We start from the raw sequence: 46,964 nt of genomic DNA on the forward strand, positions 1-46,964 counted from the left end.
CATGCGGCCAAGCTGGTGCACACCATGTCCGAGCACTGGCTGAAGCAGAGCAAGGTCGAGGCCGGCACGACTCTGACCCTCGCCCTCGGGCCGTACGAGATCGGACGACAGGGCGCGGGCCCCCACGCCTCGGCCCCACCGCCGTCCGCCACGTCGTCGCAGCCGGCGCCCGGCAACCCCGCGCCCGCGACCGTGGGCCCGTCCTCCGCGCCGCCTTCCTCCGCGTCGGGCGCGCCCTCGGCTCAGCCGCCAGGACCTACCACGGGCGGTGGCGGTGCGGCGGCGGGCGGTGGTGCGGCCGTGGGCGGGACCGGTTCCCTGCCGGGCAGTGGTGGAGGTGCCGGCACCGCCGGCGGCTCCAGCACCTCGGGGAGTTCCGGCGGCTCCGTCCCCTCCACCCCGAAGACCACCAGGCCCGCGCCCCCGCCCTCCACCGGCGGCGGCTCCGCGCCCTCGGGGACGTACTCCCTGGAGAACGCCTCCAACGGCCAGTGCCTGGGCGAGTACAACCCGGGTTACGGCATCTTCGTCAACACCTACGAGTGCGGTTCCGTGCCCAACAACAGCGGCAGCATCTCGTACGTCTGGACCTACTCGGCAGGCGCGAACGGCACCTTCCGGCTGGTCAACAAGAAGACCGGCCACTGCCTCCAGCCGAACGGGAACCCCGGCGCCACCGCCACCGCCTGCAACGGCTCCAGCCTCCAGTCGTGGAAGATCGGCGCCACCACGTCCTCGGGGCGGACCTTCGTGAACATGAACAGCGGCCAGTGCCTGACGGTCGGCCCCCCGTTCGTGATGACGACCACCTGCGACTCGGGAAGCCGCAGTCAGCTCTGGCGGAACATCTCACCCGTGTGACCGGGCCGACCGAACACCGGGACCGTCACGTCCCCCTCCGGCCGGAAGGCGACCTCCAGATCCATCCCGATCCGGAGGTCGCCCTCCGCCACCCCCACCACCTCGGTCATCAGCCGCGGGCCCTCCGCCAGGTCGACCACCGCCGCCACGTACGGCACCCGGTCGCCGAAGGGCGGCAGGTCGTTGCGGTGGACGACGGACCAGGTGTAGAGCGTGGCCCGGCCGCTCGCGCGCTCCCACCGGACGTCCTCGCTCCAGCAGTACGGGCAGAACTCGCGCGGGTAGTGGTGGGCCTTCCCGCATCCGTCGCACCGCCTCAGGAGCAGTCGGCCCTCCCCCGCCGCGTCCCAGTACGGGCGGGTGAAGGCGTCGATGTCGGGGTCGGCGGCCGTCATCGGAAGAGTCCGATCGCGTGGTCGAGGGACCAGGTCTGCCAGGACATCGCGAAGAGCGCGACCAGGGAGATCAGCGCCATCATCGCGTTCTGCCCCTGCTCGGCCCAGTCGTGGATCATCAGGACGAGGTACAGGAGGTTGAGGAGGAGTCCGCCGACCAGCGCCACGGGCGTCAGGAAGCCGAGGATCAGGCCGAGACCCAGCGCGAGCTCGGCGTAGACGACGAGGTACGCCATCGTCTTCGGGCGCGGGGCGACGACCGAGTCGAAGCCCTTCCGCACGAACGGCCACCGGTGCTTGCCGGCGACGTCCGCCGCCCACGCGATGCCCGTGCCGCGCTCGAACCAGCCCTTCTTGTCCTTGTGGCGCCAGCTCTCCAGCCACCACAGGCCGAGGCCGATGCGGAGGACGGCGAGCCATTCGGCGCCGGTGAGCCAGATGGTCTGCATCGGTCGATACCTGCCCCTCCCCGATCCTGATCTGACGGTACGTCAGTTCAGCCGATCCGGCCCCGTCTGCGCAAGACCCCCGCACACCTCCGCACACCCCCCGCGCATCCCGCCCACACGTGACCGTTTCGCAACCGATTCCCCTCTTGACCGAGACCCAACAAGTGAGCATCTCGTTACGCTGAGCATTCGTGACCAACACCCCCCATTCCAGAACCGATCACCCCGTCTACGTCATCGGGGGCGGACCCGGCGGACTCGCCGTCGCCGCCTCGTTGCGCGAGCAGGGCGTACGGGCCGTCGTCCTGGAGAAGTCCGACGCCGTCGGCGCCTCGTGGCGGGCGCACTACGACCGTCTGCGGCTGCACACCACCCGCCGCCTCTCCGCGCTGCCCGGGCTGCCGATCCCGCGCTCCTTCGGGCGCTGGGTCGCCCGCGCGGACGTGGTGCGGTACCTCGAGAAGTACGCCGACGTGCACGAGCTGGAGATCGTGACCGGCGTCGAGGTCTCCCGCGTCGAGCGCGCGGGCGACGACTGGCTGCTGCACGCGACCGGCGGGCGGCGGCTGACCGGGCGGGCGGTCGTCGTCGCCACGGGGTACAACCACACCCCGCGCCTGCCCGAGTGGCCGGGCCTTGACGCGTACGGCGGCGAGCTGATCCACGCGAGCGCCTACCGGAATCCGGCGCCGTACGAGGGGAAGGACGTCCTCGTGGTCGGCGCCGGGAACACGGGCGCCGAGATCGCGGCCGACCTCGCCGAGGGCGGGGCCGCGCGGGTGCGGCTCGCGGTGCGCACCGTTCCGCACATCGTGCGGCGCTCCACGGCCGGGTGGCCGGCGCAGCGCACCGGCATCCTGGTGCGGCGGCTGCCGGTACGCCTGGTGGACAAGGTGGGCGACCTGATGTGCCGCATCTCCGTGCCGGACCTGTCGGAGCAAGGGCTGCCCCGGCCGGACACGGGGCTGTACTCGCGGGTGCTCGAGGGGGCCGTCCCGGTGCAGGACGTGGGCCTGATCGACGCCGTGCGGAAGGGGAAGGTGGAGATCGTCGGCGCGGTCGAGTCCTTCGACGGCGACAAGGTCCTCCTGGCGGACGGCTCCGCGCTCACTCCGGACGCCGTGATCGCGGCGACCGGTTACCGGCGGGGTCTTGAGCCGCTCGTGGGGCACCTCGGCGTCCTCGACGAGCGGGGGAGGCCGGCGGTGCGGGGCGCGCGGACGGCGCGCAAGGCGGCGGGGCTGTACTTCACGGGGTTCACGAACCCGATCAGCGGGATGTTCCGTGAGATGGCCATCGACGCGGAGAAGATCGCCCGCGCGATCCGGAAGGCGACCCGAGAGACCACCGGCTGAGAGACCGCCGCCTGAGAGACGACCGCCTGCAAGAGGACCGCCCGAAAGGCGTCCGCCCGGAAGACTTCCCGCCCCAGGACGGCCGCGGGGGAGGCGGCCGCGCCAGGGCCGTCCGCTCATTGGCTCGGTCACGGTCATTCCTGACTGGGCGTCAGTTCTGTAATCTGACTATGCGTCAGTTCAGATGGGCTGTCCGGACAGGGCTGTTCGGCGACGAGCGGGAGAGCGGGCGGAACGATGCTTGGATCGACTCACGGCACCTTCACCACCGATCTCCGCGCCCGCGTGGTCGCCTGCGGAGAGCATTCCGGGACTCCCGGCATCGCTGTGCACGGCGTCACGGCCGTGGACGGCGACCAGGACGTCAGCGGACGGCCGTTGCACGCCGCGGTGCCCGACCTCGACCGGTTCTTCCGGCCCGGGTCCGTCGCCGTCGTCGGAGCCTCCGACGCCGAGGGGCGGCCCAACACCGGCATCACCCGGCAGCTCATCGCCTGGGCAGAACGGGTCGGCGCCCGCCTCGTGCCCGTGCACCCCACCCGTACGAGCGTCTTCGGGATCGACTGCGTGCCCTCGGTCGGCGCGCTCGGTGAGCCCGTCGACCTCGCCGTCCTGCTCGTCGCCGACCCGCTGCCGGTCATCGAGGAACTGGCCGAGGCCAAGGTGAAGTTCGCCGTCGCCTTCGCCTCCGGGTTCGCCGAGACCGGCGACGAGGGCGCCGCCGCGCAGGAACGCCTCACCGACGCCGTCCGCCGGTCCGGGATCCGGCTGCTCGGCCCGAACACCAACCTCAACGCCTTCGAGCGCTTCCGCGACGACCTGGACGGCCCGGCGATCGCGCTCATCACCCAGTCCGGGCACCAGGGGCGGCCCGTGCACACCCTCCAGGAGTTGGGGGTACGGCTCTCCCACTGGGCGCCCACCGGCAACGAGGCGGATCTGGAGACGGCCGACTTCATCTCGTACTTCGCCACCCGGCCCGAGGTCGGGGCCATCGCCTGTTACGTCGAGGGGCTCAAGGACGGGCGTTCCTTCCTCCTCGCGGCCGACCGCGCCGCCCGGCAGGGCGTGCCCGTCGTCGCGGTGAAGGTCGGGCGCACCGAGACCGGTGCGCGGATGGCCGCCTCGCACACCGGCAAGCTCACCGGCGCGGACCAGGTCGTCGACGCGGCGATGCGCCAGTTCGGGGTCATCCGGGTCGACGGTCTCGACGAACTCCAGGACACCGCCGCTCTTCTCGCCCGAGCCCGCAAGCCGGTCGCCGACGGGGTCGTTGTCTACTCGATCTCCGGCGGCACCGGCGCCCACTTCTCCGACCTCGCGACGGCTGCCGGGCTGCGTCTTCCGACGCTGCCGCAGACCAAGCAGGACGAGCTGCACCAGTGGATACCGCCGTATCTGAACGTGGCCAACCCGGTCGACAACGGCGGGCATCCGGTGGGCGACTGGCGCGGGCGGAAGATCATCGACGCGCTCCTCGCCGACCCGTCCGTCGGGGTGCTGATATGCCCCATCACAGGGCCGTTCCCGCCGATGAGCGACAAGCTCGCGCAGGACCTGGTCGACGCGGCCGAGGCCACCGACAAGCTGGTGTGCGTGGTGTGGGGCTCCCCGGTCGGGACGGAGGCCGCCTACCGCGAGACCCTGCTCGGATCGTCGCGCGTCGCCACCTTCCGTACGTTCTCCAACTGCATCGGGGCCGTGAAGGCCTACCTCGACCACCACCGCTTCACCGCCGCCTACCGCTCCCCCTTCGACGAGGCCCCGCGCACGCCCTCCCCGTCCTTCCGCAAGGCGCAGGCCCTGATGCGGCCCGGCCGGCAGCTCAGCGAGCACGCGGCGAAGCAGCTCCTGCGGGCGTACGGGATCCGGGTGCCGCGCGAGCAGCTGGTGACGAGCGCCGCGGCGGCCGTCCGGGCGGCCGGTCTGGTGGGCTATCCGGTGGTGATGAAGGCGTCCGGCGCGCAGCTGGCGCACAAGACCGAACTGGGCCTGGTGAAGGTCGGGTTGACGTCGGCGAGCCAGGTGCGGGACGCGTACCGCGAGCTCACCGACATCGCGCGCTACGAGGGCATCGACCTCGACGGGATCCTCGTCTGCCAGATGGTGGGGCGGGGCGTCGAGATGGTGGTGGGCGTGACGCGCGACCCGCTCTTCGGGCCGACGGTCACGGTGGGCCTGGGGGGTGTCCTGGTCGAGGTCCTGAACGACGCGTCCGTGCGCGTGCCGCCGTTCGGCGAGGAGCAGGCCAGGGACATGCTCGGCGAGCTGCGCGGGCAGGCCCTCCTGAAGGGCGTACGGGGGGCTCCGCCGGCGGACGTGGACGCGCTGGTGGAGGTCGTGCTGCGGGTGCAGCGGATGGCCCTGGAGCTGGACGGCGACCTCGCCGAACTGGACATCAACCCGCTGATGGTGCTGCCGCGCGGGCAGGGCGCGGTGGCGCTCGACGCGCTCGCGGTCTGCCGATAGGAGCTTTGGTGGAAGACCTGCTGCACACGATCGAGAACGGCGTCTCGTGGATCACGCTCAACCGGCCCGAGGCGATGAACGCCGTCACCTGGGACCAGCGTGAGCGGATCATCGCGCTGCTCGGGGAGGCGTCCGCCGACCCGGACGTACGTGCCGTGGTCCTCACCGCCACCGGGCGGGGCTTCTGCGCGGGCGCGGACCTACGGGGCGGCTCGACGTCGGCGGGGCCCGGCGGGACGGGGGTCCCCCCGGCCGGAGGCCGGACGAGCGTCCCCGGGGATGTGGCGCGGACCATCCGGCTCGGGGCGCAGCGCCTGATCGCGGCCGTACTGGACTGCGAGAAGCCGGTGATCGCGGCGGTGAACGGGACGGCGGCCGGGATCGGGGCGCATCTGGCGTTCGCCTGCGATCTCGTGCTCGCGGCGGAACCGGCGAAGTTCATCGAGGTGTTCGTACGGCGCGGCCTGGTGCCGGACGGGGGCGGGGCGTATCTGCTGCCCCGGCTGATCGGTCCGCAGCGAGCGAAGGAGCTGATGTTCTTCGGGGACGCGGTGACGGCGCACGACGCCCGGGAGCTGGGTCTGGTGAACCGGGTGGTCCCGGCGGAGGAGTTGGAGAAGACCGCGCGGGAGTGGGCCGAGCGGCTGGCCCAGGGGCCGACCCGGGCGCTGGCGCTGACGAAGCAGCTGGTGAACGCCTCCCTCGACAGCGACCGTTCCGCGGCGTTCGCGGCGGAGGCGGCGGCGCAGGAGATCAACATGACGACGCGGGACGCGAACGAGGGGGTGGCGAGCTTCGTCGAGCGACGGACGCCGCGGTACGAGGGGCGTTAGCGCGCCTCCCCTTCCCCCCGGAGATATCTCGGTCGGCGCGGCCCGCCGCGGACCGTATCGTGTGACGCGCATATGCCAAAACCGCTCCGGGGGGAACGGAATGCTCAACTTCGCGCGCACGCGTGAGAGATCCACGGTGCCGTCGGCACCGATCCTGCTCGTCCTCGTCCTGCTGACCGCCCTGCTCGGGCCGCTACTGCCCACCGGGCTCGGGGGATTCGGTGGGGTCGCGGTCGCCGCGACGGCGGAGCCCGTCGAGGAACCCACCGCAGAACCGACCGCGGACCCGACCGCCGAACCGACCGCCGAACCGTCGGCCGAACCGTCGGCCGAACCGACCGCAGAGCCGACCACCGAGCCGACTGCGGACCCGACTGCGGAACCGACCGCAGAGCCGACGACGGAACCGACCACGGACCCGACGACGGAGCCGTGCGCAGCGCTCGCGCTCGCGCCGCTGGGGGACCCGGGCGACGCCGTCGCCCGCGCCACGCTCGCCGGCGACCAGTCGGCCTGCTTCACCTTCACCGTCGAGAAGCCGGGCACGCACCGCGTGCTCCTGGCCGGCATCCAGCAGTCGTACGCCCAGGTGTTCAGCGGCGAGACGCAGATCGACTGCTACGACACCGACTACGGAGCGGGCTGGTGCGAGCTCACGGCGGGCACCTACACCCTGAAGGTCGTCAACAGCGGCTGGGAGACCGGGGAGGCCCAGGCCGCCGTCGTCCCGCTGCTGCCGTCCACGCGCTGCGAGGACACGAGCGGCACCGGTTACGACGCCGCGCCGGCCACCGGACAGGCGGTCAGCCCGCTCGGCATCGTCTGCCGGAACTTCACCGCCGCCGCTGGTGACCGGATCACCACCGACTTCCGGCTGGACAAGTACGGCGAGGCCGTCCACTGGATCACGGACGACAGCGGCAGGCGCATCTGCCCCCGCTGGAACGAGGACCGCAGCGAAGGCTGCGTCCTGCCGTCCGCCGCCGGTGGCTACCGCGTGCTCGCCGAGGTCAGGAGTGCCGGAGAGGGCTTCCCCGCCTCGTACAGCCTGAAGGTCCGGCGTCTGTCCAGCCCGGCCGGCTGCGCCGCCGTGACCGTGAACCCGTACGGCTCCGCTCCCACCCAGGTCTCCCCGCAGACCGAGTGCAAGACGTTCACGCCGACCGCGACCGGCCGGTACGACGTCTACGGCGTCTCGGAGTCCGGTACGCGCACCCCGCTCACGGTGTACGCGGCCGACGGCACGACGGTCTGCGCGGCCTGGAGCCCCTGCACGCTGACCGAGGGCGCCGGCTACACCCTGATCACGGCCGAGTCCGTCCTGGTCCTGAACCGCGCCTCCGCGGCCGGCTGCACGACGGGCGTCCCGCTCGCGCAGGTCTTCACGGGCACGTTCGGCACCGCCGGGGAGGTCGACTGCCTGGAGCTGCCGGTTCCGCAGGGCGGCCAGATCGCTGTACTGACCTCGTACAAGTCCGGCGCGCCGGATCCGGAGGTCACGATCGTCGATGCCACCGGCGCCTCCTTCTGCGACGACATCAGCCTCTTCGAAGGCACCTGCGCACCGGCCGGCACCGCTCCGTACCGCGCCCTCGTCTCCAACGAGGAGACGACCCCGGCGACCGGCGACTACCACCTCGTCGTCCACCGCACCGACGTGGCGAGCAGCTGCCAGACCTTCCTGGCCGGCGACTTCACCGCCGCCCCCACCCGGATGAGCATGAAGACGGGCGACGGGGTCTTCGCCCACTGCCTCACCATCCCGGCGGACGAGCACTCCGCGAGCGAGAACCTCCAGATCCAGAAGGTCTCCGGCAACGCGAGCGCCGAGGTCAGCGTCCTCGACGCGACCGGCAAGCGCGTCTGCACCGTCCGGTCCTACTACGGCACGTGGACGACCTGCGCGCTCACGCCCGGGGTCGCGCACACGGTGCTCTTCCAGGGCCGGGACGCGCCCGCCGAGTTCGCCCTGACCCGCCGGGACGTCATGTCCACCGCGCGCGGCTGCGTGGCGACGGCGGCCCAGCCGGTCGGCGGCCCGTCGACCGGGGGCACTCCCTTCGCCCCGGGCACCTTCCTGTGCCACCGGGTGACCACGACCGATGCCCAGGACACCCTGCACCTGAACGTCCGGGACCCCCTGGGCACGGCGCGAGCCGTCGTGTACGGCGCGAACGGCGATGCCGTCTGCGACTTCTTCGCGGCCGGCTGCGCCATCACCGGTTCCACCCACTACCAGGCCCTCGTGATGGTCCCGGAGGGCAAGACCGCCGCAGCCTCGTACCGCCTGGACGCCCTGCGCATCGGCACGGCGGCCGGGCCCGCTCCCGAGTGCGTCAAGGTCCCGAACGTCAGCTACGGGTTCGGGCCGCTGACGGGCACCCTGACCGAGCAGAAGACGGCGGTGTGCGCCGTCGTTCCGGCCGCCTCGGGCGACCGGTTCGACGTGAAGTTCACGCCGGCGGGGACCTTCGACACCACACCCACCCCGTGGCTGTACGACCAGGCGGACCGCAACAACGGCTGCTTCGGGTCCATCTCCAGCGAGGGCCACACCTGGCAGTGCTCCGCGGCGAATGCCTATCCCAAGGTTTCCCGTCCCGCCACGCTCGTCATCGGGCTGCCCGAAAAGGTCTCCCAGGCGGCCCTTCAGGCGGACGTCGCCTGCCGCGCGAACCTCTGCGGCCCGGAGGAGAGGAGCGTCGGTACGGTGAGCCCGGCGGCGGGCGTCGCCGGCGGCAAGGCGACCGTCACCCTGACGGGCACCGCACTGCACGAGAAGGACCAGATCGCGCTCTCCGGCTCCAACGGCGGCTTCTCGGTGCGGTCGACGACCGTGTCCGTGGCGCCCGACCGGAGGAGCCTGACGGCCACCCTGGATCTGACGGGCGCACCGGTCGGCACCCTGAACATGAGCGTGTACACGCACTACGGCTACCAGTACAGCAAGGGTTCGTTCACCGTCGACGCCCCGATCCGGTCCACCGCCGCACCGGCCCTCACCGGCACGGTGGCGGTCGGCGCCCAGGTGACGGCCGGCAACGGCTCCTGGTCCGTGACGCCGGACTCGTACACCTACCAGTGGAAGGCGGACGGCGTCGCCATCGCGGGCGCCACGGCGGCCACGTACACCGCGCCGGCCTCGCTGCTCGGCAAGAAGCTGTCCGTCGCGGTGACCGCCCACAAGGCCGGGCACCCGGCCGTGACGGCGTCGAGCGCCGCCGTCGCCCTCGCCAAGGGCGTCGCGCCGAAGGCGACGAAGGTGCCGTCCATGTCCGGCGCCATACGTGTCGGCACCAAGGTCACGGCCGTGGTGGGCACCTGGTCGCCCGCGCCGACCTCGTACACGTACCAGTGGAAGGCGAACGGCGTCGCGATCGCCGGTGCGACCGGGGCGAGCTACACCCTCCCCTCCTCCGTCCTGGGGAAGAAGCTCTCGGTGACCGTCACGGCGCACCGCACCGGTCACCTGAGCGGCTCGGCCACGACGGCGGCCTACACCATCACGTACGGGTACGCCCCGACCGCGACGCGCACGCCGTACGTCACCGGCACGGTCAAGGTCGGCCGCACGCTGACGGTGAACCTGGGGTCGTGGACGCAGGCGCCGACGTCGTACGGGTACCAGTGGTACGCCAACGGGCGGGCGATCAGCGGGGCGACGCGCGCCACGCTGACGCTGACCAAGGCCCAGCGCGGCATGAAGATCACCGTCCGCGTGAACGCGTACCGGCCGGGTCACTACGCGGGTGTCGCGTGGACCCGGTCGACGGGGGCCGTCGCGGCCTAGCCGAACGGTGAACCCGGGACCCCGGGACGGGCTGTGTCGTGAGGCGCTGCCTGTCCCGGGGTCTTTTCGTGGGCGGGGCCGGAGGGTTCCTATCTGACGGATCGTCAGCTTCAATGGACGGTGTGATGGGACACGCAGGGATGGCGGCCACCGCCGTCCGATACCTCAGGTCGGCCGGATCGCCCACGGCCGTCGAACCACACCCCAGGCCACGGCTCCGGGCAGTACGGGAGGACGAACGGCTGCCCCTCGACCCGGCCGAGTTCCGGCGCGTGCTCGGGCACTTCGCGAGCGGCGTCACCGTGGTGACGGCCCCCGGCCCGGACGGCCCGGCCGGTTTCGCCTGCCAGTCCTTCGCCTCGCTGTCCCTGGACCCGCCGCTGGTGGCCTTCATGGTCGCCCGCACGTCGACCACCTGGCCCCGCATCGCCCACGCCGGCGTCTTCTGCGTCAACATCCTGGGCGCGGACCAAGGGGAGTTGTGCCGGGGCTTCGCGAAGAGCGGGGCCGACAAGTTCGCGGGCGTCGCCTACGACGACGCCCCGGCGACGGCCTCACCCCGCCTCGCCGGGGCCCCGGCCTGGATCGACTGCACGATCTCCACGGTCCACACGGGCGGTGACCACCTGATCGTGGTGGGCCGGGTGGAGGCGCTGGGCACGCGGGACGAGACCGGGGACGGCGAGCCACTGCTCTTCCACCGGGGGCGGTTCGGTCGCTTCAGCGGCTAGGTACGGGCGGGCCGACCCGCTCCGAGACGACCCGCGGCCACCATCAGGCCGTCGCGGGGACCGCGGGCGTCTGCCTGCGGCGGATCACCAGGGCCATCAGGGCCGCCGCCGCGCACAGCGCGCCCGAGGCGTACCAGACCACGTCGTACGAGCCGAAGACGTCCCGCGCCACGCCGCCCGCGAAGGCGACCACCGCCGCGCCCACCTGGTGGGAGGCGAGGACCCAGCCGAAGACGATCGCGCTGTCCTCGCCGTAGTGCTCGCGGCACAGGGCGATCGTCGGCGGGACCGTGGCCACCCAGTCCAGGCCGTAGAAGACGATGAAGAAGACCATCGGCGGGTGGACCGAAGGCGCCAGGAGCATCGGCAGGAAGAGCAGCGAGATCCCCCGCAGCGCGTAGTACACGGCGAGCAGGCGCCGCGCCTCGAAGCGGTCCGTGAACCAGCCGGACGCGATCGTGCCGACGACGTCGAAGACCCCGATGACGGCGAGCAGCGAGGCCGCCGCGGTGATCGGCATGCCGTGGTCGTGGGCGGCGGGCACGAAGTGGGTCCTGACCAGTCCGTTCGTCGAGGCGCCGCAGATGGCGAAGGTGCCGGCCAGGAGCCAGAACGGGCCGGTGCGGGCCGCCTTGAACAGGACGGTCACGGCGCGTCGGGCCGCCCCCGCGACCGGGGCGGGCTTCGGCGCGAACGTGCCGCCGTACGGCGCGAGACCCACGTCCGCCGGGTGGTCGCGCAGCAGCAGCCAGACGAAGGGGACGATCACGAGCGCGGAGAGGGCGACGGTCACCGAACCCGGGCGCCAGCCGTGGTTCTCGACCAGCCAGGACAGCAGGGGCAGGAAGACCAGCTGGCCCGACGCGCCGGCCGCCGTGAGGATGCCGGTGACCAGACCGCGACGGGCGACGAACCACCGGTTCGTCACCGTCGCCGCGAACGCCAGCGCCATCGAGCCGCTGCCGAGGCCGACGAGGATGCCCCAGAACAGGACGAGCTGCCAGGCCGCCGTCATCCACACGGTCAGCAGCGAGCCGAGCGCGATGACGCTCAGCGCGACCGCGACGACCCGGCGGATGCCGAAGCGGTCCATCAGGGCCGCGGCGAACGGCGCCGTGAGTCCGTACAGCGCGAGGTTCACCGAGACCGCGAAGCCGACCGTGCCGCGCGACCAGTCGAACTCGCTGTGCAGCGGCTCGATGAGCAGCCCCGGCAGCGAGGCGAAGGCCGCGGCGCCGATGATCGTGACGAAGGTGACCGCCGCGACGAACCAGGCGCGATGGACACGGGGCGTACGGGAGGAGACGGGCGCGGGGGTCTCGGTTGTCTGGGTCACGTCACACAGCATCGTGATCTCGGGGCACGCGGACCATTGGCTCGGATGCCAGCTTTGACAAGGATCGGGCCATGGATCCGGCCAAGGATCGGGCCGTCGGAATGACGCCCGGGGGCCGGTCGTGGCGTGCCCCGCACGCCTCCGGCTCCTCGGCGGGAATCGGCCTTACCGTGCAAGCAACCCGTCCGGATACCGGACGACGTCCCGCCACTCCGCCATTCCCTGGAGGTCATGATGCCCAGTCCGGCCCAGCCGTTCGGCACCGTCGTCAGCAACATCGGCGTCAATCTGCGGAAGTACCCGAGCACCGACTCCTCCGTCATCGGCAATCTGAGCCATGGCGCCGAGGTCGGGCTGCGCAGCAAGGTGCACGCCCAGCTCATCGACGGCAACAGCATCTGGTACCTGCTGCGCGACCAGGCCGCGTGGGTCGCCGCCCGGCACGTCGACAACACCGGACAGGTGCCGCTGTCCAAGGACGCCGAACCGCACGGCTGACCACGGACCGGCCCCTTCAGGGCCGCCCGAAGCCGTCCCGGGGGCACCCCCGTGGCTGTCCCCGGGACCGCCACCATCCACCTCGCAGGGCGTCCGCGCGTTCCTGCGGAAACGCCCTAGACGCGTGGCAGCGTCCTGATCGGCCGCACGACGAGCAGCGCCACGACCACCAGCACCGCGATGCCCGCTCCCGCGAGCAGCACCTCCTCCGTGCCGACCGCCTCCGCCACCGGCCCGGCCAGCGCCCGGCCCGCCGCCATCATCAGCAGCGATCCGGCCACGTCGTACGCGTGCATGCGGTTCAGCGCGTCCTGCGGCACATGCGTCTGCACCGACGTCGACCACATCACCAGCCAGAACGCGAAGGCCGCCCCGCCCAGGAACTGCCCCACGCCCAGCAGCGCCACCGACACCCCCGAGCCGAGCAGGACCAGGTTCACCGGCAGACCGAGCAGCGCCACCGCGCCCGCCGCCAGCGGGCGGCGCGGGCGCAGCCGCAGGGCGAGCAGGCCGCCGACCGCGCTGCCGGCGCCGTTGACCGCCATCAGCGTCCCGTACGCGGCCGAGCCGTGGTCGCCGGTCACCAGGGTCGCGGTCAGCGGCACCAACGGGCCGGCGACCGTCAGGCCGTACACCGTCCAGATCGCGATGACCCCCCACAGCCAGCTGCGGGCCCGGAACTCCCGCCAGCCGACGACCATCTCGGCGCGCAGCGAGCCCCGGGCCGCCGTGTCGCCCGGGGCGGCGGGTATCCGCATCAGGGCGAGGCAGAGGGCGCTGACGGCGAAGGTCGCGCCGTTGACGCCGAAGGCGGCCCCCGCCCCGGAGAGCGCGACGAGCAGGCCGGCCACGGCGGGGCCCGCCATGGTCATCAGGGACTCGACGACGCGCAGGACCGCGTTGGCGCGCTGCACGTCGGGGGCGATGCGCGGGATCGTGGAGGCGACCCCCGGCTGGAAGAGGGCGGCGCAGACACCGCTGACGGCACTGAGCGCGTACACGGCCCACAGCGGCGGACTGCCCACCGCGAAGGAGACGGCGAGGACGGCCGCTCCGGGGAGCCGCAGCACATCCGCGATGATCATCATCCGGCGGGCGGTGAAGCGGTCCGCGAGGACGCCGCCGAAGACGACGAACAGGGCGAAGGGGCCGATCCAGGAGCCCAGCGCGTACCCGACGGAGGAGTCGGGATGTCCGGCGCCGAGCAGGCCGGCGGCGAGGGCGACGGGGACCATGCCCTCGCCGAAGACGGCGGCGGCCCGGGCCACGAAGAAGAGCCGGAAGTTACGGTTCCAGAGGGTGGGGTCCGCCTCCGCGGCCCCGACCGGTGCGGGAATGCGCTCCCGGACCTCAGACTTGTACGAGTAGTGCTCCGCTTGCTCGGCCGCTTGCCGGTCCGTCCGATTGTCCGTCACGGACCCGACTTGTAGCAGGCAAGTGGTCTGGACCACAAAGGATTAACTCGTGCCGCACCGTATCGCCGTCCTCGCCCTGCCCGGCCTCCTCCCCTTCGAACTGGGCATTCCCCACCGGATCTTCGGCCGCGCCAAGGACGCCGAGAGCCGTCCGCTGTACGAGATCGTGACCTGCGCGCCGGTCGCCGGGCCGGTCCAGACGGACGCGGACTTCGCCGTTCACGTCGAGCACGGCCCGGAGGCGCTCGCGACGGCGGACACGGTCGTCGTCCCCGCCTCGTACGAACTCGGTCCCGTCTACGACGAGGGCAGGCTGACCGACGAGCTGGCGGCCGCCCTCGCGCACATCCGGCCCGGCACCCGACTCGTGTCCATCTGCACCGGCGGGTACGTGCTCGCCGCGGCCGGTTACCTCGACGGGCGGCCGGCCACCACGCACTGGGCCTCGGCCGAGCACTTCCAGCGGCTGTTCCCGAAGGTGCGGGTCGACGCGGACGTCCTGTTCGTCGACGACGGGGACGTGCTGACCTCGGCGGGCGTCGCCGCCGGGCTCGACCTGTGCCTGCACATCGTGCGCCGCGACCACGGCAGCGCCGTCGCCAACGACGTGGCCCGCAGGACCGTCGTACCGCCGCACCGGGACGGCGGACAGGCCCAGTACATCGAGCGCCCGCTCCCGGCGCCGGGGACGGCGACCACGACATCGGCCCGCGCCTGGGCGCTGGCCCATCTGCACGAGCCGATCCAGCTGCGGGACCTGGCGGTACGGGAGTCGATGAGCGTACGGACGTTCACCCGCCGCTTCCGGGAGGAGGTCGGCGTCAGCCCGGGCCAGTGGCTCACCCAGCAGCGGGTCGAGCGGGCCCGCCACCTCCTGGAGTCCACGGACCTGCCGGTCGACCAGGTGGCGAGGGACGCCGGATTCGGCACGCCCCAGTCGCTGCGGTCCCACCTCCAGTCCGCGATCGGTGTGACCCCGACGACCTACCGGCGCACCTTCCGGGCGGGCGCGGTGGGCTGAGCCTTCGGGGTCGCCCGGGTCAGAAGGTCAGCACTCCCCGCGCGACCCTCCCCTGTTCGGCGTCCTCGGTGGCCTTCGCGAAGTCCTCCACCGGGTAGGTGGCGGTGACGAGTTCGTCGAGGAGGAGGCGGCCCTCGCGGTACAGCTCGGCGTAGAGGGCGATGTCCTTCTGCGGGCGTGAGGAGCCGTAGCGGCAGCCGAGGACGGACTTGTCGAGGAACATCGCGGCGGGCGGGAAGCTGGCCTCGGCGGTGGGTGCGGTCATGCCGAGGAGGATCGCCTGGCCGTGCCGGTCGAGGAGGTCGATCGCCTGCCGGACCAGACCCACGTGGCCGACGCACTCGAAGACATGGTCGGCGCCGGTGGGAAGGATGTCCCGTACGCCGTCGGCCGAGGTCAGGAAGTGCGTGGCTCCGAACCGGCGGGCGACCTCCTCCTTGGCGGGGTTGGTGTCGACGGCGACGATCGTGAGCGCGCCGGCGATCCGGGCGCCCTGAAGGACGTTGAGGCCGATGCCGCCGGTGCCGATGACGACGACGGTCTCGCCGCGGTCGACCTTGGCGCGGTTGAGGACGGCGCCGACGCCGGTGAGGACGCCGCAGCCCATGAGGGCGGCGGAGGTGAGGGGGATGTCCTGCGGGATCTTCACGGCCTGGACGGCCTTGACGACGGTCCGCTCGGCGAAGGAGGAGTTGGAGGCGAACTGGAACAGCGGTGTGCCGCCCCGGGAGAACGGCTGCTTGGGCATCCCGATGGCCTTGCGGCACATCGTGGGCCGTCCGCGGTCGCAGTCGGCGCAGGCGCCGCAGTTGGCGAGCGTGGACAGCGCGACGTGGTCGCCGGGCGCGACGTGGGTGACCCCGGGGCCGATCGCCTCGACGACGCCGGCGCCTTCGTGGCCGAGGACGACGGGGGCGGGGAAGGGGATCGTCCCGTCGATGACGGACAGATCGCTGTGGCACAGCCCGGCGGCCCGGATCCCGACCAGCACCTCACCGGGCCCCGGGTCGCGAACCTCCAGATCGTCCACGACCTGGACGGCCTTGCCGTCGAATACGACGCCCCTCATCGTTCCTCCCCCTTGGGTGAGTTGGCGACGTTGGGACGCGAGCCCTCCGCCGCCGCCTTCGCCATCTCCTCCAGGCGGGCCAGCATCGGCATCGGATCCGTTCCCACGGTCCCCGGCAGGAAGTCGGCGATCCGTTCCGGGGTCCAGGCGCCCCCCTCCGCGTACCCCGCCCGCAGCTCCCTCGGCTGCGCCCACACCGCGATCTTGGGGCCCGCGATCGTGTACACCTGGCCGGTGATCTTCTCCGCCCTGGCCCGCTCCGACAGCAGGTAGACGACCAGCGCCGCCACGTCCTCCGGCTCGCCGATCTCCTTGAGCTCCATGGGCACGTTGGCCGACATCCGGGTGCGGGCGACCGGGGCGACGGCGTTCGCCGTGACCCCGTACTTGTGCAGCCCGAGCGCGGCGCTCCGTACCAGCGAGATGATCCCGCCCTTGGCCGCCGAGTAGTTCGCCTGCGCCACGGACCCCTGGTGGTTGCCGCTCGTGAAGCCGATCAGCGTCCCGGTGCCCTGCTTCCGCATCACCGCCGACGCCGCCCGGAAGACGGTGAACGTGCCCTTCAGATGCGTCGCGACGACCGGGTCCCACTCCTCCTCGGACATGTTGAAGAGCATCCGCTCGCGCAGGATCCCCGCCACGCACACGACCCCGTCGATCCGCCCGTACTCCGCAAGCGCCACGTCCACGATCCGCTGACCGCCCGCCATCGTGGAGATGTCGTCGACGACGGCGACCGCCGAACCCCCCGCCGCCTCGATCTCCTTCACCACCGACAGCGCGACCTCCGACGTCGGCTCCCCGCCCTCGATGGAGACCCCGTAGTCGTTGACGACGACCTTCGCCCCCTCCGCCGCGCACGCGAGGGCGACCGCGCGACCGATCCCCCGCCCCGCGCCCGTCACGGCGACGACCTTGCCTGCCAAGAAGTTCCCCACGCCCGGCCCCTTCCCGCACTTTCTGACGGTCCGTTAGATTCGTTCGTCGACAGGATTCTACGGTCCGTCAGATACCGGAAAACAAGACCCCGGAGGCCCCGATGTCAGATCCCGCGCAGCTCCCTGTCGAGTTCCACGACATCGCCAAGCGCGTGAACAACTGGGGACGTTGGGGCCAGGACGACGAGATCGGCACCCTCAACCTGATCACCGACGACGTCGTACGGGAGGCCGTCGCGACCGTGCGCTCCGGCCACCGCGTCCCCCTCGCCCTCGACCTCAAGCAGGACGGCGTACAGACCGGCATGATCCCGGGCCGGGTCAACCCGCTCCACGTCATGGTCCAGGTCAACCAGGAACTCTTCGGCCCCGGCACGGTCGCCACCAGCGACGACGCCGTGACCTTCGGCCTCCAGGCCGCCACCCACTGGGACGCGCTCACCCACGTCTCGCACTCCGGCAAGATCTACAACGGCCGGCCCGCCGCCACGATCACCCCGCACGGCCGCTCCGAGTACAGCGGCATCCACACCGCCCGGCACATCGTCAGCCGCGGCGTCCTGCTCGACGTGGCCGCCGCCAAGGGACTGGATCAGCTGCCGGGCGACCACGCCGTGACCCCCGAAGACCTCGACGAAGCCGCGGAATTCGGCCGCGTCGCCGTCCGAGCCGGCGACATCGTTCTCGTACGGACCGGGCAGATGCGGCAGTACCTGGCCGGGGACAGGCACGGGTACGCGTTCCCCTCCCCCGGGCTCTCGATCCGTACGCCCGAGTGGTTCCACGCCCGCGACGTCGCCGCCGTCGCCAACGACACGCTCACCTTCGAGATCTTCCCGCCCGAGATCGAAAACCTCTGGCTGCCCGTGCACGCGCTCGACCTCGTCGAGATGGGGATGCTCCAGGGGCAGAACTGGAATCTGGAAAGTCTGTCCACAGCCTGTGCACAGCGCGAGCAGTACGCGTTCCTGCTGTCCGCGATGCCCGAGCCCTTCGTGGGCGGTACGGGCACACCGGTGGCACCGGTGGCGATCCTCTGATCTCAGGGGGCGGCGGCCTCAGGGTGGCGGCGCACTCGCGCGCGCCCCGAGCACGGCACGAGAGCCGCCACCCCGCACACGACCCGCACTCGTCGAGGGCCGACGCCCTCGTCGTCCCCTCACGACGAATCGCTCACACCAGGGTGAACAAAACGCCACGAACCGTCAACAGTGCACCGAAGCCGCAGGGGTGGACGCGGGTACCGAAGGTGCCGTCGGCACCCCCCGATCCACCTCGCACCAGATGCTCTTGCCAGCGCCCTCACGCTGCCAGCCCCACCGGTCGGCCAGGCCGTCCACCAGCTCCAGGCCGCGCCCGTTGGTGTCCTCGCCCTTCGCGTGGCGCTGCAGCGGCGGCCGGTCGCTGGTGTCGGCGACCTCCACCCGTACCGTCCCGGCCGCCGGACCGTCCGCGCCGAACAGCATCCGCAGGACGGCCGGACAGCCCGTGTGCACCACGGCGTTGGTCACGAGTTCCGAGATGAGCAGCACCAGCGTCTCGGCCAGCGGCTCGTCATCCCCTATGCCCGATCCGGCGAGCCTCGAGCGCGCCCATCGCCTGGCGCGCCCCACCTCCGCCGGGTCCGGCCCGACCTCCAACTGAACCTGAAGCACCTGCACCGCTCACACCATCCGAACCGGCGGACACATCGCCTCGCGCCTCACAGCCATCGACGCCCTTACGGAACGTGATTCCCTTGTGAGACAGCATGGTTGACGTACAGTCACCGCAACAAGCGCTTCGGGCATATTCCAGCGCGAAGGAGTACGCATGGTCCATACTGTGCGACGCACGCTGCGGGGAGTCGAACAGGAGGGCGCCCAGCGCCTCCACGGGGTGCGAGCGGCGGGCATCGCCGGATCCGGAGCCGCCGTATCGACGACACCGGGACGATCCGGGCCCACAAGCACTCGCATCCCACGGAGCGTACCGGAGCGGAACCCCGACTCCGGGCCGTGACGGACCGGCCGAAGGACACAACCCGATATCGACGCTCCGTGAGCGCACGGGCACCCGGCGCCTACAGGGCGGCCGCCTCGACCTCCGCCGCCTGCGCCTTCGAAAGACCGCGCTCGGCCCGTACCCAGGCCCGCTTCAGGTGCAGATGGACATCGGCCTCCCAGGTGAAGCCCATGCCGCCGTGCACCTGGAGACAGTCCCGCGCACAGTCGACCGCCGCCTCGTCGGCGAGCAGCTTCGCCCCGGCGATCTCGACCGGGTCACCGGTGACGGCGGCCGCGTAGACGGCCGCGCGGGCGACCTCCGTTCGCACGAGCATCTGCGCACACAGATGCTTGACCGCCTGGAACGCCCCGATCGGCTGCCCGAACTGCTGCCGGGTACGGGCGTACGAAACGGCCGTCTCGGTGGTACGTGCGGCACTCCCGACCTGCTCGGCGGCGGTGAGGAGGGTGGCCTCCGGCCAGGACGAAGTCCTGGGGGGAGGGTAAGGGTGGGCACCCACCGGCAACCGATGCAAGGGCGTGAGCGGATCGACCGACCGCACCGGTACGGCTCCCTCGACGTCCCCCAGGACCACGTCCGCCGCCTCGAGCCACTCCACGAACGCCCCGTCGGCCGCGGTGACCACGGCCTCCCCTTCCGCGGCGCCGTCGACCGTCCCCGCCGCCAGGTGCGTGGCCACCAACGGTCCCGGCAACAACACCCTCCCCGCCTCCTCGAAGACGAGCACCGCCTCCGGCAGCCCGAGCCCCACGCCCCCCGCCTCCTCCGGCAGCCGCAGCGCGAAGAACCCGGCAGCCCCCAGCTCCCGCCACAACGCGCGGTCGAGACCCGGGGAGTCCACCGCGGCCCGTAGCGCGTCCCGGTCGAAGCGGCCCGTGAGCAGCTCCCGTACACCCGCCTTCAGCGCCTTCTGGTCGTCCGTCAGCCGGAAGTCCACGACCGGTCTCACCGCCCCTTCGGCAGGCCGAGGATCCGCTCGGCGACGATGTTCTGCTGGATCTGACTCGTACCGGCGGCGATCGTGTACGAGAGCGAGGACAGCCGGTCCAGGTTCCACTCCCGCCCGAGGTCCAGCGCGTCCGGCCCGAGGACGGCGGCGGCCGTGTCGTACAGCTCCTGCCGCGCGTGCGAGTACCGCAGCTTGAAGACGGAGCCGCCGATCCCCGGCACCCCGCCCGTCACCCCCGAGCCCGCCTCCGCCTCACTGACGTTCCACTGGGTGAGGCGCCACAGCGCCCGGAACTCGGCGCTCAGCCGGCCGAGGCGTCGCCGCACCTCCGGGTCGTCCCAGGTGCCGTTCTTCCGCGCGGTACCGGCGAGTTCGCCGAGGACGCGGCGGCAGGCGACGACCTCGCCGACGAAGGCCGTACCGCGCTCGAAGGAGAGCGTCACCATCGTGACGCGCCAGCCGTCGTTCTCCTCGCCGACCCGGTTGGCGACCGGCACCCGGACCTCGTCGAGGAACATCTCGGCGAACTCCGTCGACCCGGCGAGGGTCCGCAGCGGCCGGACCGTGATGCCGGGGGCGTCCATGGGCATCGCGAGCCAGGTGATCCCCCGGTGCTTCGACGTGGCCTCCGGGTCCGTCCGTACGAGCAGTTCGCACCAGTCGGCGACCTCGGCGTGCGAGGTCCAGATCTTGGAGCCGGTGACGACGTACGCGTCCCCGTCCAGTACGGCCCTCGTCCGCAACGACGCCAGGTCCGAGCCCGCGTCCGGCTCGCTGAAGCCCTGGCACCACACCTCGTCGCCGCGCAGCACCGGCGGCAGCCACCGCTCCCGCTGTTCGGGCGTGCCCTCGGCGGCGATCGTCGGCCCGGCGTGCAGCAGTCCGACGAAGTTCGCGCCGACGTACGGGGCCCCGGCGCGTTCGGTCTCCTCCAGGAAGATCAGCCGCTGGGTCGGGGAGGCGTCCCAGTGCACATCGGCGTACCCCGCGTCGTACAGCGCTCGCTGCCAGCCGCAGTCGTAGGCGCGCCGCCCCGGCCAGTCCAGGGGGTCGGGCTTCGGCGGCAGCGCGGGCAGCGCCGTCGCGAGGAAGTCCCGCAGCCGGGCCCGGAACTCCTCCTCCTCTTCGTCGTACGCGAGGTCCATCAGACGATGCCCAGGTCCAGCATGCGGATGGCGTTGCCGCGCATGAGCTTGTAGACGGTCTCGTCGTCGAGTCCCTTGACGTGGTCGAGGGCGACTTCCTTGGTGTGCGGGAACGTCGAGTCGACGTGCGGGTAGTCGGTCTCGAAGGTGGCGTTGTCGCGGCCCACGACGTCGAGCGAGGCGATGCCGTGCTTGTCGCGGAAGAAGCAGCAGAAGATCTGCCGGTAGTAGTACGTGGACGGCGGCTCGGGGATCAGGTCGCGGACGCCGCCCCAGGCGCGGTGCTCCTCCCACACGTCGTCGGCGCGTTCGAGGGCGTACGGAATCCAGCCCATCTGGCCCTCGCTGTACGCGAGCTTCAGCCTGGGGAACTTCACCAGGACGCCGCTGAAGAGGAAGTCCATCATCGAGGCCATGGCGTTGTTGAAGCTCAGGCTGGCCTGGACGGCGGGCGGGGCGTCGGGCGAGGCGGCAGGCATCTGGCTGCTGGAGCCGATGTGCATGTTGACCACCGTCCCCGTCTCCTGGCAGACGGCGAAGAACGGGTCCCAGTAGCCGGAGTGGATGGACGGCAGTCCCAGATAGGTGGGGATCTCGGAGAAGGTCACGGCCTTCACGCCCCGGGCCGCGTTCCGGCGGATCTCCGCGACCGCCAGGTCGATGTCCCAGAGCGGGATGATGCAGAGCGGGATGAGCCGGCCGCCGCTGTCGCCGCACCACTCCTCGACCATCCAGTCGTTGTAGGCGCGGACGCAGGCGAGGGCGACCTCCTTGTCCTTGGCCTCGGCGAAGGTCTGGCCGCAGAAGCGGGGGAAGGTGGGGAAGCAGAGGGAGGCCTCGACGTGGTTGAGGTCCATGTCGGCGAGGCGCGCCTTCGGGTCCCAGCAGCCGCGCCGCATCTCCTCCCTGGTGATCCCCTCCAGGGTCATCTCGTCGCGGTCGAAGCCGACGGCGGCGATGTTGCGCTTGTAAGGGAACTTGAGGTCCTCGTAGATCCACCAGTCCGTCGGCGGGCCGTCCGGGTCCATCGTGATCTGGTACTTCCCGCCGACGTAGGCGAGCTCCCCGATGCCGGCGGTCAGGGGCTGGGGCCCGCGGTCGCGGTACTTGGCCGGGAGCCAGGTCTCGAAGAGGTGGGCCGGTTCGATCACATGGTCGTCGACGCTGATGATCCGCGGAAGTTCCGTCATGAGACCCTCTCCCATTTCTGATGACCCGTCAGATGTTGACGGATCTCAGGCTAGCCCCGCACCCCTGGACCGACAAGCAGCGGGCCTCTACGCTCTCCAGGCAATCCGACTGCCCGTCAGTTAAGGACGGAGAGGGGATCGTCGTGACCGACACCGCACACACCCTGGGCGCCTCCCGCACCCTCTGGGAGCTCGTCGAGCGCCGCGCCGCCCTCACCCCCGACCGGCCCGTCCTCCTCCAGGGGGACAGGACCCTGACCTTCGGCGAGCTGCGCGAGCGCGCCGAGCGGTGCGCCGCCGGTCTGTACGGGATGGGGGTGCGGCCCGGCACCGTCGTGGCCTGGCAGCTGCCCACCCGGATCGAGACCGCCGTCCTCTCCTTCGCGCTCGCCCGTATCGGCGCCGTGCAGTCCCCGGTCATCCCCTTCTACCGGGACCGCGAGGTCGGCTTCGCGCTGCGCGAGTCCAAGGCCGACTTCTTCGCCGTGCCCGGCGTGTGGCGCGGTTTCGACCACACGGAGATGGTGCGGCGGCTCGGGGCGCGCGGGATCTTCGAGGCGTACGACGCGCTGCCCGACGGCGATCCCGCCGTCCTGCCGCCGCCGCCCGCCTCCGGTACGGACGTGCGCTGGATCTACTGGACCTCGGGGACGACCTCCGACCCCAAGGGCGTCCTGCACACCGACCGCTCCCTCATCGCGGGCGGCTCCTGCCTCGCCCACGCGCTGCACCTGACCGAGGACGACATCGGCTCGATGGCGTTCCCGTACGCGCACATCGCCGGGCCCGACTACACGGTGATGCTGCTGCTGTACGGATTCCCCGCGGTGATGTTCGAACAGTTCGCGCTGCCCGACGCGGTGGCGGAGTACCGGCGGCACGGCGTGACCGTGGCGGGCGGGTCGACCGCCTTCTACTCGATGTTCCTCGCCGAGCAGCGCAAGCTGCCGCCCGGCGAGAAGCTGATCCCGAGCCTGCGGCTGCTCGCCGGCGGCGGGGCCCCGAAACCGCCGGAGATCTACCACGCGGTGGTACGGGAGCTGGGCTGTCAGCTCACGCACGGGTACGGGATGACCGAGGTCCCCATGATCACGATGGGTTCGCCGGACGACTCGGCGGAGAACCTGGCGACGACGGAGGGCCGGCCGCCCGAGGGCATGGAGATACGGATCGCCGACGGCGGTGAGGTCCGGCTGCGGGGCGAGGCGGTGTGCCAGGGGTATCTGGACCCCGCGCAGTCGGCGGCCGCGTTCGACGCGGACGGCTTCCTGATCACCGGTGACGTGGGGCATGTGACCGCGAGCGGGCACCTCGTCCTCACCGGCCGGATCAAGGACATCATCATCCGCAAGGGCGAGAACATCTCGGCCAAGGAGATCGAGGACCTCCTGCACCGGCACCCGGCGGTCGGCGACGCCGCGGTCATCGGCCTCCCGGACCCCGAACGCGGCGAACGGGTCTGCGCGGTGATCGAGCAGCCGCCGGACGCCGGCCCGCTGACGCTGCGGGCCGTCACGGACTTCCTGCGCGCCGAGGGCCTCTCCGTCCACAAACTGCCGGAGCAGCTGGAGGTGGTGGAGGCCCTGCCGCGCAACGAGACCCTGCGGAAGGTCCTGAAGTACAAGCTGCGCGAGCGGTACTCCCAGCCGGACACGCCGCCCGCCTCCGCGGCTACTCCGTCATGAAGTAGCGGGCGAAGGCGGTCACCGCCGCGGCCTCGTCGACCTGGCCCGAGGTGACGGTCGGCAGCGTCCGGGCGCTGAGCGCGGCCGCCACGGGGGCGATACCGAGCGTGACCAGCGCGCGCTCCACGTCGGCGGGGGTCGCGGCGATGGCGAGGACGGCGTGCAGGAAGGGCCGGGCGATCTCGGCGAAGCGCTCGGGGTGGTCGTGCAGCCGCTTCACCGCGCCGCCGACGAACTCGGCACGGCTCACCCGCTGGTCGCCGTCGACGTCCGCGATCCCGGCCATGCCCTGCCAGAAGGCCTCGGCGCCGTCGCACAGCGCCTGCCCCCGGTCGGAGCGGAACGAGACCTCGAACTCCGTCAGGAGCCGTTTCGCCGCCGTGCTGAAGTCCTCGCGCGAGATGGTCCCGTCGCCGTCCTGGTCGAACGCGGCGAAACGGGAGGCGATCCGGCGCTCGTAGAGCTGTCCGGGGTCCTGATCCTGCTCGGGTTCCATGGGCTCCATGCGGGGAGGGTACGACGCGGAGGGCCGCTATGCCGAGAGGGGCCGCGGTGTCTCCCTGCGCGAACGGAAGGGCTGGGCGGGCACGGACGCCGTCTGGCCGACGAGGGAGTCCACGGGAAGGGGCCGCGCCCGCTCGTCGACCGCGTCGGCGGCGTCCGCGTACACCTCGAAGAGCCGGCGGACGCCGAGCGCGGCCAGGACGCGGTTGACGTGCGAGCCTTCCAGCGCGCCGCGCGCGGGCAGCACGATCCGCAGCCGCCCGCCGCAGGAACGCATCAGACGGCGCGCGGCGATCAGCACACCCACCCCGCTGGAGTCGCAGAACAGCACGCCCGACAGGTCGAGGACCACATCGTGACGGCCGCCCGCGACGGCGTCGTGGACGCGTCTGCGGACCAGGGGCGAGGTCACCAGATCCAGTTCGCCCTGGATGCGCAGCACGGTCCAGGGATCCCGCTCGTCTTCCTCGACATGGAGCGTCACGGCTAGCGCCCTTCAAAACGGAGGCAGTGCTTCCTGTCCCCTCCCGCTGCCCCGCCACGGGGGAACGAAACACTCCGGATGGAAGGTGACGCTTTCTCTACCATCCCCACCCTCTCTGCGGGGGTACTTGCCACAAAGGGGAGTGCGCCGTCGGTGCGGCGCATTACCTTGGAGTACGAACTCGGTTGGGAGGGCTTCGTATGGCGAAGGACACACCACCGCGCTGGGACCGCAGAATGCAGCAGCGGCTGGCGCGCGGTGAGGCGGCCGCGCTGGGCGAGCTCTACGACCGGTTCGCATCCCTCGTGCACAGCCTCGCCCACCGGGTGCTCGACGACGACAGCGCCGCCGACCAGGTCACCCGTGAGGTCTTCGGCTACATCTGGGAGAACCCCGACGCCTACGACCCGAAGCAGGGCAACATGCGCGCGTGGGTCGCCGGACTGACACAGCGGCAGGCCGTGCTGCGCCTGCGGCAGTCGGAGGCCGTGGCGTACGCGGAGACGGGCGAGGGTTCGGCGGAGGAGCTGGAGCAGAAGGTGCGCCGGGCCCAGGTCGCGGCCCGCGCGGACTACATCGTGACGGCGATGCCGACGCCACTGCGCGCCGCACTGGAGCTGGCGTACTTCCAGCGGCGCGACTACCGCCAGACCGCCGCCGACCTCGGAGTGACGGAGGACGAGGCGCGCCGCCGGCTGCGGCTCGGGCTGCAGCTGCTCTCGACGGCGAACACGCGTCCGCCGGACGGGCCCGCCCGGTGAACGAGGCGAACGGCGACCCGGACGAGGTCGCGCGCGCTCCGCGGATACCGGGACCGCGGTCGGCAGCGGACGACCACGCGGACCTCACGGCCCCGCCGGCCCATACGGAATCCCCGCCGCCACCTCCCCCGCCGCCTCCGCCTCCCCCGCCGCCGACACACGCCGTGCTCAAGTCCCTCCTCGGGGCATGGGCACTGTCCGCGTGCTCGGCCGAAGAGACCCAGGCCGTCGAGGACCACCTCACCGTGTGCGCGCCGTGCGCGGACGAGGCACTGCGGCTGCGGGACGCGGTCGCGCTGCTGCACGCGGAGCGGGACCTGGACCTCGATCCGCTGCTGCGCTCCCGGGTCCTGGAGAACTGCCTGGGCCGGCGCCCCGCGCGTATCCCGGTGCCCACCTGGGCGACTCCGTACGACGCGGAGACGGCCCGGCTCGACGCGCTGCTGCGGGACATCGGCGAGTCGGAGTGGCACGCGCCGGTGCGGCTGAAGTGGTTCGAGGACGAGCGGCCGGCGAGCCGCAAGACGACCGTGGCCGGGGTGATCGGGCATCTGCTGACGGTGGACGGCCTGGTGTCGACGGCGCTCGGCCTGGACGATCCGCTGGGGCCGGCGGCCACGGAGGGGTCGCCGGCGGAGCGTACGGAGGCGTACTGGCAGGGCTCGTACCACCCGCCGACCCGCGGGGTGCGCGAGCCGTGGCGCGAGCAGAGCCACACGCTGATCCGCACCGTGTCGTTCGCGGGGCGGGGAGTCGCGGACCTGACGGTGACGTACGGCGACTTCGCACTGCCGATGCGGGACTCGCTGCTGGAGCGGGCCTTCGAGTGCTGGGTGCACGCGGACGACATCGCGAACGCGGTGGCGTACCCGTACGAGCCGCCGAGCGGGGCGCATCTGCACGGCATGATCGACCTGGCGGCCCGGCTGCTGCCGGCGGCGCTGGCCGGCCGCCGTCGCGCGGGCCTGGCGGCCCCGCCGCGACAACTGGTCACGGCGGGCGCTCCCGGCCGCTCGCTCCACCTGGAGGTCGAGGGCTCGGGCGGCGGCCACTGGTACATCGCCCTGGACTCCCCGGCGGCCATAGGCTCGCCGGACCACGCGGTGGCCCAGGTGGCGATGGACGGCGTCGAGTTCTGCCAGCTCGTGGCGGGTCACGTCCCGCCCGAGGAGGCCGCGGCGGGCCAGGACGGCGACCGCGAGGCGATCAGGGACGTCCTGTTCGCTGCGGCGTCCCTGAGCCGGCTGTAGCCGACCCGGCTGGAGGGAGCCAGGCTGCGGCAGCCTCCGGATACCGTTACGCGAAGACCACCGTGCGGCGGCCGTTGAGCAGGATCCTCCGCTCGGCATGCCACTTCACCGCGCGGGCCAGAGCCTGGCACTCCACGTCGCGGCCGACTGCCACGAGCTGGTCGGGGGTGACCTCGTGACCCACCCGCTCGACCTCCTGCTCGATGATCGGGCCCTCGTCGAGGTCCGCCGTCACGTAGTGGGCCGTCGCGCCGATCAGCTTCACACCGCGCGCGTGCGCCTGGTGGTAGGGCTTGGCGCCCTTGAAGCTCGGCAGGAAGGAGTGGTGGATGTTGATGATCCGGCCCGACAGCTGCTTGCACAGATCGTCGGAGAGCACCTGCATGTAGCGGGCGAGCACGACCAGCTCGACGTTCTCCGTGCGGACAAGCTCCAGAAGCTCGGCCTCCGCCTCCGGCTTGTTGTCCTTCGTGACCGGAATGTGCCGGAACGGGATGTCGTAGGAGCCCACCAGCTCCGCGAAGTCCGTGTGGTTGGAGACGACCGCGACGATCTCGACCGGCAGCGCCCCGATCCGCGAGCGGAACAGCAGATCGTTCAGGCAGTGCCCGAACTTCGACACCATCAGCACGACCCGCATGCGCTCGTCGGCCCGGTTGATGTGCCAGTCCATCTCGAACGAGTCGCCCACCGCCGCGAAGCTCGCGCGGAGCTTCTCCACGGTCACCGGGGCCTCCGCCGAGAAGTGGACCCGCATGAAGAACAGGCCGGTGTCCCGGTCCTTGAACTGCTGACTGTCCTCGATGTTGCATCCCGTGATGAAGAGATAGCTCGACACGGCGTGCACAATGCCCTGCTTGTCCGGGCAGGAGAGCGTGAGGACGTACTGGTCAGTCATGCCCGTAGGGTGCCACACCCCGCAGGAAGAGCAGGGCCGCCGTCCGTCAGGCGGACCGCGTCATGATACGGAGCACGTCCAGGGAGCGCGGGGGCGTGTCAGGGTCCTCGCCGTCGGCCGACGCCATCCGCACGTGTGCCTCACGGGCGGCCCGCACGGCCTCCGGCCACCCGTGGTGCTCCATGTACGCGGAGAACGGCGCGTCGGGCCCCACCTGGTGCATGATCCGCAGCACCCGCAGCACGGCCACGTCCACCAGTGCGGCCTCGCCGGAGTCGCGGAAGATCGTTCCGACGTACTTCTCGGCGGACCAGTTGTCCAGCCAGGTGTCCTCGACCAGGCGGTAGACGGCGTCGGTGACGTCGCCGTACCCGTCGTGGCCGGCCAGCCAGGTCGTTTCGTGGAACCCTGGGTCGGAAAGCATGTGCAGCGCCGAGCGCACGTTGCTGCGCCAGCGCCACCACGGCATGTCATTGAGCGGCATGCCGCCCATGGTGGGGGAGCGACGGCCGCGACGGGAAGAGTTCACCGAACTGGAGAGTGGACTGGACACCGTTCGATCGTACGTTCCCCCTCAAGATCGGCCGACCAGCCCCCTCGCCCGCGCCCGCCGGCCCCGGTAATTCACCTTCACGTCACCCAGCGTTGAACCATGCACACTCCCGCGTTACCCGTGAGGCGGAAGTGTGCGTGTCCATGACCGGTAGGCGACTGACCTCACTCCTCGCGTATGTCACGACGGCGGCGGCCGGGGCGTCGCTGCTCACCGGATGTGGCGTGCTCCCTGGAACCACGGGGGGATCCAGGGAGCCCGTCACAGTGATGACCTGGGCTCCGGACGGCACCCGCGCCACCAACCAGCCCGGCATGCCCGCCATGGCCCAGGCGTACGCCCGCTGGGCCAACGCCAACGGCGGCATCGACGGCCACGAGCTGCGCATCCTCACCTGCAACGAACAGAACACCTCCGCGGGCGCGGCGGCCTGCGCCCGCCGCGCCGTCCGCGAGAAGGTCGTGGCCGTCGTCGGCTCCTACAGCCAGAACGGGCGGGCCTTCATGGCCCCGCTGGAGGCCGCGGGCATCCCGTACATCGGCGGCTACGGCATCTCCGAGGACGAGTTCACCAGCCCGCTCTCCTACCCCGTGAACGGCGGCCAGGCCTCCCTCATGGCCGGCCACGGCATGCAGCTGGCCGAGTCCTGCCGCAAGGTCTCCCTCGTCCGGCCCGACACCCTCGCCGGCGACAAGCTGCCCGATCTCCTCAACTCCGGACTGCGCAAGAGCAGCCACGGCGGGGCCAGCGACATCCCGGCCCTCGAGGACGCCGCCGAGTACACCCAGCAGGCCGACCGGGCCCGCACCAAGGCCGACGGCGAGGACGGCTGTGTCGCCGCCGTCCTCGGCGAGCGCACCCAGACGTTCTTCGACTCCTTCCGGCGTCTGCCCGGGAACGAGGACGCCGGCAGGGACTCCGGCTCGGACTCCGGCTCGGACGAGGACGGGAAGAACGACGAGGCCGTGCGGATCTCGTCGGTGCTCGGCAGTGTCAGCCAGCCCGTCATCGACCGCACGGGCGGCGCGCACAGCCCCTTCGAGGGCGCGTACGTCACCGGCTGGTACCCGGAGGCCAACGACGCGCGCTGGGCGCCGATGCGCAAGGTGATCCAGGAACACGCGTTCGCGGACAACCGCGTCGACCCGGCCGACGCGGGCGTGCAGACGACCTGGATCGCGTACACCGTCCTGAGGAAGGTGGTCGAGTCGCTCGACCGCGACACGATCACGGCGGGGGCCGTCTCGCACGCCCTCGACCGCGGGGTCCGGATCGACACCGGCGGCCTCACCCCCCAACTGCGCTGGCGCTACGAGGACATGCTCGGCGCCCCCCGCTTCCCCCGGATCGTCAACCACGAGGTGACGTTCCAAGTGGTCCGCAAGGGGCGGCTCGTGGCGCAGAAGCCCGGCTTCGTCGACGTCGGCGAAACCGTGCTCAGCGCCCCGTAGCCCGCAGGGGCCGCCGCCTCACAGCTGCGTGGCGGCCCGCTTCGGCAGTCCGTACTTCTCGGCGGTCGGGTTCCACAACCCGGCCGCCTCGCGCTTGGCGATCGTGGCCTCGCTGCTCTTCTTGCTCGCCTCGACCGTCTGGTTGGTGCTGCGGGCCTTGCCGCCCTTGCACGCCTTCTTGGCCTTCATCTGGTCGGCCCAGGCGGCGTAGTGGTCGTCGGCGGAGGCCGAGGCCTGCCACGCCTTGGTGAGGGCGGCGGTCAGGGCGGCGTTGCTCGGCACCTTGTCGACCGTCAGCGACTGCAGCCGGGTCACCAGATCCCGGCGCTGCTGGGCGGCCCCACGCAGATCGGTGGCGGCCTGGTCGAGGTTCTTGCACTGCTTGATCGCCTCGACCGAACGGATCACCGCGTCACGGCTGTTGTTGCTGTCCGCGAGCAGCTTGTCGAGCTCCTTCGCCTGCGGCTCGGCGGGGTCGGCGGCCTTCTCCGTCACCTCCGTGGACGGGGCTCCGGACGTGGCGGCCACGTTCTGCTCGGACTTCTTGTCCTTGTCGTCGTCTCCGCCGCTGAGCAGCGAGCCCGCACCGAGGCCGACGACCGCGCAGCCGATGACCACGGCGGCGATGAGGGCCACGGGCGACTTTCGGCGCGGCTCGGGCTCGTCGTCGTAGTCGTCCTGATACCCGTCGTGCCCGTAGGCGCCCTGGAAGGGGGAGTGCTGCGAGGGCTGGTGGAACTGCTGCTGCGGGGGCGGCTGCGGGCTGTACTGCTGCTGACCCCGGGGCGGCTGCGGCTGCTGCGGCAGGTGCTGCGTCGCGTCGCTGCGGAAGAGGTTGTCGAACTCGGCGGGCGGCTGCCGCTCGCCGGGCATCTGCGACGGTACGGGAGCGATGTACTGGGTCGCGTCGGAGGCGCCGGCCGGCTGACCGGGCCCGCCCGGCTGCTGGTGCAGCGGCCCGGTGCCGAGGAACTGCGTGTCCTGACCGCCCGGGACCGGACCGCCCTGGCCCGGCGCTCCCTGGGCTCCGGTGACCGGCGGGATGTGCTGGGTGGCCTGCATGTCGGCGGCGCCCTGGGCGGGCGCCTGCGGGTATCCGTAGCCGCTCTGCGCGGGAGCGGGCGGCGGGAAGCCGTAGCCACCCTGGGCGGGAGCCGCGGGCGGCGGGAAGCCGTAGCCGCCCTGCGCGCCCGATATGTCCCCCGACGCGGGCATGGCGCCCGGCATGGGACCGGGCAGCGGCCCCGGCCCCGCGGCCGACGGGGCGCCCTGCGGTGCGACCGGCGCGATGTACTGCGTCGCCTGCATGTCCGCGGCCCCGCCCGGCACGGCCTCCGGCGGCAGCGGCTGGGCGGGCGGCAGGGGCTGCCCCTGCGGTGCCCCACCAGGGCCCCAGGCGCCGCCCCACGGCTGACCGCCGGCCGGGCCTGCGGCCGGGCCTGCGGCCGGGCCGGTCTGCTCGCCGCCCTCGGCGGGCAGCACGACACCTTCGTGCGTGGGCCGTACCGCCGGATACTGCGGCTCCGGACCCTGTCCGCTTTGCGTCACCGGGACTCCTACTGATGGACCTACGGAATCGTCGGTTCACGCTACCGGGTGCGTCCAGGGCCGTGCACACACGTGTGAGACCGGTAACAGACCCACAACAACCCCACACACAACTGCCGTACCACTGGGGCCGATCGGGCCCACCCGGTGACCCCGGTCACACGGTGTCAGGCGGCGAGCAGCTCCACCCTCGCACCGAACTCCCGCACCGCCGGCTCCCCCGCGTAAGGCTCCAGTCGCTCCTTGAGATCGTCCAGATACTCCGCCCCGCGTGAGGACCGCAGCGTGGCCAGCAGCTCCAGCGCCTGCGTGCCCGTGTGGCAGGCCTGCTCCACCTCACGCCGCTGCACCTGTGCCGACGCCAGCAGCACCAGACCGATCGCCCGGCGCCGGGCCCGCGTCCGCGGATGCCCGCTCAGCGACTCCTCCGCCGCCCTGGCCGCCGCCTCCGGCCGGCCCAGGTCCCGGTGGCAGTGGGCCAGTTCGTCCGCGAGATACGCGTGGTCGAAGTGCGCGATCCAGTCCGGGTCGTCCCCCGACTCCGGATCGGCCTGCTCAAGAGCGCGTACGGCCCGTCCCGCGACCGCCTCGAAGGAGTGGGCGTCCCCGAGCAGCGCGTGCCCCCGGGCCTCCGCCGCGTAGAACATCGCCTCCGCCCTGGGCGTCACGCGCCCCCGCGCGCCCTCCTGCGCCGCCCGCGCCAGCTGGGCGATCTCCCTCGGGTTCCCGAGCTGCGCGGCCAGATGACTCATCGACGCCGCCAGCACATAGCCGCCGTAGCCCCGGTCCCCCGCCGCCTGCGCGAGCCGCAGCGCCTGGATGTAGTACCGCTGGGCGAGCCCCGGCTGCCCGGTGTCCACCGCCATGTACCCGGCCAGCTCCGTGAGCCGCGCGACGGCCGCGAACAGCTCCCGCCCCACCGCGTCCCGGTACGAGCCCGACAGCATCCCCGCCACCACACTGTTCAGGTAGTGCACCACCACCGGCCGGACGTGCCCGCTGCCGAACCGCCGGTCGAGCTCGACCAGCGCACTCGTCATCGCCCGGACCGCCTCCACGTCCGAGACCCCGACCCGCGCGCCTGCCGACCGGGCCACCTGCGCGTCCGCTCCCGTGATCAGCCAGTCCCGGCTCGGCTCCACCAGCGCGGAGGCCGCCACCGTCGAACCGGACAGGAAGTCCCGGCGTCCCACGTCGCTGCGCCACAGCTCGCAGACCTGCTCGATCGCGCCGAGCACCGTGGGCGCGAACTGCAGCCCGACGCCGGAGGCCAGGTTCTTGCCGTTCGCCATGCCGATCTCGTCGATCGTGACCGTGCGGCCCAGTTTGCGGCCCAGCGCCTCGGCGATGATCCCCGGCGCCCGGCCGCGCGGCTGCTGCCCGCGCAGCCAGCGCGCCACCGACGTCTTGTCGTAGCGCAGATCGAGACCGCGCTCGGCCCCGACCATGTTCACCCTGCGGGCGAGACCGGCGTTGGAACACCCGGCCTCCTGAATCAGCGCCTGCAGCCGTTCGTTCGGCTGACGTGCGACGAGTGGCCTGGCTGCCATCACTACAACTACCCCCTGAGGCCGGTGTGCGTTCGATGGAGAACTGATCACTGCCCGGCGAATATCCGGTCAATGCCGATGTGAACACGCGAAACCGGACGCATCACCCAGTCGTGCAGAACCCCGGGCGACACCCCCCGACTGTGGCTACCCACCCACCGCTTCCCGGCCCCACGCGCGCCCCCACCCGTGCACCCATGCGCCCCGCATGCAGGATCGATGCTCCACACCGCTCTTCGCCGCGCCCGTAACCCCAGGTGACGGCGGGAGTTGTGCTCACCGTGGAAGAGACCATCGGAGTCACGGAAGCCGCACACATCCCCAAGCAGCGAGGCGAGCAGCTGCTGGACTGCGCCGTGCGGTATGCGGAAGAGCGGCACTGGGACGTGTTCCCCGGGACCTGGCTGGAAGCCGTGGAGGGCAGGGAGCGCTGCTCCTGCGGCGTCGACAGCTGCGCCACCCCCGGCGCCCACCCGGCCAGGCCCGACTGGTCGACCCAGGCGACCGGCAGCGCCGTCGGGGCGCGCCGGATGTGGTCGAAGCAGCCCAAGGCGTCGATCCTGCTCCCGACCGGCCGTACCTTCGACGCGATCGAGGTGCCGGAGTCGGCCGGCTTCCTGGCGCTGGCCCGGATGGAGCGCATGGAGCTCACGCTCGGCCCTGTGACCTGCACCCCCGACCGCCGGATGTTCTTCTTCGTCCTGCCGGGCGCCGCCACCAAGGTCCCGGACCTGGTCCGCAAGCTGGGCTGGGCCCCCACCTCGATCGACCTGGTCACCCGGGGCGAGGGTCACTTCGTCGCGGCGCCGCCCACCCGGGTCGGCGGGTCCGGGGCCGTGCAGTGGGCCCGGCGGCCCACCGCGGCGAACCGCTGGCTGCCGGACGCCGAGGAGTTGATCAGCCCGCTGGCGTACGCGTCCGGGCGCGAGGCCGCGGCGGCCAGGGCCCGTCGGCCCTGAGAGGCGGCCTTCGGCGCCCTTAGGGTGTGCTCGTACGAGTTACGGGGACAACCGAAGGATTGACGGACCATGCCTGACCAGGCATTTGACGGAGTGTTCGAACAGGCGGGCAGCGCACCGGGATCGGGTGCGGTGCCCGCCGTTCGTGTCGAGGGGCTGTGGAAGCGCTTCGGCCAGCAGATCGCGGTGAACGGGATCGATCTCGTGCTGCCCGCAGGCAAGTTCATCGGTCTCGTCGGGCCCAACGGCGCCGGCAAGACCACCTCGCTCTCGATGATCACCGGCCTGCTGCGGCCCGACCACGGGCGCATCCTGGTGGCCGGCCACGACGTCTGGCGCGACCCGGAGTCGGTGGCCGAGGTCAAGGCCCGGATCGGCATCCTGCCCGAGGGGCTGCGTCTCTTCGAGCGGCTCTCGGGCCGCGAACTCCTCGCGTACAGCGGGCGGCTGCGGGGGCTGCCCGGTGCCGAGGTCGACAAGCGGGCCACCCAGCTGCTCGATGTCCTGGACCTCGCGGGCGCGCAGAACAAGCTGGTCGTGGACTACTCGACCGGTATGCGCAAGAAGATCGGGCTCGCCGCGGCGCTGCTGCACAACCCCGAGGTGCTGTTCCTCGACGAGCCGTTCGAGGGCGTCGACCCGGTGTCCGCGCAGACCATCCGGGGGGTCCTGGAGCGGTACACCGGCTCCGGCGCGACCGTCGTCTTCTCCAGCCATGTGATGGAGCTCGTGGAGTCGCTGTGCGACTGGGTCGCGGTCATGGCCGCCGGCCAGATCCGGGCCCAGGGACCGCTGGCGGACGTACGCGGCGAGGCCCCCTCGCTGCAGGCCGCGTTCCTGGAGCTGGTGGGCGCGAACGGGCGCGACGCGGCCGGCGACTCCCTGGACTGGCTCGGAGGTGCGGCCCGATGACCACGGCCGCCGCCCCTTCTCCTTCCCTCACCTCGGTCTTCGTACGGCTCAAGCTGTCGCTGCTGCGCAACGGGCTGCGGCAGTCCGCGGGCCGGACCGCCGTGTACATCACCTCGCTCGTGGTCACGGCCGTGTTCGCGGCGGCGATGGTGCTCGCCTTCCTGCTGATGCGGGGCAACGCGGACGCGGACTCGATCGTGGTGCTGCTGACCGCGCTGCTCGCGCTGGCGTGGACCGTCATGCCGCTGTTCGTACCGAGCGGGGACGAGACGCTCGACCCGTCCCGGCTGGTGATGCTGCCGCTGCGGCCCCGGCCGCTGGTGCGCGCGCTGCTCGTGGCCTCTCTGGTGGGCGTCGGGCCCCTGTTCACGCTGTGCATAGCGCTGGGCGCCTCGCTCGCCCTGGCGCGCGGCGCGGCGGGTGTGGTGGCCGCGGTGGTCGCCGTACCGCTGGTGGTCGTGGTGTGCGTGGCGCTGTCGCGGGCGGTCGCCGCCGCCAACGTACGGCTGCTCACCTCGCGCAAGGGCCGTGACCTGGCGGTCCTGAGCGGTCTGGTGATCGCGGTCGGCATGCAGCTGGTCAACTTCGGTGCGCAGCGGCTCAGTCGGGCCGGGGGGCTCTCGTCCCTCGAACCGGCTGCCGCCGTCGTGAGCTGGCTGCCGCCCGCCTCGGCGATCGCGGCGATGGACTCGGCGAGCAAGGGCGACCACGCCGTGGCCGCGGCGCAACTGCTGCTGACCGTGGCGGTCCTGGGGGCGCTGCTGTACTGGTGGCAGCGGAGCCTGGTGAAGCTGATGACGACGCCCGACGGCTCGACGATCGGCGCCGCGTCCGCATCGGGCCGGGACCGGGCCGGTACGGGACTCCTGGGACGGCTGCTGCCGGGCGGGCGTACGGGCACGGTGATGGAGCGCAGCCTGCGGTACATCTGGCGCGATCCGAAGACGAAGGCGGCATGGATCACCTCGCTCGCGATCGGCGCGATCGTGCCGCTGTTCAACGCCTTCCAGGGCACGGGCTCGATCTACTTCGCGTGCTTCGCCTCGGGCATGCTCGGCATGCTGATGTACAACCAGTTCGGTCAGGACACCTCGGCGTTCTGGATGGTCGCGCAGACGATCTCCACGCCGGCGGACGCCTACGCCGAACTGCGGGCGCGGGCACTGGCGCTGCTGCTGATCACCGTGCCGTTCACGGTTCTGGTGACGGCGGGAACGGCGGCGGTCCTCGGCGACTGGTCGTCCCTGCCGGAGGCGCTGGGCGTGGCCTTCGCGCTGCTCGGCGCGATGACGGCGGTCGGCGCGGTGGCCTCGGCCACCTTCCCGTACTCGATCCCGCAGGACAGCGCGTACAAGAACGTCGCTCCGGGGCAGGGTGGTCTCGCCTGGATCTCGATCTTCGGCGGCATGGTCGCGGCGGCGCTGCTGTGCGCGCCGGTGATCGCGGCGACGATCTATCTCCACCTCGCCGACGAGGAGTCCCTGCTCTGGCTCCTGCTCCCGGGCGGCACGCTGTACGGCGCGCTGATCACCTGGGGCGGCCTCAAGCTGGCGGCGCCCAGGACGTCGGGGCGGCTGCCGGAGATCCTGGCGGCGGTGAGCAAGGGATGACGTCCCGCCGAGGAGCGCCCCGAACTGGCCTGCGCGCCGGACGAGTACGACCAGCTCCGAGGTCGTCGGAACGGACCGACGCGCCGGACCGCCGGAACGGGGCGGACGAGCGGGCCGGGCGGCCGGTCGCCCGCCCGACGCCTTCCGGTCGAACAGGGTCGGCCGCGACTGCTTCGACGTAGAACCAATTCCAGATTCTTGCAGGTCAGGGGCTCGTTCGAGCTTGTACCACTGCCGCGCTCCGGCGGGGCGGACGGCGCTCGACGGCGGGTGCGCGCCCCCTCCCAGCTGCCCGAACGAGTGGTCGGTCGGGGCCGGGCGGGGGCGTGCGGCCGGAAACCGGCGGGCGATGTGCGATCACCCTCCGCATCGACAAGACTCCGGCGCGCAGTCAGGTAGCACCCGTCTCGAAAGGACACCCCCGTGCGCTACGTCCTCCGCAACACCGCCTTCACCACCGCTCTCGCCACCGGCCTCGCCCTCGTCGGCGTCGCGGCGAACCCCGACCTCGCCCAGGCCGAGCCCGCAGGCCTCTACCCGCCGTCGGCACTCGTGCTCGCGATCGGCAGGGGCGAGTCCGCGGCGACGGCAACGGTCGACAGGGCGGTGACGCTGAGCTGCGCCCCGACGGCGAGCGGCACCCACCCCTCGCCCGCGTCGGCCTGCGCGGAACTGAGCGCGGTCGAAGGAGACTTCGCCCAACTGACCATGATGGGCAACAGCAGCCCCTGTACCCACGTCTGGGACCCGGTCACGGTCACCGGCGACGGCATCTGGGAGGGCAAGCGGGTCAGCTGGTCCGCCACGTACGGCAACGCGTGCGAGATGAACGTCGGCATGGCCAGGAACTCGGTCTTCACCTTCTGAGCCGGCCGCCCTGTGCCCTCCCCGCCGCCCCTCGAGGCCCGTGTCACGACCGGGCCGGAAGCCGGGGGCTGCGGGACCATGGGCCCATGGCGTTGTTCGGGCGTGAGGTCGCGATCATCGAGGCGCCGTCCGTGCTCGGGCTGCGGCCGTCCGGGGTGCAGGATCTGCCGGCGGCGCTGTTCCACGGTGCGGCGCGGGCGGGGCGGGTCGAAGCCCCGGCGTACGACCCGAGGCGGGACGCCGAGACCGGTGTCCTCAACCCGGTCGGCATCGCGCGGTACTCCGTGCGACTGGCCGACGCGGTCGGCAGCGCTCTCGACGCCGGGCGCTTCCCCCTCGTCCTCGGCGGCGACTGCAGCATCCTGCTCGGCAATCTCCTCGCCCTGCGCCGCCGCGGGCGCCACGGCCTGCTGTTCCTCGACGGCCACACCGACTTCTACCAGCCGGCGGCGGAACCGACCGGGGAGGTGGCGTCGATGGAACTCGCCCTCGCCACCGGCCGTGGCCCGCGGCTGCTCACCGACCTCGAAGGCCGTGGGCCGCTGCTCCGGGACGAGGACGTCGTCGTTTTCGGCTTCCGCGACGCCGCCGAGTCCTCCGCGGCCGGGATGCAGCCGCTCCCGCCCCAGCTGCACGCCGTCGACCTCGACGGCGTGCGCGCGGTCGGCGCCGCCGAGGCCGCACGCCGGGCGGTCGACAGGCTCACGGACGGCGAACGCGCGGGGTACTGGGTCCACCTCGACGTCGACGTCCTGGACGACGCGATCATGCCCGCCGTCGACTACCGCATCCCCGGCGGTCTCAGCTGGTCGGAGCTGGAGGACGTCCTGACGACCGCCCTGGACCACGAGCGCGCCGTCGGACTCGACGTCACGATCTTCAACCCCCGTCTCGACCCCGACGGAACGATCGCGGCGCGCCTGACCGAGTGCCTGCGCCGTGGGCTCACCCAGGGGAAACGATCCGGTGGCCCCCCTGGCGCCCGTGGCTCCGAATGAGTGGACTCGTCGGAACGCGTACCGGACCGGGGCCTCCGTCCAGGGGGCGGATGGTGACGTTGCCCTCTCAGCCCCGATCCGGAAGAGGCGCCCCGAGATGCGACGTAACCCCGCCCGACGTCTGTTCGCCGCAGCGCTGCTCGTGGCGTCCGTGCTGGCGCCGACGGTGGCGACCCCCGCCACCGCCGACCACGCTCCCGCCTCCGGCCGGTACGACAAGGACGAGTGTCCGCCCGACGGATTCGGGCCCGAGCTGACCGCTCGGCTGGACAAGGCCATCGAGGACGCCCGCGTGCAGGCCGGTATCCCCGGACTCGTCGTCGGCCTGTGGATGCCGGGCAAGGGGAGCTACGTCCGCGCGACCGGTGTCGCCGACAAGGTCACCGGCAAGCCGATGACCAAGGACGTCTTCGTGCGGATCGGCAGCGAGACCAAGACCTTCACGGTCACCGCGCTCCTGAAGCTCGTCGACGACGGCAAGGTCCGGCTGGACGACCCGATCTCCGACTACGTCGACGGCGTGCCGAACGGCTCCGCCATCACGCTCCGGCATCTCGCCGAGATGCGCAGCGGCCTCTTCCCGTACACCGACGACGCGGACTTCCAGCACGACCTGCTGAGCGACCCGAGCCGCACGTTCACCCCGCAGGAGGTGCTCGCGTACGGCTACAAGCACGACAACACCTTCGATCCGGGGCAGCAGTTCCAGTACTCCAACACCAACTTCATCCTGCTCGGCCTCGTGGTCGAGAAGGTCAGCGGCCGGCGCTTCGTCGACTTCCTCGACAAGCGGGTGCTCCGGCCGGCCCATCTGCGTCACACGCTGCTCCCGGAGGGCACGGAGTTCCCCGAGCCGCACCCGCGCGGGTACACGAACCAGACGCTGAGCGGCGAGGTCGCCGACTCCACCGACTGGAACCCCAGTTGGGGCTGGTCGGCCGGGGCGATGATCTCGAACCTGGACGACCTGCGCCGCTGGGCGAAGATCGTCGCCACCGGCACGCTGCTCAGCCCCGAGACCCAGGCCGAGCGCCTCACGATGCTGCCGACCGGCTTCCCCGGCACGAGCTACGGCCTCGGCATCTTCGACAGCGGCGGCTGGATCGGGCACAACGGCTCCATCCCCGGGTACGAGACGGTGACCGTCTACCTGCCCTCGCAGAAGGCGACCTTGGTGCTCATGCTCAACACGGACATCACGTCCCAGGGCCAGGAGCCGAGCACCCCGGTCGCCCGGGCGATCACCCAGATCGTGACGCCGAACAACGTGTACGACCGACCGATCCCGCCGCGCTAGCGGGCCCTGATCGACGCGTCGGCCTCGGCCGCTGCTACGAGGTCAGGACGCCGTTCAGGAAGGGCTCGATCGCCGTGCGCCAGGCTTCCGGCTGGTCGTAGTGGAGGAGGTGGCCGGCGTCGGGGATCTCGGCGTACGCACCGCGGGGCAGGACGCGGACCATCTCCTGGGCCTCGGCGCGGCCCAGCTCGCCGTCCAGGCCGCGGACGACCAGGGTCGGGCAGCGGACCTGGGCGAGCGAGTCCCAATGGGCGTCATGGACCCAGGTCTCGCGGGAGATCAGCATCTGGGCGGGGTCGAAGACCGGGTACCAGCCGTCTGGGCGCGGGGCCATCACCTCCGCGAAGAAGTCGCCTCGCGTGGGCTGGGGCCGCTCGACCCAGGGGTCCTCCTCGCCGAACCACTTCCGTACGTCGTCGAGCGAGGCGAAGGGGACGGGCCAGCGGCGGAACCAGTCCTGCCACTCCCGCTGCGAGGCCGCCCCGAGGGCCGAGGCCCGCATGTCGCAGATGACCAGGGCGCGGACGAGGTCGGGGCGCTCGGCGGCGAGCTGCCAGGCGGTGAGGGCGCCCATCGAGTGGCCGATGAGGGTGACCGGCCCGAGCCCGAGCTGCTCGACGGCGGCGGCCGCGTCGGCGACGTACGCCTCACGCGTGAAGGGGCCCGCGGCGGGCTTGTCGCTGAGGCCGTGACCACGCTGGTCGAGTGCGACGGCCCGGTGGCGGCCGGAGAGCCAGCGGGCGGTGGGCGCCCAGTGGGAGGCACGCCCCATGAGACCGTGCAGGAGTAAGACGCCGGACCCGGCCGTCTCCGCCCGCTCTTCCGTGAACTCCCAGGCAGCCAGGCGTACGCCGCCGGCCCCGGTGACGTCGAGACGTCGCACCATGTTCCCTGGCACCCCCTCTTTCCCATCGAGCGTGTCGAGCACCGCCAGACTATCGAACCCATATTCGAAAATGCGGTTCTGCCACGTAACACCCCTCGTTCGAGTGACGGCGCTCAAGGATTGACGCGCGTCGCCGAGGGGAGATCTTCAGCGGGAGGCGGACCGCTCGGGGAAAACGGTCCGAGGGGAATGACCCTGGGAGCTCGGGGCTCCGGGTCAGCACAGGGGAGGACAGGCCCCGGCGCCCATGGGCGCCGGGGCCCTCTGCCTCTTCACACACCGCCCCGGACGCCTTCGTCATCGCACATCCCTCCCCGGCCGTACGGCTTCCCCCAGCGTGGCACGCCGAGGGTGCGGGCGTGGTGATTCCGCCGTAAAACGGGCCCGGAGGAGACCGCCGGGGGTCCAGGGGGGCTCGGAGACTCCGGGGGACCCGGGGTTCTACCTCAGCGCTTCGCCACGAAGACGTGCGCGGCCACATCGGCCTCCAGCTCGGCCGCCTCGCCGCTGCTGCCGACCAGGACACCGCCCGCCGACTCCGTCACGCTCACCACGGAGCCGGGCTGCACGCCCGCCCGCCGCAGCGTGTACATCAGCTGGGCGTCCGTCTGGATCGGCTCGCCGATCCGGCGGACGATCACCGTCTTGCCGTCGGGGCCCGCGTCCAGATCGGCCAGCGACACCATGGAGTCGTCCAGGAAGGACTCCGCCTCGGCCTTCTCGCCCAGCTCCTCCAGACCCGGGATCGGGTTGCCGTAGGGCGACTCCGTCGGGTGCCGCAGCAGCTCCAGAACGCGCCGCTCCACGGCCTCGCTCATCACGTGCTCCCAGCGGCAGGCCTCGGCGTGCACCTGCTCCCACTCCAGGCCGATCACGTCGACGAGGAGACACTCGGCCAGCCGGTGCTTGCGCATCACGCGCGTCGCGAGCCGCCGGCCCTCGTCCGTCAGCTCCAGATGCCTGTCGCCGGCGACGGTCACCAGACCGTCGCGCTCCATACGGGCCACCGTCTGGCTCACCGTGGGGCCGCTCTGGTCGAGCCGCTCCGCGATCCGGGCGCGCATAGGGACCACACCTTCCTCCTCCAGCTCGAGGATGGTGCGGAGATACATCTCCGTTGTGTCGATCAGTCCGGACATACGTGCCCCTCGATGAGTCGTGCGCTGGCCCTGCACCAATTCTGACGCATCCCACCGACAACCGTGCCGTGCCGGGGAAAGGCGGTATTGACAGAGCAATGGTCCAGACCGCACGGTGATCCGCGACACGACGACAAGGAGCTTCGGGAATGGGCGACAGCGCGCGCGAGTCCAAGCTGGCCGGACAGTTCTTCGACGCCGCGATCGGCCTGCTGCAGCAGGTCCGCGACGAGGACGCCGAGGAGATCGCCGCGGCCGGAACCGCGATCGCCGAGGCCGTCGCCGCCGGCGGCCGCCTCTTCGCCTTCGGCGCCGGGCACTCCTCCCTCGCCGCCCAGGACGTGGTCTACCGGGCGGGCGGCCTCGCCCTGATGAACCTGCTCGCCGTCCCCGGCGTCGTCGGCGTCGACGTCATGCCGGCCACGCTCGGCTCGGCCCTGGAGCGCGTGGACGGCCTCGCCGGTGCGGTGCTCGACTCCTCGCCCGCCAAGGCCGGCGACGTACTGATCATCATCTCGCTCTCCGGCCGCAACGCCCTCCCCGTCGAGATGGCGATGAACGCCCGCGCCCTGGGCCTGACGGTGATCGGCGTCACGTCGGTGGCGTACGCGACGGAGACGAAGTCCCGGCACGTCTCGGGGACGTACCTGAAGGACCACTGCGACATCGTCCTCGACTCCCGCATCGCCGTCGGCGACGCCGAACTCACCCACGAGGGCATCGAGGCCCCCTTCGCCCCCGCCTCGACGGTCGTCACGAGCGCCCTGATGCAGGCCACGATGGCCGCGGCGGCCGAGGAGATGGTCCGCCTGGGCATCGAGCCGCCGCTGCTGCGCTCGGGGAACGTCGACGGCGGGCACGAGTGGAACGGCCGCGTGATGGAGGAGTACAAGGACCGGATCTTCTTCCGGCACTGAGCCGAGCCGTCCCTCTCGACATGTAGGTCCGGCCCTCGACGGGGCCGCCCCCACCACGGCACCAGCATGCCGAAGGCAGGGAGGGGTTCGTCGACCAGGCCAGGCTGAGCGCGCTGGAGGATGACATCGAGATCGGGCGCCGGCTCCGCGGCGACGGCTGACCGGCCTTGTCGGGGGGCGTTCGCTACGGCGTGGGTGGCGCGTCCGCCGGATCCGCCAGGTGCGCCACCCCCGCCAGATCCAGCGACGCCGCCACCCGTACCGCCACCGCCTCCGCGTACACCGCGTCCGGGCGCTCGAAGGCCGTACGGGAGGCTGCGCGCAGGAAGGTCACGGCGCCCACTGTCCGGCCGCGGCTGCGCAGCGGGAGGCAGAGCGCGTGGACGGCGTCGCGCGGCCAGTGGCGTTCCGTCGCCCAGTCCTCGGCGGCCTGCGGGCCCGCCGCGGCGGCGGACGCGCGCACCGGACCCGTACGGGAGACCGCCTGGAGGACCGGGTGGCCGGAGGAGTAGCGCAGCGGGATGCCGCCGCCCGCGACCGGGACGACCGGGCCTGGCTCGCCCCCCGGCGTGGCCGCCACCCGGACCAGCCGCTGCTCCCCCGCCGCCACGTCGACGAGCGCGTGATCGGCGAACCCGGCCAGCGCGAAGTCCAGCATGACCGTCGCCGCCTCCCGCGGGTCCTCGCACTCGGCCGCCGCCGCGCCCGCCCGGTGCAACTGGCTGTACCGGAACCGCAGTCGGTCCGCCTCCTGCTCCGCGAGCCGCTCCTCGGTGACGTCCTGGAACAGCCACCCCACGCCCAGCGGCACGGGCTCCTCCGCGAGCGGTGACGACAGCCGTACGAACCCGCTGCGCCAGCACCGCCGCCGCTCGCCCTCCGCGGTCCGCAGCGTCACCCACACCTCGGCCAGCGCCCGTGGCGCGCCCTCCGCCAGCACATGCTGGAGCGCGCCCTCCAGCTCCTCGACCCCCTGCACGACCAGCTCGCCGAGCGGCCGGCCGAGCAAGGTGGTGCGGCCGGCTCCCATCGCCCTGGCGGCGTGCCCGTTGACGACGGCCGGCCGCAGGTCGACGTCGACGAGGACGACACCCCAGGAGGCGTCCTCGAAGAGGGCTTCACTGAGCGCGATCGAACGCTCCAGATCGATCTGCGCGTGCACCTCGCTGAACGCGCAGTACACCCCGGCCGGCTTCCCGTCCGCGCCCCGTACCCCGGCCGACTGTGTCCGTACGAGGACCCGCCCGCCGTCCTTCCGTACCAACGCGAACTCGTGCACCAGCCGCCCGGGTGCCTCCATCGCCCCCATCAGCCGCGCCAGCGCCTCGCCCGCGTCGGCCCGCCGCGCGGCCCACCCGTCGAACCCCCGCCGCCCGACGGCCTCCCCGGCGGACCACCCGAGAATCCGCTCGGCCTCCTTGTTCCAATGCGTGACGGTCCCGTCGGCATCGAATGCACAGAGCGCCGCGTCCATCCCGTCGAGCAGCGCGGCAAGCAGATCGGCCCCCGGCACCGACGCCGTTCCACTCCTGGCAGCACTCATCCCGGAACCCCCTGCAGGACGGTGTACGCGCGTGCATCCGCACGCCCCCGATCATTCAACTGGAACGTGATGCAGGACACACCCGGTTCAGTGAAATCGTTGCGTCCCGGAAACGAACACGAGGCGCACGGGGAGCGTAGGGGGCACACATGGCGATCGACTGGGCGGCGGAGTACCACCGCATCACGCGGGGGAAGCGTTTCGGCGAGCCCCATCTTCAACGATCGAAGGACGATGTCGCCCACCCGCCGCTGTCCGCCGCGGAGGTCCACGAGGCGGAGGAACAGCTGGGGATCACCTTCCCCGCGGAGTACCGCGACCATCTGATCCGGGTCAGCGCCGGCGGCAGGAGGATCCGGCGGCTGTACCGCGGGAGGACGGGCTGGGGCTGGGAGGGAGATCACGACACCAACTACGGGCTGCTCACCACGCCCTTCCCCGACCCCGACTCCTACCGCCGCTACGTGGACGAGCTGGACGACCGTGAGCCGCAGGAGTCCGATTACCCGGACGACGGCGCCTACCGGACGGCCTGGGCGAGCTGGGACGACGAGTACGGGGTGCTGCAGGAGCGGAAGACGGCCGGTGCCGTATACATCCAGGAGGGGGGCTGCGGCTTCAACACGCTGCTCGTCGTCACCGGCCCGCACCGGGGGACCATGTGGTACGACGAGCGGGCCACCTCGGACCTGATTCGGCCGCTGCGGCTGGCCGGGCAGCCCATGTCGTTCGCGGACTGGCTCCCCCGGCAATAAAACGCTTGAGCATGCACGGAAGGGCTCCTAAGGTGTGGAGCACACGCTGAAAGGAGGTGATCCGAAAAAATGGTTTCTTTTCGGACTCGTGAGGTGACTGCGGGCTAACGGCCTGCCGTCGCACTCTGTGCACCTCGGCAGGCCACCTGCCGAAACCCAAGCAGTCACCCGACCCGTGGGCCGCCGGTATGTCCGGCCGGCTCTCGTCCGAACTCGAGCGGACGGGACCAAGGCCCACGGGTCGTCTGCGTTTTCGGTGTGACGCGGGACACAGGGAACGTCCGCCCTCCCCGGCCCCTCCTCTGGGTGTCGGATGTCGTGACGGAGGGGGACAGTCATGGGTGTCGGTGCCGCCCGCGTGGGTGCCGTGCTGCTCGCCGTGCTCGCGTTGGCGCATGTGTACTGGGCCGCCGGGGCGACCTGGCCCGCCGGGGACGAGCGGGGGCTTTCACTGGCCGTGCTCGGGAGTGTCGTGCCCTTCGGGCCGGCCGTCACGCTGCCGCTCGCCGTGCTCGAGGGAGGCACGAGCCTCGGGGTGTACGCGTATGTGCGCGACCCCCGGAGGCGAATCGCGCGCCTGGTCACGGTCGCCTTCACCGCCGGGCTCCTGGTGCGCGGGGTCGTCGGGGTCGTGTGGGCGGTCTTCGGCAAGGACGGGTCCGGGGCGGTGTTCCCCTGGCTGAACGCGCTGGTCTACACGCCCCTGTGCCTGGGGCTCGGTCGGGCGGTGCTCCGTGATCTCCGGCGCTGAGCGGGAGCGGGAGCGCGTGGTGGCGCTCGTGCGTGCCGCCCGGCGCGGGGACACGCTCGCGCTGCACGACCTCCTCGAGCACCTCACCCCGTACATCGCCCGCATCTGCCGGCCGATCGCGCTCGACGACGGGCCGGACGCCACGCAGGAGGCGCTCCTCGTCGTCTTCCGCTCGCTGCGAAGCCTCCGTGAGCCGGAGGCGCTGTACGGATGGGTGCGGACGATCGCGGTGCGTGAGGCGGTACGGGTGGCCGGGCGGGCGGCCCGGGACCGGCCGGCCGAGCTGGCCGACGTACCCGAGCGAGGGGATCCGCAACTGGCCGCCGATGTCGGCGACGTGCTCTCCCGGCTGTCCCCGCAGCACCGCGCCGTCCTCGTGCTGCGCGATGTCGAAGGGCTCGACGAGGAGTCCACGGCGGCCGTTCTCGGCGTTCCGGCCGGCACCGCGAAGTCCCGGCTGCACCGGGCACGGCAGAGTTTCCGAAGGGCGTGGAACGGATGACACAGACCACCGTGGGACGGCTGCGCGTCATGGGCGCCGGGGTCCGGGGGGCGCACGTCGTCGAGCGGGTGCTGCCCGCGGCGTTCGGCGAGGTGTGGGGCGTGATGGGGGATCTCGAAGGGGGCTTCGGGGACTTCCAGCCCGACATGCGGTCCGTGCGCGTCCTCCGTGTCGACGGCGACCGCGTCGAGGCCCTGGCACGCAGCCGGTACGGTCTGCGCGCCCATTTCCACGGGGTGCTGCGGCCCGGGTGGTGCTGGCTGCAGAGCCGGTTCCTGATCGTCGGGATGGCGGCCGTGACGGAAGGCGAAGGAACCAGGGTCGCGCTCACCGGGGGCGTACGCGTGCCCGGGCACCTCGCCCTCGTGCCGTTCGGGACGCGCCGGGAGCTGGAGAAGGCCCTGACGCGCCTCGGCGAGCTCGTGGCCTAGGGCGTCCTGCGGATCACGCGCTCGCGTCGGCGGTGCGTTCACCCTCAGTTCATTGCAACGAGCAGACTGCTGACGTTGCATTGATTCCCAGAGTGGTTGCAACGATTTCTCGCTGCTCACCTGCATAGATGTCGATTCCGCGCAATGAGCGCGTTGCGAGACTCCTAAATGCAACGTAGCTTTTCCTTCATCGGAAACAGCGAGTCAACAGGAGCACATCATGCAGAAGTTCGACACCCCCGCCCCGGTCTCCGCCGTCCTG

The 46,964-nt window shown here is 72.0% G+C and carries 42 protein-coding genes and 1 pseudogene; 24 read left to right on the plus strand and 19 right to left on the minus strand.

The window, feature by feature from the left end:
- A partial coding sequence (locus tag ABZ939_RS35515; RefSeq protein WP_361864499.1) for an RICIN domain-containing protein occupies positions 1–861 on the plus strand: 861 nt, incomplete at its 5' end.
- Here ABZ939_RS35515 and ABZ939_RS35520 read toward each other — a convergent pair.
- Both ABZ939_RS35520 and ABZ939_RS35525 read right to left on the minus strand, forming a co-directional pair.
- Positions 831–1,256 carry a Zn-ribbon domain-containing OB-fold protein gene (locus tag ABZ939_RS35520; protein ID WP_361864501.1) on the minus strand — a complete coding sequence of 142 codons (426 nt, stop codon included), beginning with the start codon at positions 1,254–1,256 and terminating at the stop codon, positions 831–833. The two genes, ABZ939_RS35515 and ABZ939_RS35520, sit on opposite strands and share 31 nt — an antisense overlap.
- The gene (locus ABZ939_RS35525; RefSeq protein ID WP_361864503.1) at positions 1,253–1,705 is read right to left on the minus strand and encodes a DoxX family membrane protein; all 453 of its coding nucleotides are present in this window, start codon (positions 1,703–1,705) and stop codon (positions 1,253–1,255) included. Before ABZ939_RS35525 ends, ABZ939_RS35520 begins: the two co-directional genes overlap by 4 nt.
- 191 nt (positions 1,706–1,896) lie before the next feature.
- On the opposite strand from ABZ939_RS35525, the gene ABZ939_RS35530 reads away from it, so the two are divergent.
- The 5 genes from ABZ939_RS35530 (at position 1,897) to ABZ939_RS35550 (ending at position 10,883) form a co-directional block, all read left to right on the plus strand.
- A complete protein-coding gene (locus tag ABZ939_RS35530) occupies positions 1,897–3,060 on the plus strand; it encodes an NAD(P)/FAD-dependent oxidoreductase (protein ID WP_361864505.1) in 1,164 nt (387 codons plus the stop codon).
- Positions 3,061–3,297: 237 nt separating this feature from the next.
- Positions 3,298–5,529 carry an acetate--CoA ligase family protein gene (locus ABZ939_RS35535; protein WP_361864506.1) on the plus strand — a complete coding sequence of 744 codons (2,232 nt, stop codon included), beginning with the start codon at positions 3,298–3,300 and terminating at the stop codon, positions 5,527–5,529.
- Between the two features lie 5 nt (positions 5,530–5,534).
- Positions 5,535–6,362, plus strand: a complete 828-nt coding sequence (locus tag ABZ939_RS35540; RefSeq protein WP_361864508.1) for an enoyl-CoA hydratase-related protein — start codon at positions 5,535–5,537, stop codon at positions 6,360–6,362.
- A gap of 136 nt (positions 6,363–6,498) precedes the next feature.
- On the plus strand, positions 6,499–10,152 hold the full coding sequence (locus ABZ939_RS35545) for a PT domain-containing protein (RefSeq protein WP_361864510.1): 3,654 nt from the start codon (positions 6,499–6,501) through the stop codon (positions 10,150–10,152).
- A 140-nt stretch (positions 10,153–10,292) separates the two neighbouring features.
- Entirely contained in the window at positions 10,293–10,883 is a 591-nt protein-coding gene (locus tag ABZ939_RS35550; RefSeq protein WP_361864570.1) for a flavin reductase family protein, read from the plus strand.
- Positions 10,884–10,926: 43 nt separating this feature from the next.
- On the opposite strand, the gene ABZ939_RS35555 is transcribed toward ABZ939_RS35550, so the two are convergent.
- On the minus strand, positions 10,927–12,231 hold the full coding sequence (locus ABZ939_RS35555; RefSeq protein ID WP_361864512.1) for an MFS transporter: 1,305 nt from the start codon (positions 12,229–12,231) through the stop codon (positions 10,927–10,929).
- 219 nt (positions 12,232–12,450) lie between these two features.
- Between ABZ939_RS35555 and ABZ939_RS35560 the strand changes: the two genes are divergently transcribed.
- Positions 12,451–12,717: an SH3 domain-containing protein gene (locus ABZ939_RS35560; protein ID WP_361864513.1), complete on the plus strand. Its 267-nt coding sequence runs from the start codon at positions 12,451–12,453 to the stop codon at positions 12,715–12,717.
- Between the two features lie 116 nt (positions 12,718–12,833).
- Here ABZ939_RS35560 and ABZ939_RS35565 read toward each other — a convergent pair whose 3' ends face one another.
- On the minus strand, positions 12,834–14,054 hold the full coding sequence (locus tag ABZ939_RS35565) for an MFS transporter (RefSeq protein ID WP_361864572.1): 1,221 nt from the start codon (positions 14,052–14,054) through the stop codon (positions 12,834–12,836).
- A gap of 127 nt (positions 14,055–14,181) precedes the next feature.
- Between ABZ939_RS35565 and ABZ939_RS35570 the strand changes: the two genes are divergently transcribed.
- Positions 14,182–15,153 carry a helix-turn-helix domain-containing protein gene (locus tag ABZ939_RS35570; RefSeq protein ID WP_361864515.1) on the plus strand — a complete coding sequence of 324 codons (972 nt, stop codon included), beginning with the start codon at positions 14,182–14,184 and terminating at the stop codon, positions 15,151–15,153.
- Between the two features lie 19 nt (positions 15,154–15,172).
- Here the strand turns inward: ABZ939_RS35570 and ABZ939_RS35575 are convergent, their stop codons facing one another.
- Positions 15,173–16,222 carry a Zn-dependent alcohol dehydrogenase gene (locus ABZ939_RS35575; protein WP_361864517.1) on the minus strand — a complete coding sequence of 350 codons (1,050 nt, stop codon included), beginning with the start codon at positions 16,220–16,222 and terminating at the stop codon, positions 15,173–15,175.
- Complete coding sequence (locus ABZ939_RS35580) at positions 16,219–17,160, minus strand: SDR family oxidoreductase (RefSeq protein WP_361864519.1); 942 nt, start codon at positions 17,158–17,160, stop codon at positions 16,219–16,221. Before ABZ939_RS35580 ends, ABZ939_RS35575 begins: the two co-directional genes overlap by 4 nt.
- A 101-nt stretch (positions 17,161–17,261) precedes the next feature.
- Between ABZ939_RS35580 and ABZ939_RS35585 the strand changes: the two genes are divergently transcribed.
- The gene (locus ABZ939_RS35585) at positions 17,262–18,200 is read left to right on the plus strand and encodes a cyclase family protein (protein ID WP_361864521.1); all 939 of its coding nucleotides are present in this window, start codon (positions 17,262–17,264) and stop codon (positions 18,198–18,200) included.
- 165 nt (positions 18,201–18,365) lie between these two features.
- Here the strand turns inward: ABZ939_RS35585 and ABZ939_RS35590 are convergent, their stop codons facing one another.
- The 4 genes from ABZ939_RS35590 to ABZ939_RS35605 all read right to left on the minus strand — a co-directional run bounded on the left by ABZ939_RS35590 (position 18,366) and on the right by ABZ939_RS35605 (position 22,451).
- Complete coding sequence (locus ABZ939_RS35590; protein WP_361864523.1) at positions 18,366–18,821, minus strand: ATP-binding protein; 456 nt, start codon at positions 18,819–18,821, stop codon at positions 18,366–18,368.
- A gap of 401 nt (positions 18,822–19,222) precedes the next feature.
- On the minus strand, positions 19,223–20,104 hold the full coding sequence (locus ABZ939_RS35595; RefSeq protein WP_361864574.1) for an acyl-CoA dehydrogenase family protein: 882 nt from the start codon (positions 20,102–20,104) through the stop codon (positions 19,223–19,225).
- Between the two features lie 8 nt (positions 20,105–20,112).
- Entirely contained in the window at positions 20,113–21,261 is a 1,149-nt protein-coding gene (locus tag ABZ939_RS35600; RefSeq protein ID WP_361864525.1) for an acyl-CoA dehydrogenase family protein, read from the minus strand.
- Positions 21,261–22,451, minus strand: coding sequence for an amidohydrolase family protein (locus ABZ939_RS35605; RefSeq protein WP_361864527.1), 1,191 nt, complete (start codon positions 22,449–22,451; stop codon positions 21,261–21,263). The genes ABZ939_RS35600 and ABZ939_RS35605 overlap by 1 nt, the downstream gene beginning before the upstream one ends.
- A gap of 143 nt (positions 22,452–22,594) precedes the next feature.
- Between ABZ939_RS35605 and ABZ939_RS35610 the strand changes: the two genes are divergently transcribed.
- Positions 22,595–24,136, plus strand: a complete 1,542-nt coding sequence (locus ABZ939_RS35610) for an AMP-binding protein (protein WP_361864529.1) — start codon at positions 22,595–22,597, stop codon at positions 24,134–24,136.
- On the opposite strand, the gene ABZ939_RS35615 is transcribed toward ABZ939_RS35610, so the two are convergent.
- Together ABZ939_RS35615 and ABZ939_RS35620 are read right to left on the minus strand one after the other, a co-directional pair.
- On the minus strand, positions 24,123–24,641 hold the full coding sequence (locus tag ABZ939_RS35615; RefSeq protein WP_361864531.1) for an EF-hand domain-containing protein: 519 nt from the start codon (positions 24,639–24,641) through the stop codon (positions 24,123–24,125). The genes ABZ939_RS35610 and ABZ939_RS35615 overlap by 14 nt on opposite strands.
- A 150-nt stretch (positions 24,642–24,791) precedes the next feature.
- Positions 24,792–25,124, minus strand: a pseudogene (locus ABZ939_RS35620) (STAS domain-containing protein); the annotation flags it as partial.
- A 200-nt stretch (positions 25,125–25,324) separates the two neighbouring features.
- Here ABZ939_RS35620 and ABZ939_RS35625 point away from each other — a divergent pair.
- Positions 25,325–25,885 (plus strand): sigma-70 family RNA polymerase sigma factor, encoded by a 561-nt coding sequence (locus ABZ939_RS35625; protein WP_361864533.1) that lies wholly within the window; start codon positions 25,325–25,327, stop codon positions 25,883–25,885.
- Complete coding sequence (locus ABZ939_RS35630; RefSeq protein ID WP_361864535.1) at positions 25,882–27,135, plus strand: maleylpyruvate isomerase N-terminal domain-containing protein; 1,254 nt, start codon at positions 25,882–25,884, stop codon at positions 27,133–27,135. Before ABZ939_RS35625 ends, ABZ939_RS35630 begins: the two co-directional genes overlap by 4 nt.
- 46 nt (positions 27,136–27,181) lie before the next feature.
- On the opposite strand, the gene purU is transcribed toward ABZ939_RS35630, so the two are convergent.
- Positions 27,182–28,033 carry a formyltetrahydrofolate deformylase gene (gene purU / locus ABZ939_RS35635; RefSeq protein ID WP_361864537.1) on the minus strand — a complete coding sequence of 284 codons (852 nt, stop codon included), beginning with the start codon at positions 28,031–28,033 and terminating at the stop codon, positions 27,182–27,184.
- A 46-nt stretch (positions 28,034–28,079) separates the two neighbouring features.
- Positions 28,080–28,526, minus strand: a complete 447-nt coding sequence (locus ABZ939_RS35640) for a hypothetical protein (RefSeq protein ID WP_158994551.1) — start codon at positions 28,524–28,526, stop codon at positions 28,080–28,082.
- A gap of 203 nt (positions 28,527–28,729) precedes the next feature.
- On the opposite strand from ABZ939_RS35640, the gene ABZ939_RS35645 reads away from it, so the two are divergent.
- Positions 28,730–30,037 (plus strand): ABC transporter substrate-binding protein, encoded by a 1,308-nt coding sequence (locus ABZ939_RS35645; RefSeq protein WP_361864539.1) that lies wholly within the window; start codon positions 28,730–28,732, stop codon positions 30,035–30,037.
- Between the two features lie 18 nt (positions 30,038–30,055).
- On the opposite strand, the gene ABZ939_RS35650 is transcribed toward ABZ939_RS35645, so the two are convergent.
- Both ABZ939_RS35650 and ABZ939_RS35655 read right to left on the minus strand, forming a co-directional pair.
- Complete coding sequence (locus ABZ939_RS35650) at positions 30,056–31,585, minus strand: hypothetical protein (RefSeq protein ID WP_361864541.1); 1,530 nt, start codon at positions 31,583–31,585, stop codon at positions 30,056–30,058.
- Between the two features lie 167 nt (positions 31,586–31,752).
- The gene (locus ABZ939_RS35655) at positions 31,753–33,135 is read right to left on the minus strand and encodes a transcriptional regulator (RefSeq protein ID WP_361864543.1); all 1,383 of its coding nucleotides are present in this window, start codon (positions 33,133–33,135) and stop codon (positions 31,753–31,755) included.
- Positions 33,136–33,407: 272 nt separating this feature from the next.
- Here ABZ939_RS35655 and ABZ939_RS35660 point away from each other — a divergent pair, with 272 nt between their 5' ends.
- The 6 genes from ABZ939_RS35660 (at position 33,408) to ABZ939_RS35685 (ending at position 39,778) form a co-directional block, all read left to right on the plus strand.
- Positions 33,408–34,094, plus strand: coding sequence for a bifunctional DNA primase/polymerase (locus ABZ939_RS35660; protein ID WP_361864545.1), 687 nt, complete (start codon positions 33,408–33,410; stop codon positions 34,092–34,094).
- A 69-nt stretch (positions 34,095–34,163) separates the two neighbouring features.
- The gene (locus tag ABZ939_RS35665; RefSeq protein ID WP_361864547.1) at positions 34,164–35,006 is read left to right on the plus strand and encodes an ABC transporter ATP-binding protein; all 843 of its coding nucleotides are present in this window, start codon (positions 34,164–34,166) and stop codon (positions 35,004–35,006) included.
- The gene (locus tag ABZ939_RS35670; protein WP_361864549.1) at positions 35,003–36,616 is read left to right on the plus strand and encodes a transporter; all 1,614 of its coding nucleotides are present in this window, start codon (positions 35,003–35,005) and stop codon (positions 36,614–36,616) included. The genes ABZ939_RS35665 and ABZ939_RS35670 overlap by 4 nt, the downstream gene beginning before the upstream one ends.
- A 423-nt stretch (positions 36,617–37,039) precedes the next feature.
- On the plus strand, positions 37,040–37,483 hold the full coding sequence (locus tag ABZ939_RS35675) for a subtilase-type protease inhibitor (RefSeq protein ID WP_361864550.1): 444 nt from the start codon (positions 37,040–37,042) through the stop codon (positions 37,481–37,483).
- A gap of 86 nt (positions 37,484–37,569) precedes the next feature.
- Positions 37,570–38,481 (plus strand): arginase family protein, encoded by a 912-nt coding sequence (locus tag ABZ939_RS35680; protein WP_361864552.1) that lies wholly within the window; start codon positions 37,570–37,572, stop codon positions 38,479–38,481.
- Positions 38,482–38,578: 97 nt separating this feature from the next.
- Positions 38,579–39,778 (plus strand): serine hydrolase domain-containing protein, encoded by a 1,200-nt coding sequence (locus tag ABZ939_RS35685; RefSeq protein ID WP_361864554.1) that lies wholly within the window; start codon positions 38,579–38,581, stop codon positions 39,776–39,778.
- Positions 39,779–39,812: 34 nt separating this feature from the next.
- On the opposite strand, the gene ABZ939_RS35690 is transcribed toward ABZ939_RS35685, so the two are convergent.
- Both ABZ939_RS35690 and ABZ939_RS35695 read right to left on the minus strand, forming a co-directional pair.
- Positions 39,813–40,664, minus strand: a complete 852-nt coding sequence (locus ABZ939_RS35690) for an alpha/beta hydrolase (RefSeq protein WP_361864556.1) — start codon at positions 40,662–40,664, stop codon at positions 39,813–39,815.
- A gap of 446 nt (positions 40,665–41,110) precedes the next feature.
- Entirely contained in the window at positions 41,111–41,803 is a 693-nt protein-coding gene (locus ABZ939_RS35695) for a metal-dependent transcriptional regulator (protein WP_361864558.1), read from the minus strand.
- Between the two features lie 149 nt (positions 41,804–41,952).
- Here ABZ939_RS35695 and ABZ939_RS35700 point away from each other — a divergent pair, with 149 nt between their 5' ends.
- Positions 41,953–42,720, plus strand: a complete 768-nt coding sequence (locus tag ABZ939_RS35700; protein ID WP_361864560.1) for an SIS domain-containing protein — start codon at positions 41,953–41,955, stop codon at positions 42,718–42,720.
- 184 nt (positions 42,721–42,904) lie between these two features.
- Here ABZ939_RS35700 and ABZ939_RS35705 read toward each other — a convergent pair whose 3' ends face one another.
- The gene (locus ABZ939_RS35705; RefSeq protein ID WP_361864562.1) at positions 42,905–44,263 is read right to left on the minus strand and encodes a PAS domain-containing protein; all 1,359 of its coding nucleotides are present in this window, start codon (positions 44,261–44,263) and stop codon (positions 42,905–42,907) included.
- A 149-nt stretch (positions 44,264–44,412) separates the two neighbouring features.
- Between ABZ939_RS35705 and ABZ939_RS35710 the strand changes: the two genes are divergently transcribed.
- From ABZ939_RS35710 to ABZ939_RS35725, 4 genes are all read left to right on the plus strand, one after another.
- On the plus strand, positions 44,413–45,018 hold the full coding sequence (locus ABZ939_RS35710; protein ID WP_361864564.1) for an SMI1/KNR4 family protein: 606 nt from the start codon (positions 44,413–44,415) through the stop codon (positions 45,016–45,018).
- A 337-nt stretch (positions 45,019–45,355) separates the two neighbouring features.
- A complete protein-coding gene (locus ABZ939_RS35715) occupies positions 45,356–45,769 on the plus strand; it encodes a DUF3995 domain-containing protein (protein ID WP_361864566.1) in 414 nt (137 codons plus the stop codon).
- Positions 45,756–46,271, plus strand: a complete 516-nt coding sequence (locus tag ABZ939_RS35720; protein ID WP_361864576.1) for an RNA polymerase sigma factor — start codon at positions 45,756–45,758, stop codon at positions 46,269–46,271. The genes ABZ939_RS35715 and ABZ939_RS35720 overlap by 14 nt, the downstream gene beginning before the upstream one ends.
- Positions 46,268–46,702: a hypothetical protein gene (locus tag ABZ939_RS35725; protein WP_361864568.1), complete on the plus strand. Its 435-nt coding sequence runs from the start codon at positions 46,268–46,270 to the stop codon at positions 46,700–46,702. Before ABZ939_RS35720 ends, ABZ939_RS35725 begins: the two co-directional genes overlap by 4 nt.
- Positions 46,703–46,964 lie beyond the last annotated feature (262 nt).

Source organism: Streptomyces sp. NPDC046712, from assembly GCF_040645695.1.
Classification (GTDB): domain Bacteria; phylum Actinomycetota; class Actinomycetes; order Streptomycetales; family Streptomycetaceae; genus Streptomyces.

Bases quoted from the DNA above. Each gene is read 5' to 3' on its own strand.
- ABZ939_RS35585 (WP_361864521.1), top strand. From the start codon at position 17,262: ATGTCAGATCCCGCGCAGCTCCCTGTCGAGTTCCACGACATCGCCAAG.
- ABZ939_RS35685 (WP_361864554.1), top strand. From the start codon at position 38,579: ATGCGACGTAACCCCGCCCGACGTCTGTTCGCCGCAGCGCTGCTCGTG.
- ABZ939_RS35615 (WP_361864531.1), bottom strand. From the start codon at position 24,641: ATGGAGCCCATGGAACCCGAGCAGGATCAGGACCCCGGACAGCTCTAC.
- ABZ939_RS35725 (WP_361864568.1), top strand. From the start codon at position 46,268: ATGACACAGACCACCGTGGGACGGCTGCGCGTCATGGGCGCCGGGGTC.
- ABZ939_RS35645 (WP_361864539.1), top strand. From the start codon at position 28,730: ATGACCGGTAGGCGACTGACCTCACTCCTCGCGTATGTCACGACGGCG.
- ABZ939_RS35625 (WP_361864533.1), top strand. From the start codon at position 25,325: ATGGCGAAGGACACACCACCGCGCTGGGACCGCAGAATGCAGCAGCGG.
- ABZ939_RS35680 (WP_361864552.1), top strand. From the start codon at position 37,570: ATGGCGTTGTTCGGGCGTGAGGTCGCGATCATCGAGGCGCCGTCCGTG.
- ABZ939_RS35520 (WP_361864501.1), bottom strand. From the start codon at position 1,256: ATGACGGCCGCCGACCCCGACATCGACGCCTTCACCCGCCCGTACTGG.
- ABZ939_RS35670 (WP_361864549.1), top strand. From the start codon at position 35,003: ATGACCACGGCCGCCGCCCCTTCTCCTTCCCTCACCTCGGTCTTCGTA.
- ABZ939_RS35605 (WP_361864527.1), bottom strand. From the start codon at position 22,451: ATGACGGAACTTCCGCGGATCATCAGCGTCGACGACCATGTGATCGAA.
- ABZ939_RS35705 (WP_361864562.1), bottom strand. From the start codon at position 44,263: ATGAGTGCTGCCAGGAGTGGAACGGCGTCGGTGCCGGGGGCCGATCTG.
- ABZ939_RS35560 (WP_361864513.1), top strand. From the start codon at position 12,451: ATGATGCCCAGTCCGGCCCAGCCGTTCGGCACCGTCGTCAGCAACATC.
- ABZ939_RS35665 (WP_361864547.1), top strand. From the start codon at position 34,164: ATGCCTGACCAGGCATTTGACGGAGTGTTCGAACAGGCGGGCAGCGCA.
- ABZ939_RS35695 (WP_361864558.1), bottom strand. From the start codon at position 41,803: ATGTCCGGACTGATCGACACAACGGAGATGTATCTCCGCACCATCCTC.
- ABZ939_RS35640 (WP_158994551.1), bottom strand. From the start codon at position 28,526: ATGGGCGGCATGCCGCTCAATGACATGCCGTGGTGGCGCTGGCGCAGC.
- ABZ939_RS35555 (WP_361864512.1), bottom strand. From the start codon at position 12,231: ATGCTGTGTGACGTGACCCAGACAACCGAGACCCCCGCGCCCGTCTCC.
- ABZ939_RS35700 (WP_361864560.1), top strand. From the start codon at position 41,953: ATGGGCGACAGCGCGCGCGAGTCCAAGCTGGCCGGACAGTTCTTCGAC.
- ABZ939_RS35710 (WP_361864564.1), top strand. From the start codon at position 44,413: ATGGCGATCGACTGGGCGGCGGAGTACCACCGCATCACGCGGGGGAAG.
- ABZ939_RS35715 (WP_361864566.1), top strand. From the start codon at position 45,356: ATGGGTGTCGGTGCCGCCCGCGTGGGTGCCGTGCTGCTCGCCGTGCTC.
- ABZ939_RS35550 (WP_361864570.1), top strand. From the start codon at position 10,293: ATGGCGGCCACCGCCGTCCGATACCTCAGGTCGGCCGGATCGCCCACG.
- ABZ939_RS35600 (WP_361864525.1), bottom strand. From the start codon at position 21,261: ATGGACCTCGCGTACGACGAAGAGGAGGAGGAGTTCCGGGCCCGGCTG.
- ABZ939_RS35655 (WP_361864543.1), bottom strand. From the start codon at position 33,135: ATGGCAGCCAGGCCACTCGTCGCACGTCAGCCGAACGAACGGCTGCAG.
- ABZ939_RS35690 (WP_361864556.1), bottom strand. From the start codon at position 40,664: ATGGTGCGACGTCTCGACGTCACCGGGGCCGGCGGCGTACGCCTGGCT.
- ABZ939_RS35535 (WP_361864506.1), top strand. From the start codon at position 3,298: ATGCTTGGATCGACTCACGGCACCTTCACCACCGATCTCCGCGCCCGC.
- purU (WP_361864537.1), bottom strand. From the start codon at position 28,033: ATGACTGACCAGTACGTCCTCACGCTCTCCTGCCCGGACAAGCAGGGC.
- ABZ939_RS35525 (WP_361864503.1), bottom strand. From the start codon at position 1,705: ATGCAGACCATCTGGCTCACCGGCGCCGAATGGCTCGCCGTCCTCCGC.
- ABZ939_RS35575 (WP_361864517.1), bottom strand. From the start codon at position 16,222: ATGAGGGGCGTCGTATTCGACGGCAAGGCCGTCCAGGTCGTGGACGAT.